The sequence below is a fragment of the Rhodococcus tibetensis genome, assembly GCF_024438035.1.
Taxonomy (GTDB): domain Bacteria; phylum Actinomycetota; class Actinomycetes; order Mycobacteriales; family Mycobacteriaceae; genus Rhodococcus_F; species Rhodococcus_F tibetensis.
This window is the reverse complement of the sequence record NZ_JANFQF010000027.1, coordinates 1-57,671: the sequence shown is the minus strand read 5'-3', so window position 1 is coordinate 57,671 and position 57,671 is coordinate 1. Positions and strand designations below refer to the sequence as shown.

At 65.9% G+C, this 57,671-nt stretch carries 53 protein-coding genes and 2 pseudogenes (1 of these 55 running past the window's edge); 27 read left to right on the top strand and 28 right to left on the bottom strand.

The genetic code is table 11. The features are described from left to right. Positions 1-506 carry the end of a 3-hydroxyacyl-CoA dehydrogenase NAD-binding domain-containing protein gene (locus NOF53_RS24525; protein ID WP_255973723.1) on the top strand. The gene continues 1,603 nt to the left of window position 1, outside the view, so only the last 506 of its 2,109 coding nucleotides appear in the window; its start codon lies off the left edge, out of view; it ends in the stop codon at positions 504-506. Positions 507-552: 46 nt separating this feature from the next. Here NOF53_RS24525 and NOF53_RS24520 read toward each other — a convergent pair whose 3' ends face one another. The 6 genes and pseudogenes from NOF53_RS24520 to NOF53_RS24495 all read right to left on the bottom strand — a co-directional run bounded on the left by NOF53_RS24520 (position 553) and on the right by NOF53_RS24495 (position 7,350). Beyond that, entirely contained in the window at positions 553-3,255 is a 2,703-nt protein-coding gene (locus NOF53_RS24520) for a fumarate reductase/succinate dehydrogenase flavoprotein subunit (protein ID WP_255973720.1), read from the bottom strand. Then, complete coding sequence (locus tag NOF53_RS24515) at positions 3,252-4,046, bottom strand: ABC transporter ATP-binding protein (protein WP_255973718.1); 795 nt, start codon at positions 4,044-4,046, stop codon at positions 3,252-3,254. Before NOF53_RS24515 ends, NOF53_RS24520 begins: the two co-directional genes overlap by 4 nt. Continuing rightward, entirely contained in the window at positions 4,043-4,903 is an 861-nt protein-coding gene (locus NOF53_RS24510) for an ABC transporter permease (RefSeq protein WP_255973716.1), read from the bottom strand. The genes NOF53_RS24515 and NOF53_RS24510 overlap by 4 nt, the downstream gene beginning before the upstream one ends. Further along, positions 4,900-6,330 carry an ABC transporter substrate-binding protein gene (locus NOF53_RS24505; RefSeq protein WP_255973714.1) on the bottom strand — a complete coding sequence of 477 codons (1,431 nt, stop codon included), beginning with the start codon at positions 6,328-6,330 and terminating at the stop codon, positions 4,900-4,902. Before NOF53_RS24505 ends, NOF53_RS24510 begins: the two co-directional genes overlap by 4 nt. A gap of 18 nt (positions 6,331-6,348) precedes the next feature. After that, entirely contained in the window at positions 6,349-6,576 is a 228-nt protein-coding gene (locus NOF53_RS24500) for a 4Fe-4S dicluster domain-containing protein (RefSeq protein WP_109330625.1), read from the bottom strand. Beyond that, positions 6,573-7,350 (bottom strand): annotated as a pseudogene (locus NOF53_RS24495) (GntR family transcriptional regulator). The gene NOF53_RS24500 and the pseudogene NOF53_RS24495 overlap by 4 nt, the downstream one beginning before the upstream one ends. A 320-nt stretch (positions 7,351-7,670) precedes the next feature. Between NOF53_RS24495 and NOF53_RS24490 the strand changes: the two are divergent. Then, a pseudogene (locus tag NOF53_RS24490) lies at positions 7,671-8,677 on the top strand (iron-siderophore ABC transporter substrate-binding protein). 93 nt (positions 8,678-8,770) lie between these two features. Continuing rightward, positions 8,771-10,168 carry a sugar porter family MFS transporter gene (locus NOF53_RS24485; RefSeq protein WP_255973711.1) on the top strand — a complete coding sequence of 466 codons (1,398 nt, stop codon included), beginning with the start codon at positions 8,771-8,773 and terminating at the stop codon, positions 10,166-10,168. Positions 10,169-10,231: 63 nt separating this feature from the next. On the opposite strand, the gene dxs is transcribed toward NOF53_RS24485, so the two are convergent. After that, positions 10,232-12,187 (bottom strand): 1-deoxy-D-xylulose-5-phosphate synthase, encoded by a 1,956-nt coding sequence (gene dxs / locus NOF53_RS24480; protein WP_255973783.1) that lies wholly within the window; start codon positions 12,185-12,187, stop codon positions 10,232-10,234. 250 nt (positions 12,188-12,437) lie between these two features. Between dxs and glsA the strand changes: the two genes are divergently transcribed. From glsA to NOF53_RS24465, 3 genes are all read left to right on the top strand, one after another. After that, positions 12,438-14,258: a glutaminase A gene (gene glsA, locus NOF53_RS24475; RefSeq protein WP_255973709.1), complete on the top strand. Its 1,821-nt coding sequence runs from the start codon at positions 12,438-12,440 to the stop codon at positions 14,256-14,258. Between the two features lie 94 nt (positions 14,259-14,352). Further along, on the top strand, positions 14,353-15,315 hold the full coding sequence (locus NOF53_RS24470; RefSeq protein ID WP_255973707.1) for an ATP-binding cassette domain-containing protein: 963 nt from the start codon (positions 14,353-14,355) through the stop codon (positions 15,313-15,315). After that, complete coding sequence (locus NOF53_RS24465; protein ID WP_255973705.1) at positions 15,312-16,151, top strand: ABC transporter permease; 840 nt, start codon at positions 15,312-15,314, stop codon at positions 16,149-16,151. Before NOF53_RS24470 ends, NOF53_RS24465 begins: the two co-directional genes overlap by 4 nt. A 49-nt stretch (positions 16,152-16,200) precedes the next feature. On the opposite strand, the gene NOF53_RS24460 is transcribed toward NOF53_RS24465, so the two are convergent. The 3 genes from NOF53_RS24460 to NOF53_RS24450 all read right to left on the bottom strand — a co-directional run bounded on the left by NOF53_RS24460 (position 16,201) and on the right by NOF53_RS24450 (position 20,029). Next, entirely contained in the window at positions 16,201-16,689 is a 489-nt protein-coding gene (locus tag NOF53_RS24460) for a MarR family winged helix-turn-helix transcriptional regulator (RefSeq protein WP_255973703.1), read from the bottom strand. Positions 16,690-16,765: 76 nt separating this feature from the next. After that, a complete protein-coding gene (locus NOF53_RS24455; RefSeq protein WP_255973780.1) occupies positions 16,766-18,022 on the bottom strand; it encodes a class I SAM-dependent RNA methyltransferase in 1,257 nt (418 codons plus the stop codon). A gap of 12 nt (positions 18,023-18,034) precedes the next feature. After that, positions 18,035-20,029, bottom strand: coding sequence for an APC family permease (locus tag NOF53_RS24450; protein ID WP_255973701.1), 1,995 nt, complete (start codon positions 20,027-20,029; stop codon positions 18,035-18,037). A 163-nt stretch (positions 20,030-20,192) separates the two neighbouring features. Here NOF53_RS24450 and NOF53_RS24445 point away from each other — a divergent pair, with 163 nt between their 5' ends. Next, a complete protein-coding gene (locus NOF53_RS24445; protein ID WP_255973699.1) occupies positions 20,193-20,858 on the top strand; it encodes a potassium channel family protein in 666 nt (221 codons plus the stop codon). A gap of 47 nt (positions 20,859-20,905) precedes the next feature. Further along, the gene (locus tag NOF53_RS24440) at positions 20,906-21,565 is read left to right on the top strand and encodes a potassium channel family protein (RefSeq protein ID WP_255973697.1); all 660 of its coding nucleotides are present in this window, start codon (positions 20,906-20,908) and stop codon (positions 21,563-21,565) included. Between the two features lie 70 nt (positions 21,566-21,635). Here the strand turns inward: NOF53_RS24440 and NOF53_RS24435 are convergent, their stop codons facing one another. Continuing rightward, positions 21,636-22,340 carry a DUF3159 domain-containing protein gene (locus NOF53_RS24435; protein WP_255973695.1) on the bottom strand — a complete coding sequence of 235 codons (705 nt, stop codon included), beginning with the start codon at positions 22,338-22,340 and terminating at the stop codon, positions 21,636-21,638. 28 nt (positions 22,341-22,368) lie between these two features. Then, positions 22,369-22,746, bottom strand: coding sequence for an OB-fold nucleic acid binding domain-containing protein (locus tag NOF53_RS24430; RefSeq protein WP_255973778.1), 378 nt, complete (start codon positions 22,744-22,746; stop codon positions 22,369-22,371). A gap of 136 nt (positions 22,747-22,882) precedes the next feature. On the opposite strand from NOF53_RS24430, the gene NOF53_RS24425 reads away from it, so the two are divergent. Continuing rightward, complete coding sequence (locus NOF53_RS24425) at positions 22,883-23,596, top strand: alpha/beta fold hydrolase (protein ID WP_255973693.1); 714 nt, start codon at positions 22,883-22,885, stop codon at positions 23,594-23,596. Between the two features lie 5 nt (positions 23,597-23,601). Here NOF53_RS24425 and NOF53_RS24420 read toward each other — a convergent pair whose 3' ends face one another. Beyond that, entirely contained in the window at positions 23,602-24,444 is an 843-nt protein-coding gene (locus tag NOF53_RS24420; RefSeq protein WP_255973691.1) for a DUF3710 domain-containing protein, read from the bottom strand. A 2-nt stretch (positions 24,445-24,446) separates the two neighbouring features. Then, complete coding sequence (gene dut, locus NOF53_RS24415) at positions 24,447-24,968, bottom strand: dUTP diphosphatase (protein WP_255973689.1); 522 nt, start codon at positions 24,966-24,968, stop codon at positions 24,447-24,449. Between the two features lie 35 nt (positions 24,969-25,003). Between dut and NOF53_RS24410 the strand changes: the two genes are divergently transcribed. Further along, positions 25,004-25,519, top strand: coding sequence for a DUF3093 domain-containing protein (locus tag NOF53_RS24410; protein ID WP_255973688.1), 516 nt, complete (start codon positions 25,004-25,006; stop codon positions 25,517-25,519). A gap of 93 nt (positions 25,520-25,612) precedes the next feature. Here the strand turns inward: NOF53_RS24410 and NOF53_RS24405 are convergent, their stop codons facing one another. Then, the gene (locus NOF53_RS24405) at positions 25,613-25,915 is read right to left on the bottom strand and encodes a DUF4193 domain-containing protein (protein ID WP_255973686.1); all 303 of its coding nucleotides are present in this window, start codon (positions 25,913-25,915) and stop codon (positions 25,613-25,615) included. 478 nt (positions 25,916-26,393) lie between these two features. On the opposite strand from NOF53_RS24405, the gene cei reads away from it, so the two are divergent. Continuing rightward, on the top strand, positions 26,394-27,074 hold the full coding sequence (cei, locus tag NOF53_RS24400; RefSeq protein ID WP_255973684.1) for an envelope integrity protein Cei: 681 nt from the start codon (positions 26,394-26,396) through the stop codon (positions 27,072-27,074). An 11-nt stretch (positions 27,075-27,085) separates the two neighbouring features. Here cei and NOF53_RS24395 read toward each other — a convergent pair whose 3' ends face one another. Next, positions 27,086-27,985: an inositol monophosphatase family protein gene (locus tag NOF53_RS24395; protein ID WP_308213865.1), complete on the bottom strand. Its 900-nt coding sequence runs from the start codon at positions 27,983-27,985 to the stop codon at positions 27,086-27,088. Positions 27,986-28,143: 158 nt separating this feature from the next. On the opposite strand from NOF53_RS24395, the gene ppgK reads away from it, so the two are divergent. Then, on the top strand, positions 28,144-28,896 hold the full coding sequence (gene ppgK, locus NOF53_RS24390) for a polyphosphate--glucose phosphotransferase (protein WP_255973682.1): 753 nt from the start codon (positions 28,144-28,146) through the stop codon (positions 28,894-28,896). A 121-nt stretch (positions 28,897-29,017) separates the two neighbouring features. Continuing rightward, positions 29,018-30,394, top strand: a complete 1,377-nt coding sequence (locus NOF53_RS24385; RefSeq protein ID WP_255973680.1) for an RNA polymerase sigma factor — start codon at positions 29,018-29,020, stop codon at positions 30,392-30,394. A gap of 108 nt (positions 30,395-30,502) precedes the next feature. Here the strand turns inward: NOF53_RS24385 and NOF53_RS24380 are convergent, their stop codons facing one another. The 3 genes from NOF53_RS24380 to NOF53_RS24370 all read right to left on the bottom strand — a co-directional run bounded on the left by NOF53_RS24380 (position 30,503) and on the right by NOF53_RS24370 (position 32,605). Further along, on the bottom strand, positions 30,503-31,675 hold the full coding sequence (locus NOF53_RS24380) for a cation:proton antiporter (RefSeq protein WP_255973678.1): 1,173 nt from the start codon (positions 31,673-31,675) through the stop codon (positions 30,503-30,505). A gap of 7 nt (positions 31,676-31,682) precedes the next feature. Then, positions 31,683-32,165: a cation:proton antiporter regulatory subunit gene (locus NOF53_RS24375; protein ID WP_255973676.1), complete on the bottom strand. Its 483-nt coding sequence runs from the start codon at positions 32,163-32,165 to the stop codon at positions 31,683-31,685. 86 nt (positions 32,166-32,251) lie between these two features. Further along, positions 32,252-32,605 (bottom strand): DUF952 domain-containing protein, encoded by a 354-nt coding sequence (locus tag NOF53_RS24370; protein WP_255973674.1) that lies wholly within the window; start codon positions 32,603-32,605, stop codon positions 32,252-32,254. A gap of 262 nt (positions 32,606-32,867) precedes the next feature. On the opposite strand from NOF53_RS24370, the gene NOF53_RS24365 reads away from it, so the two are divergent. Next, a complete protein-coding gene (locus tag NOF53_RS24365) occupies positions 32,868-33,062 on the top strand; it encodes a DUF7455 domain-containing protein (protein ID WP_255973672.1) in 195 nt (64 codons plus the stop codon). Between the two features lie 105 nt (positions 33,063-33,167). On the opposite strand, the gene NOF53_RS24360 is transcribed toward NOF53_RS24365, so the two are convergent. Further along, positions 33,168-34,943: a DEAD/DEAH box helicase gene (locus NOF53_RS24360; RefSeq protein ID WP_374212663.1), complete on the bottom strand. Its 1,776-nt coding sequence runs from the start codon at positions 34,941-34,943 to the stop codon at positions 33,168-33,170. A gap of 215 nt (positions 34,944-35,158) precedes the next feature. Between NOF53_RS24360 and NOF53_RS24355 the strand changes: the two genes are divergently transcribed. Further along, positions 35,159-36,373, top strand: coding sequence for a YihY/virulence factor BrkB family protein (locus NOF53_RS24355; protein ID WP_255973669.1), 1,215 nt, complete (start codon positions 35,159-35,161; stop codon positions 36,371-36,373). Here the strand turns inward: NOF53_RS24355 and NOF53_RS24350 are convergent. After that, positions 36,346-36,582 carry a DUF3039 domain-containing protein gene (locus tag NOF53_RS24350; RefSeq protein ID WP_185729341.1) on the bottom strand — a complete coding sequence of 79 codons (237 nt, stop codon included), beginning with the start codon at positions 36,580-36,582 and terminating at the stop codon, positions 36,346-36,348. The two genes, NOF53_RS24355 and NOF53_RS24350, sit on opposite strands and share 28 nt — an antisense overlap. A gap of 86 nt (positions 36,583-36,668) precedes the next feature. Here NOF53_RS24350 and NOF53_RS24345 point away from each other — a divergent pair, with 86 nt between their 5' ends. From NOF53_RS24345 to NOF53_RS24335, 3 genes are all read left to right on the top strand, one after another. Then, positions 36,669-37,028 carry a DUF3099 domain-containing protein gene (locus tag NOF53_RS24345; RefSeq protein WP_255973663.1) on the top strand — a complete coding sequence of 120 codons (360 nt, stop codon included), beginning with the start codon at positions 36,669-36,671 and terminating at the stop codon, positions 37,026-37,028. 30 nt (positions 37,029-37,058) lie between these two features. Then, positions 37,059-38,537, top strand: a complete 1,479-nt coding sequence (locus NOF53_RS24340) for a DUF7782 domain-containing protein (protein WP_255973660.1) — start codon at positions 37,059-37,061, stop codon at positions 38,535-38,537. Positions 38,538-38,703: 166 nt separating this feature from the next. Further along, positions 38,704-39,675, top strand: a complete 972-nt coding sequence (locus tag NOF53_RS24335) for a sigma-70 family RNA polymerase sigma factor (RefSeq protein ID WP_255973657.1) — start codon at positions 38,704-38,706, stop codon at positions 39,673-39,675. Between the two features lie 108 nt (positions 39,676-39,783). On the opposite strand, the gene NOF53_RS24330 is transcribed toward NOF53_RS24335, so the two are convergent. Continuing rightward, entirely contained in the window at positions 39,784-42,459 is a 2,676-nt protein-coding gene (locus tag NOF53_RS24330) for a bifunctional acetate--CoA ligase family protein/GNAT family N-acetyltransferase (RefSeq protein WP_255973655.1), read from the bottom strand. Beyond that, positions 42,452-43,723, bottom strand: coding sequence for an acetoin utilization protein AcuC (locus NOF53_RS24325; protein ID WP_255973653.1), 1,272 nt, complete (start codon positions 43,721-43,723; stop codon positions 42,452-42,454). The genes NOF53_RS24330 and NOF53_RS24325 overlap by 8 nt, the downstream gene beginning before the upstream one ends. A gap of 133 nt (positions 43,724-43,856) precedes the next feature. Here NOF53_RS24325 and NOF53_RS24320 point away from each other — a divergent pair, with 133 nt between their 5' ends. Further along, positions 43,857-44,546, top strand: coding sequence for an iron-dependent transcriptional repressor DtxR (locus tag NOF53_RS24320; RefSeq protein WP_255973772.1), 690 nt, complete (start codon positions 43,857-43,859; stop codon positions 44,544-44,546). 3 nt (positions 44,547-44,549) lie between these two features. Further along, positions 44,550-45,542 carry a UDP-glucose 4-epimerase GalE gene (galE, locus tag NOF53_RS24315; protein ID WP_255973651.1) on the top strand — a complete coding sequence of 331 codons (993 nt, stop codon included), beginning with the start codon at positions 44,550-44,552 and terminating at the stop codon, positions 45,540-45,542. A gap of 7 nt (positions 45,543-45,549) precedes the next feature. Here the strand turns inward: galE and NOF53_RS24310 are convergent, their stop codons facing one another. Both NOF53_RS24310 and NOF53_RS24305 read right to left on the bottom strand, forming a co-directional pair. Further along, positions 45,550-46,686, bottom strand: coding sequence for a DUF4192 domain-containing protein (locus NOF53_RS24310; protein ID WP_255973649.1), 1,137 nt, complete (start codon positions 46,684-46,686; stop codon positions 45,550-45,552). Between the two features lie 157 nt (positions 46,687-46,843). After that, positions 46,844-47,557 (bottom strand): DUF5642 family protein, encoded by a 714-nt coding sequence (locus NOF53_RS24305; RefSeq protein ID WP_255973647.1) that lies wholly within the window; start codon positions 47,555-47,557, stop codon positions 46,844-46,846. A gap of 313 nt (positions 47,558-47,870) precedes the next feature. On the opposite strand from NOF53_RS24305, the gene NOF53_RS24300 reads away from it, so the two are divergent. From NOF53_RS24300 to NOF53_RS24290, 3 genes are all read left to right on the top strand, one after another. Continuing rightward, the gene (locus NOF53_RS24300; RefSeq protein WP_255973645.1) at positions 47,871-48,839 is read left to right on the top strand and encodes a proteasome assembly chaperone family protein; all 969 of its coding nucleotides are present in this window, start codon (positions 47,871-47,873) and stop codon (positions 48,837-48,839) included. Positions 48,840-48,984: 145 nt separating this feature from the next. Beyond that, the gene (locus NOF53_RS24295; RefSeq protein ID WP_255973643.1) at positions 48,985-50,022 is read left to right on the top strand and encodes an alpha/beta fold hydrolase; all 1,038 of its coding nucleotides are present in this window, start codon (positions 48,985-48,987) and stop codon (positions 50,020-50,022) included. Positions 50,023-50,062: 40 nt separating this feature from the next. Then, positions 50,063-52,567: a DEAD/DEAH box helicase gene (locus tag NOF53_RS24290; RefSeq protein ID WP_255973641.1), complete on the top strand. Its 2,505-nt coding sequence runs from the start codon at positions 50,063-50,065 to the stop codon at positions 52,565-52,567. Between the two features lie 3 nt (positions 52,568-52,570). Here the strand turns inward: NOF53_RS24290 and NOF53_RS24285 are convergent, their stop codons facing one another. Continuing rightward, complete coding sequence (locus NOF53_RS24285; protein ID WP_255973638.1) at positions 52,571-52,975, bottom strand: DUF5997 family protein; 405 nt, start codon at positions 52,973-52,975, stop codon at positions 52,571-52,573. A gap of 58 nt (positions 52,976-53,033) precedes the next feature. On the opposite strand from NOF53_RS24285, the gene NOF53_RS24280 reads away from it, so the two are divergent. Beyond that, positions 53,034-53,780 (top strand): LysR substrate-binding domain-containing protein, encoded by a 747-nt coding sequence (locus NOF53_RS24280; RefSeq protein WP_255973636.1) that lies wholly within the window; start codon positions 53,034-53,036, stop codon positions 53,778-53,780. A gap of 57 nt (positions 53,781-53,837) precedes the next feature. Here NOF53_RS24280 and NOF53_RS24275 read toward each other — a convergent pair whose 3' ends face one another. After that, the gene (locus NOF53_RS24275) at positions 53,838-54,761 is read right to left on the bottom strand and encodes a hydrogen peroxide-inducible genes activator (RefSeq protein ID WP_255973633.1); all 924 of its coding nucleotides are present in this window, start codon (positions 54,759-54,761) and stop codon (positions 53,838-53,840) included. A gap of 187 nt (positions 54,762-54,948) precedes the next feature. Here NOF53_RS24275 and NOF53_RS24270 point away from each other — a divergent pair, with 187 nt between their 5' ends. From NOF53_RS24270 to NOF53_RS24260, 3 genes are all read left to right on the top strand, one after another. Next, the gene (locus tag NOF53_RS24270; protein ID WP_255973631.1) at positions 54,949-55,536 is read left to right on the top strand and encodes a peroxiredoxin; all 588 of its coding nucleotides are present in this window, start codon (positions 54,949-54,951) and stop codon (positions 55,534-55,536) included. A gap of 3 nt (positions 55,537-55,539) precedes the next feature. Continuing rightward, a complete protein-coding gene (gene ahpD, locus NOF53_RS24265; protein ID WP_255973628.1) occupies positions 55,540-56,079 on the top strand; it encodes an alkylhydroperoxidase, AhpD family in 540 nt (179 codons plus the stop codon). Between the two features lie 88 nt (positions 56,080-56,167). Further along, positions 56,168-56,848 (top strand): PhzF family phenazine biosynthesis protein, encoded by a 681-nt coding sequence (locus tag NOF53_RS24260; protein ID WP_255973626.1) that lies wholly within the window; start codon positions 56,168-56,170, stop codon positions 56,846-56,848. Here the strand turns inward: NOF53_RS24260 and NOF53_RS24255 are convergent. Further along, complete coding sequence (locus NOF53_RS24255) at positions 56,834-57,547, bottom strand: hypothetical protein (protein ID WP_255973624.1); 714 nt, start codon at positions 57,545-57,547, stop codon at positions 56,834-56,836. The two genes, NOF53_RS24260 and NOF53_RS24255, sit on opposite strands and share 15 nt — an antisense overlap. Between the last annotated feature and the right edge of the window lie 124 nt (positions 57,548-57,671).

The window sequence follows — 57,671 nt, the reverse complement described above, 5'->3', positions numbered from 1 at the left end:
TAGACGAGGGCACCCCGTTCGAGGTGGCCGACAACGCCATCGCCGAACTCGGCATGCCGATGACGCCGTTCACGCTGCTAGCCCTCGTCGGCCCGGCAGTTGCGCTGCACACCGGCGAGACCCTCGCCGAGGCGTACCCCGGGCGGTTCCACAACTCCCCCGGACTCGAGGCGCTGGTCGAGGCCAAGAAGTCGGCGGTGTGGAGCTACGGCGCCGACGGCAAGCAGGTCGTCGACCCCGAGGTCGCCGAGCTGTGGAAACAGGGCGACAAGGCGTCCACGTCCGAAGAAGTTCTGGAGCGCACACGTCGCGCGTTCGCCGAAGAAATCCAGATCATGCTCGACGAGGGTGTGGTCGCAGCGGCCGAGGACATCGACCTCTGCCTGATCCTGGGCGGCGGGTTCGGATTCTGGAACGGCGGCATCACGCCGTACCTGGACCGCACCGGCACGTCCGAGGCCGTCAACGGCAAGCGGTTCCTCGCACCGGGCGTCGCAAGCGTCTGATCCGGGTGGGGGGCGAGGTACGCACTGGCGTACCTCGCCCCGTGCGTCAGGCGACCGGAATGCGGTTCGCCGCGCTCAACGCCTGCCGTGCGTAGGCCCGCACGTCGGCATCCGTGTCGTCCAGGGCCACGGTCAGAGCCAGGGCCGCGGTCCGATCGCCGACCCACCGTCCGAGTGAGAGCACGGCAGCCTTCCGCACATCGAGATGCGGATCGCGCAACGCTTCCGCGAGAGCGGGCACGGCAATACTCGGCTCCGCTCCGGCCAGTCCGCGTGCCGCGCCCTGACGTACCTGCCAGGCGGATTCGCGTAGCGCAGCAACGGCCAGGGTGACATCTTCCTCGCCGCGGCACCCCAATGCAGCGAATGCCGTCAGCGCGGCCGCCCGCACCAGCGGGTCGCGGTCACCGGCCAGCGCCCTCACGGCGTCGAGTCCACCGAGACCGATGGTAGCGAGCCCGTGCGCCACGGTGATTCGCACCTCCCGGTTCTCGTCCCGCGCTCCCGACGCCACCGACTCCCACCTGTCCAGCGACACCAGTCCGCGGACCGCTTCGATGCGGACGTGATGGTCCGGGTCGGACAACGCCGCGAGAAACTGGTCCGCCGACCCCGCGCGCAGTGCACGCAGCACGTCGACCACCGCAGCCCGGACAACCGCGTCACCCGACTCCAAATGTGCCCCCAGCCCATCGGCAGACGTGAGCACCTCGACCAATTCGCGCAGCCCGCCCGCGGCGGCGCGGCGGACTTCGACGGCGCCGTCACCGAGTGCCGCGACGAGGGCTCCCGCGAAGCCGTCGGGGGTTCCCTCGGTCAGCACCGACAGCGCCGTCACCCGTACCTGCGGATCGGAATTTCGGAGGTACGGGTCCAACTCGTCGATGCTGGGTGCATCGAGGCCGAGCAGTGCGACGAGGTCGGGCGACGACGGTTCCTGACGGACCGACGCCGCGATACGCGAGCGCTCCTCGACCGGCGCGCGTCCTCCGGCGAGCGGCGGCTGCGACACCTGGATCACGGTCTGGTCCAGCGGCGGAAGGGAGTCGAGACCGGGAACCGGAACGAAGTAGGGAGCCACCGGTCTCTTGAAGAACTCCATCTCCCGGTCCGCGCTGCGACGCAGGTTCAGGTGATATCCCCATTTCTCGTCGCTCGACTCCGGTAGGTCGGCGCGCTCATGGTAGAGGCCCCAGCGACTCTCGGTCCTGGTGAGGGAACTGCGGGACGCCATCTCGGCGCAGTCGCGAATGAAGGTGACCTCCGCGCAGCGCATCAACTCGTGCGGGGTGGTGGCACCCATCTCGGCGATCTCGCGCTCCATCCGTTCGAAGGTCTCCACGGCAATGGACAGCTTGGTGGCGCTCTTCGGCGGTGCGACATAGTCGTTGACGAATCGGCGCAGCTTGTATTCGACCTGCGGTTGCGGGGGGCCATCCGGGTTACGCAACGGGCGGTAGATCAGCTCATGCGCGTCCTTCAACTGGTCTTCGGGCAGCAGCGTGGGCGCCGGAGTGCCGGGCAGCGTACCGGTCGCGTGTGCACCGGCGAGGTCGCCGTACACGAACGCGCCGATCATGTAGTTGTGCGGAACGCAGGCGAGGTCGCCGGCGGCGTACAACCCGGGCACGGTGGTGGCACCGTGCTCGTCCACCCATACGCCGGACGCGGAATGTCCACTGCAGAGCCCGATCTCGGAGATGTGCATCTCGATGTCGTGGCTGCGGTAGTCGTGACCGCGGCCCGCGTGGAACGTGCCGCGGGTGGGGCGCTCGGTGGTGTGAAGGATCGATTCCAGGGTGTCGAGCGTTTCCTCCGGAAGGTGGCTCACCTTGAGATAGATGGGTCCACGGGCCGATTCGATCTCGCTCTTGACCTCGCTCATCATCTGCCCTGACCAGTAGTCGGAATCGACAAACCGTTCGCCGTGCGCATTGACCTGGTAGCCGCCGAAGGGGTTCGCTACGTATGCGCAGGCAGGCCCGTTGTAGTCCTTGATCAAAGGATTGATCTGGAAGCATTCGATACCGCTGAGCTCGGCGCCCGCGTGGTACGCCATCGAGTAGCCGTCTCCGGCGTTCGTCGGATTCTCGTAGGTGCCGTAGAGGTATCCGGAGGCCGGAAGTCCCAATCGGCCGCAGGGACCGGTCGCAAGGATCACGGCCTTCGCGCCGACTGCGACGAACGCCCCCGTCCGGGTGTTCAACGCGGCTGCCCCGACCGCCCGGCGGTTCTCCGTCAGGACGCGAACAGGCATCAACCGGTTCTCGATGCGGATCTTCTCCCGCATCTTCCGCTGACGCAGCACGCGGTACAGCGCCTTCTTCACGTCCTTGCCCTCGGGCATCGGCAGCACATAGGAACCGGAGCGATGCACGCGCCGCACCGCGTACTCTCCGTACTCGTCCTTCTCGAACTTCACTCCGTACTTCTCGAGTCGCTGCACCATGGCGAAACCGCGAGTCGCGGTCTGATAGACCGTCCGCTGATTGACGATTCCGTCGTTGGCGCGGGTGATCTCCGCGACGTAGTCCTCGGGTTCGGCCTTGCCGGGGATGACAGCGTTGTTGACCCCGTCCATGCCCATGGCGAGGGCTCCCGAGTGCCGCACGTGTGCCTTCTCGAGAAGCAGGACGTTCGCGCCGTTTTCGGCTGCTGTCAGCGCAGCCATCGTGCCGGCTGTACCGCCGCCGATGACGAGTACATCGCAGTCGAGACGCACGGTCTCGGCAAGGTCGGGGATATTCATCGGTTCTCCGGATCGTTCGTCGGGGTGTCATCGGTCTGTTCCAGCGCCGCCAGTACCTCGCCGCGTGCGGCTCGGGTTCCGGCGTGGCCGACGAACGCCCGCTTGCGCGGGTGGGGGATGTCGACGAGTGCCCGCAGCGGCCTGCCCGCTCCGCCGAGGACCGCCACCCGGTCCCCGAGCAGGACCGCCTCGTCCACGTCGTGGGTCACGAAGACCACCGTCGTGGGATGGGTGCTCCAGGTGTCGACCAGAAGCCGCTGCATCACGCCGCGGGTCTGCGTGTCGAGAGCACCGAACGGCTCATCCATCATCACGGCGCGGGGCGCTCCGGCGAGACCACGCGCCAACTGCACACGTTGTCGCATGCCACCGGACAGGTTCTTGGGAAGAAAGTTCCCGAAACCGGTGAGACCGACTTCTTCGATCCAGCGATCGGCAGCGGCCCTGCGACCCCTCCTCGGCTCACCGCGAAGGGCCAGAGCAAGCTCGATGTTCGAGCGGACGCTGCGCCACGGCAGCAGGGCATTGTCCTGGAACACCACGGCCCGGTCCCGCGACGTGGACACCACCGACCGTCCGTCCGCGACGACCCGGCCTGCGGTGGGAGGCAGTAGCCCGGCCAGAGCCCGGAGCACCGTCGATTTACCGCAGCCGGAAGGGCCAGTGAGGACCAGGATCTCACCCGGAACGACGGTCAGCGACAGCGAACGGATGACCGGGGCTCCGGTGTACGACAACGTGACGTCTTCGAGTACCAACGACATTCCGGTCGCGAGCGTGGTGGCGGTCATGCGCGCTCCCCTCGCGGCAACCAGCGGGTGACGCGGCGGCCGAGCAGCTCAACCGCCGCCGACGTGACGAAGCCCAGGACACCGATGGTGATCATGCCGACGAATACACCGGGATAGTCGACGATCGTGTAGGCCTGCCAGGTGCGGTAGCCGACACCGAGACGGCCCGAGATCATTTCGGCGGAGATGACGCAGATCCACGCGACACCGATGCCGACCGACAAGCCACCGAACACTCCGGGAAGGATCCCCGGGAGCACCACCCGGACCAGCACGTCCCAGCGGCCACCGCCGAGGGTGCGCACGGAGTCTTCCCACAGCGTGGGCAATGCCCGGACCGCATGCCGGGTGCTCACCGTGATCGGAAAGAACGCGGCAACGAACGTGATGAACACGATCCCAGCCTCGTCGCTCGGAAACAACAGGATGGCAACGGGCACCACGGCGATCGCCGGAATCGGCCGGGCCAGTTCGGTCAACGGTCCGAGGACGTCGGCGAACAGCTCCGATCTGCCGAGTGCGATCCCGGCGGCCACACCGACCACGGTGGCGAGTGCAAATCCGCTGAGTATGCGGATCAAGGACTGACCCAGGTCGAGGTAGAAGAGATCGTTGCGCAGCTGGGCGGCGAATGCGGATACGACGTCGGTGACGGTGGGAAGGGTGTCGAATCGCAGCCACAACCGCACGTCGTTGGCCGTGAGCAGCTGCCACGCCACGATGGCGGCGACGACGGACGTGATGCGCAGAAGGCGTGATCGCCGCGAAGACGCCGGCAATGGCAATGGCACCCGGTCGGACTGCACCACGGCGCCTTCGGGTTCGATCGACACGATCGACGGCTGCACGGTGGTCATTGCCGAACCTCCTCCACGGCGCGGTCATACGTGACGACCGTCCCCGCGGGGTGGGCGCGCAAGTAGCGGCCGGCGGCGGCATCGGTGGTGAAGGGCAGGAAGGTGTCACCGTCGCGCACCCACACCGCCTTGTCCGCGAACCAGCGGGTGCCGAGTTCAGCATCGGGAACGTAGGCGCCGCGAATGCTACGGCCCTCGGCGCGTGCCTGTTTCACTGCCCGGAGCAAGCACGTCGGGTTCGCGGCCGGCTGCGTCTGCGCCGCGTCGGCCAACCAGACTTCCCCGGCCAGAGCCGAATCCGTCGCAGGCGTCCCGCACACAGGATCGGTACCGGTCACGGCGGTGGGGCTGCCGGGCGTAGTGACGGTGGCCTCGTAGTTCTGCCCCTCGGCATCGAATGCCGCACGCAGAGGCGCTTCGTCGACGAAGGCCCCGACGTCGAGGTCCGCGAAGTCACCGATCGACTTCAGGTACGGAACGTCGGCCTTCAATGCTTCGACCAGTTCGGGCCGGAGCGTGGTGTCGAACGTCGTACCGCCGGGCCCGTTGTACAGGTACACCACCTCTTGCGGCAGTCCGCTGTCTTCCGCGACGATGCGTGCAGCCTCGAGGGGCTCGGTTCGGATGAAGTGAGTGGCATCGAGTTGCGCACGGAGAAACGCATCGACGACTTCGGGGTGCTCGTCCGCGTATGCCTCCCGCACCACGACGCCGTGCAGAGTCGGTGTGTTCAGCTCGGCGCCGTCGTACAGCAGTTTCGCCTTGTCCTGGAAAACCAGAAGCCCCGGCCAGGCGACGAACTGCGACAATGCCTCGACCTGGCCGGATTCGAGGGCGGACGAGCCGACCGGCGGTTGCTGGTTGAGGACCTCGACGCCGGTGCTCGGGTCGATCCCGGCGCGGTCGAGCGCACGGACGAGGGTGCCGTGTCCGGCCGAGCCGACGCTGGCAGACACCTTCCGGCCCGCGAGTTCGGCGAGGGTGGTGGCCGGAGAGTTCGGTGGGACCACCACCATGTTGAGGGCACCCTTCGAGTTGTACCCGGTGACCGATAGAAACTCCATTTTCGATCGCGGATTCGCCTGTGTGCGCGATCCATTGATCAGCATCGGATAGTCGCCCATCGAGCCGATGTCGATCTTCTCGGCCACCATCTGCGCGGTGATCGGCGCGCCGGTGTCGTAGTCCTGCCAGTCGACGGAGTACGTCGTCCCCGTCTGCTCGGTCAGGTCCTGCAGACGCTGTTCGAGATAGCCCTGCGCTCGCAGCAGCGTTCCCGCGGTGACGGTGTTGATCGTCTTCGATTGGTAGCCGATCACCACGGTCACTGCATCGTCGCTGTCGCTGGCAGTGCTTTCCAAGGAGCAGCCTGTCGCGAGCAGTGCAACCGTAACGGTCAGCACAAGAAAGAAGTAGGGACGCAACATGTTTTCTGTGTCTTTCGCTCAGCGGAGGAGGTACGGCATGTTCACGGTGACGGCGCCGGTGGGACAGCGGGCAGCACACGGGCCGCAGTACCAGCATTCGTCGACGTGCATGAAGGCTTTGCCGTTGTCCGGGTTGATCGCCAGCGAGTCGAGAGGACAGATCTCGACGCACAACGTGCACCCTTCGATGCACAGTGACTCGTCGATGGTGACCGGTACGTCCGCACGGGCGTTGACAAGTGTCATGTGAGCTCCCAGTTCGTTATGTCGGGACGTCGGGTAAGGTTGCTGCGCATGGTGATTCGGTCACCGCGCATGCGAATGTATTCGAGGTCGACGGGGCGCTCGTCGACGAGTCGGGTGAGACGCTCGAGCAACAGGAGCGCTGCACCGTCCGGGGTCTGCAGATTGGCCGCGGAATGTGAGTCCGCGTTCACCGATTCGATCGCCACGTCCGCGGAACCGAGCGGTTGCTCGCAGATCTCCTCGATCAGTGTGAACACGTCGTTTCCCTCGAGGTCGCGGCCGAGGATCTCACGCCCGATGTCGGGCGCCAGCTACGTGAGATCGAGACTGAGAGGGAGGTCACCGAGATAACGGACGCGTTCGATGTAGACCGCGGATTCCCCTGGAGCCACGCAATCGGCGCACGACGGCCGGCGGTGGGGTGATCTCCCCGGCCACCCGGACGTCGTTTCGCACCTCGCCGTGTTCCTTCAAGGTTTCCCTCAATCCGAGGAGGGCGTCGAGTCCGTGGTCGTACTTGCGCCGAGCAACGTGTGTGCCCACTCGCGGTGCCCGGTCGATGAGCCCCTCGTGTTTGAGGAGAGCCAACCCGTCCCGCACAGCGTTACGGGAGACCCCGAACTCGTGCGCCAACTCCGATTCCGGAGGAAGTCCGCGGTCGGCAAAGGTTCCTGCGTGGATCTGCTGCCGCAGGAGGTCGGCGAATCGGCGTGCCTCGTCTGCGCGGGATCTACGCGCGGACGTCTGGGCGTGCAGAGCAGTCGGAGTCACCATCGCGTCTTCGGCATCCCCGGCGAGCGTCATGCGTTTTCCTCCGTAAATCGTGAGCTGGACGAAAAGTGACGCTAACCGCTGTTCGGCCAGCGGAAGTCGTGCCTGCGTAGCTCGCGGCGGGGTCTCCGCGAATCGGCCGGATACGGCTCGCGGACTGCGCCCCTCACCTGCGTGAACCCGGAGCCGGCACTCCATTGCGCCACCGAAGGCCCGGGAGCGGACTTTCATTCACCGTGATTCGAAGTCCGGCGCGTGCCTCGGTCCCGGTCGGCATCTAGGTTAGGCTTACCTTTCAACCGCCCATCGAAGGAGTCGTCGCCGTGTTCACACCCCCACGCTCGATCGCTATCGCACTCGCCGTGGCCGGCACCGCGCTGCTCGTCACCGCCTGCTCGACCGACGACAACGGCCCGAGCGCGGAAGGGGGCGGGGCCGGCTTTCCGGTCACCATCGAGAACACCTTCGGATCCACCACGATCGACGCCGCACCGGAGCGCATCGTCACCCTGGGCTGGAACGCCCAGGATGTCGTGTATGCGCTCGGCGAGACACCCGTCGGCATGCCCAAGTACTCTTACGGCGCCGAGTCGAACGGAGTGATGCCCTGGCTACAGGACCGCTACGACCCGAGCCGGACCACCCTCCTCGACACCGCCACTACCATTCCCGTCGAGCAAGTGGCTTCGCTGCACCCGATGTCGTCCTCGCACCTTACGAGGGATTCGACCAGGGCACCTACGAAAAACTCTCCGCGCTCGCCCCCACCGTCGCCTACCCGGACAAGGCGTGGCAGACCAGCTGGCAGGACCAGACCACCCTGATCGGTCAGGCGCTCGGTAAGACCGCCGAGGCGGAGGCTCTCGTCACCGGCCTCGACGACCGGCTCGCAAAGACCGCTGCCGAACACCCGGAGTTCGCCGGAAAGACGGTGTCGGTGGTGAACTTCGATACCGACGCTGCCACAGTGAACGTCTACATGCCCTCCGACCCCCGCGTGCAGGTGCTCACCGAGCTCGGATTCACGGTCGCACCGGGTGTGTCGAAGCTCGCCGAGTCCAACGCGGACAAGTTCTTCGCCGACATCTCGGTGGAGAACATCGCCGATATCGACGCCGATGTCGTGGTCGCGTTCGTCGCCGACGACACCACCGTCGCAGCCAACCCGGCGTACGCGAATCTCGGTGCCCTCGGGCGGGACACCGCGGTGACGTTGTCGGACACCCAGGTGATTGCGGGCCTCAGCCAGACCAGCGTGCTCGCCACTCCCTGGGCGCTCGAGAGGCTGACCCCGCGACTGAGCGCGGCCGCGAACAACGCCGGTGCGTGAAGTCCCGCCTGATCAGCCGTCGCGGGCGTAGCGTGTTTCCACACGGAATTTCGTAGCCGGCCCACAGCCACGCTCGCCGAAAGCAGGTATGCGATGACGCAGATATCCGAAGGGCACACCGCCAAGGTCATCGGGGTCACGGTCGCTGCCGCGGTCGGGGGTTTCCTCTTCGGATTCGACAGCTCGGTCATCAACGGAGCCGTCGATTCCATCCAGGGGCACTTCGAACTGAGTTCGTTCTTCACCGGCTTCGCGGTGGCCATTGCGTTGCTCGGATGCGCTGTGGGCGCGTGGTTTGCGGGCCGCCTCGCAGACCGGTGGGGCCGCAAGAAGGTGATGCTGCTGGGTTCGGTGCTGTTCGTCGTGTCCTCGCTCGGAGCGGGTCTCGCGTTCAGCGTCCCCGACCTGATGCTGTGGCGCGTCCTCGGCGGCCTCGGCATCGGTATCGCGTCGGTCATTGCGCCCACGTACATCGCGGAGATCGCACCCGCCCGCTACCGCGGCGCGTTGGCGTCGCTGCAGCAGCTGGCGATCACTCTCGGCATCTTCGCCGCGCTGCTGTCGGACGCGGTGCTGCAGAATGCCGCAGGCGGCGCATCGAACGAGTTGTGGCTGAACCTCGAGGCGTGGCGCTGGATGTTCATCGTCGGCGTGGTCCCCGCGGTCGTGTACGGCATTATCGCGCTGATGATTCCCGAGTCTCCGCGCTACCTGGTCGGCAAGCACCTCGACCAGGAAGCGGCCGACATCCTCGCGAACATCACCGGCGAAGTCGACCCGCAGGGGCGCGTATCCGAGATCCGGGTGACCCTTCGCCACGAATCGACGGCGTCGTTCGACGACATTCGCGGCCCCAAGTTCGGGCTGCAGCCCATCGTCTGGGTCGGTATCTTCATGGCCATCTTCCAGCAGTTCGTGGGTATCAACGCGATCTTCTACTACTCAACCACGCTCTGGAAGTCGGTGGGCTTCACCGAGAACGAGTCGTTCGTTACGTCGGTGATCACCGCGGTCATCAACGTCGGTATGACATTCGTCGCCATCCTGTTCGTCGACCGGATCGGCAGGCGCATCCTGCTCATGGTCGGCTCGCTCGGCATGTTCGTGAGCCTGCTGACGGCCGCAATCGCCTTCTCCCAGGCGACGGGCAGCGGTGACGACGTCGTGCTCCCCAGCCCGTGGGGGGCAGTCGCCCTGATCGGCGCCAACCTGTTCGTGATCTTCTTCGCCTCCACCTGGGGCCCGGTCATGTGGGTGATGCTGGGCGAGATGTTCCCCAACAACATGCGCGCCTACGCACTCGGCATCAGCACGGCGGCGAACTGGATCGCGAACTTCACCGTCACGCTGGCATTCCCGCCGCTCACCCGCTCGGTGGGGCTGTGGTTCCTGTACGGGCTGTTCGCGTTCTTCGCGTTACTGTCGTTCTTCTTCGTCCGGTCGAAGGTCCGGGAGACGAAGGGGATGGAACTCGAGGAGATGACGACCTGACGTTGTCTACATACAGATCCGGCCGAATCGCTCCGATTCGGCCGGATCTGTACTTCACGTGTGTCAGCTCTGCCTGCCGCTGTTCTCGATGTGTTCGGCGCTCTCGTGCGCAACCACCCCGTTGGTCGCCGACGGGGGCTGATTCCCCAGACTCGCCACCCACCCGGTGATCTGGCGCGCGACGTCCTGTGCAGTCAGCCCCAGTTCGGCATGAACCTGTGTGCGGGAGGCATGGTCGAGGAAACGTTGCGGAACGCCCAGATCCCGGCACGGCACATCGACGCCGGCGGAGCGCAGGGCCGCGGACACGGTGGAACCGATACCCCCGTGCAGGCCACTGTCCTCGACGGTGACCACCATGCTGTAGTCCTCGGCGAGCTTGACCAGCGATTCCGGTACCGGAAGGACCCATCGCGGGTCGACGACCGTCGCGGAGATACCTTGCTGCTCGAGACGCTCGGCCGCGGCCAGAGCGAGACCGGCGAACGCCCCGACCGACACCAGCAGCACATCCTTCCCTCCGGAAGAATCCCGCAGGACGTCGACGACGCCGCCGATTCGGCTCAGAGCGGGTACGTCATCACCGACCGTGCCCTTAGGGAAGCGCACCGCCGTGGGCCCGTCGTCGACGGCAAGCGCCTCATCCAGTTCCTCACGCAGGGTCGCGGCGTCGCGCGGAGCAGCGACCCTCATGCCGGGCACGATGCCCAGCAGCGACATGTCCCACATGCCGTTGTGGCTGGCACCGTCGTTGCCGGTGATACCTGCGCGGTCCAGCACCAGGGTGACGGGCAGGTTCAGCAGGGCGACGTCCATCAGCAGTTGGTCGAACGCACGGTTGAGAAAGGTCGAGTACACCGCAACCACCGGGTGCAGCCCCCCGAGCGCCAGCCCCGCCGCGGAAGTGACTGCGTGCTGCTCGGCGATCCCGACGTCGAACATCCGGTCGGGAAACGCGTCACCGAAAGCGGCCAGGCCGGTCGGACCTGCCATGGCGGCGGTGATTGCAACGATGTCCTCGCGGCGACTCGCCTGATCGATCAGCTCGGCCGAGAACACGGAGGTCCAGTCGGCGGACGCCGTCGCAGTCGACTTTCCGGTCAGGGGGTCGATCACACCCGTCGAATGCATCTGGTCGGCGACGTGATTCTCGGCGGGTGCGTACCCCATGCCCTTGCGGGTGACGGCGTGCACGATCACCGGACCCCCGAACGCCTTGGCACGGCGCAGCGCAGATTCGAGGGCAGCTTCGTCGTGACCGTCCACGGGGCCGAGGTACTTGATTCCCAGGTCCGTGAACATGACCTGGGGGGCCACCGCGTCTTTGAGACCGGCTTTCATACCGTGCAGGACGGAGTAGGCGGTGCGGCCCACCCACGGCAGTTTCTTGACTATCCTGCGACCGTTGTCGAGTACCCGCTCATAGGCGGGCTGCAGACGGAGGGTGGCAAGGTGATCGGCCAAACCCCCGATCGTCGGCGCGTACGACCTGCCGTTGTCGTTGACGACGATGATCACCGAACGACTCTTGCCTGCCGCGATGTTGTTGAGGGCTTCCCAGCACATACCGCCGGTCAAGGCGCCGTCACCCACAACGGCGACCACATGGCGGGCCTGGCCGGTCAACTCGAATGCCTTCGCCAGCCCGTCCGCGTAGGACAGCGATGCGGAGGCGTGCGAGGACTCGACCCAGTCGTGTTCGCTCTCGGCCCGGCACGGGTACCCCGAGAGCCCACCCTGCTTGCGGAGCGATTCGAAGTCACCTTTGCGACCGGTGAGGATCTTGTGGACGTACGCCTGGTGACCGGTGTCGAAGATGATCGGGTCCGCGGGCGAGACGAACGTGCGGTGCAGGGCGAGAGTCAGCTCTACGACACCGAGGTTCGGGCCGAGGTGGCCGCCGGTCGCGGACACCTTCTGGACGAGGAACTCACGGATTTCCGCGGCGAGTTGCTTCATCTCCGCCGGATTCAGCTGACGTAGATCGTCAGGCGTCTGGATACGGGCAAGAACACCCAACGAGATCGCTCCCTCCGTGATGCACGCCGCATTACGTGCCTCTGCTTCGTGGCTTCGTGTCACGTCACAGTGCAACCAGTCTACGGAGCCGCGAGACCGGGCGACACACCATGTGCACACGGGCGTCCTCCGAACACGCCCGCATCCTCGGCACCCGCCCCGACAGCGGTGACAGGGTTCACATCATTGCGGCACGTGCGCACACCTCGGAACTCCCGACAATGCCGTGAACAGGCTCTAAGGTCGTCTCATGAGCACCGTCGTCGGCGCGTTGATCGAGAAGATCTTCTCCGAGACCTGCAGTAACCGCGACGGCGAGCTGGCCGATTACATTCCGGAGCTTGCGGCCGTGGCCCCCGATTCGTTCGGGATCTGCATCGCCACGGTCGACGGCTACGTGTACGAGGTGGGTGACGCCCGGCTCCCATTCACGATCCAGTCGATTTCCAAACCGTTCACCTATGCGCTCGCGCTCGCCGACCGAGGCGCGGAGGCCGTCGGGGAGAAGATCGACGTCGAACCGTCGGGGGAACCGTTCAACGAGATCAGCCTCGACCCGACCACCGAGCGGCCACGAAATCCGATGATCAACGCGGGCGCGATCACCGCTGCCTCGTTGGTGGCCGGGCCCGATGTGGAGTCGAGATTCGAACGCATCCGCGGGACCTACTCGCGGTATGCGGGGCGTGAGCTCACGTTCAACGAGGCGGTCTACGCATCCGAATCGCACACCGGCCACCGCAACCGCGCCATCGGGCACATGCTGCGCTCGTTCGACATCATCACGGGCGACCCGGACGAGGCAGTGGACCTCTACTTCCGGCAGTGCTCGATCGACGTGACCTGCCGAGACCTGAGCCTCATGGCCGCGACGATGGCCAACAACGGCGTCAACCCCGTTACGCAGGACACGGTCCTCGCGCCCGTCCTGGTCGAGCGGGTGCTGAGCGTGATGTCCACCTGCGGTATGTACGACGGCGCCGGCAAATGGCTGTACGAGGTGGGTCTGCCTGCGAAGAGCGGCGTCGGTGGCGGGATAGTGGCTGTGCTGCCGGGCCAGATCGGTATCGCCATCTACTCGCCGAGGCTCGATGCCCACGGCAACAGCGTCCGCGGCGTCGAGGCGTGCAGGGCGCTGTCGACCGAACTCGAGTTGCATTTCCTCCACGTCACTCGTGCGGCGCGCGCCGCGATCCGCGCCCGCTACTCCGTGTCGGATGCGCCGTCGAGAATGCGCCGCACCCCGATCGAGCGAGCCACCCTCGACGACGTGGGCAAGCGCAGCCGCATCTACGAGCTGCACGGTGACCTGTTGTTCGCCGGCGCGGAGACCGCCGTCCGTGAGATCGGCGGTGTCGACGAGAACCTCGAGGTGGTGGTGATCGACGTCCGGCGGGTCGACGAAGTGAGCGGTGTGGCCTGCCGGATGATCGAGACGCTTCGCGGCACGCTCGCTCGGGGTGGGTGCGCGGTGGCGTTCGTAGACCCCGGCGGACTGCTCGGCAATTCCCGCTCGGACCTTTCGGGAGATACCGGGAGGGTGTTCGCCGATCTCGACGCCGCCGTGCAGTGGTGTGAGGATGTCCTTCTCGATCGGCACTGCGGGTCGGCCCGCCAGCCGGTCTCCATTACTGTCGCCGAGCATCCTGTCCTGTCCGCGCTCGGTCCCGAACAACTCGATCGGCTCACCCGCGACCTCGAGATCCGAACCTTCGATCATGGCGAGTGCATCGTTCATCGGGGGGATTCCGCGTCCGGGCTCTTCCTCATTCTCTCGGGCAAGGTCAGTACCACGATCACCGATCAGTCGGGTTCGACGTACCGGATCATGACCTTGTCATCCGGGATGAGCTTCGGTGAGATGCCGATGATGCTCGACTCCCGCTTCCTCAACGACGTTCGGGCCGACACCACCGTGACAGTCGCGGTACTCACCCCCGAGCGATACGCCTACATGGCGTCGAAGGAACCCGAACTGAAAGTCGCCCTGCTCGAGCGGCTGGCATCGGGCGCCTACGAACAGCTCGACGTCATGTTGCGGTCGCTGCTGAGACAAGGAAACGGCGACTGATCGGCCCACCGGAAACCCGCTTGCCTGAATCGGAAATATCGGACAGGCTCGAGGTCTCGGGATCTATGACACTCGAACGCGAAAGCAGGGTGCAATGCTCACAGCCACGAAGCTGGCCATCGAGACGACGGGACTCGTCAAGACTTTCGGTTCCACCCGCGCCGTCGATGGACTCGACCTGTGCGTGCCCCTCGGCGGCGTCTACGGCGTCCTGGGCCCCAACGGTGCCGGCAAGACCACCGCAATCCGCATGCTCACCACACTGCTGCCCCTCGACGGCGGTTCGGCCACGGTACTCGGGCACGACGTCGCCACCGAACCGGACGCCGTCCGCGGCAAGGTGTCGCTGACGGGTCAGTTCGCCTCGCTCGACGAGGATCTGACGGGGGCCGAGAACCTCCTGCTGCTCGGCCGCCTGTTCGGTTACTCCCGCGCGGCAGCCCGATCGCGATGCGAGCGACTGCTCGCGGCATTCGGCCTCGAGGAGGCCGGAAATCGTCAGGTGAAGAACTACTCGGGCGGGATGCGCCGCAAGCTCGACATTGCGGCCAGCATCATCGTCACACCCGAGATGATCTTCCTCGACGAACCCACCACCGGACTCGATCCCCGCAGCCGCAACCAGGTGTGGGACATCGTGCGCGCCCTCGTCGCCGGGGGCACGACGGTGCTGCTGACCACGCAGTATCTCGACGAGGCAGACCAGTTGGCCGACCGGGTGGCCGTGATCGATCACGGCAAGGTCATCGCGGAGGGCACCACCGGCGAACTGAAGGCGTCGGTCGGATCAGGGTCACTGCACGTGCGAGTCACCGATCCTGGCACCCGGCAGGCCGCAGCGGCGCTCCTCCGTGAGGTACTCGGTGTGCCGGTGACCGAGGAGAACGACCCCGCCGCGCTGACCGCCCGCATCGACGATCCCGGAAGGGTCGCACGGGCACTGCCCGCCCTCGACGACGCCGGAATCGCTGTCAGCACATTCGCTCTGGGACAGCCGAGCCTCGACGAAGTCTTCCTTTCCCTGACCGGCCGACCCACCGAGGAGCCTGCGTCATGACCTCTACCACCGACCGGACCGCAGACACCTCGAAAGCGGTTGCCGACGTCTTGAAAATGCCCGAACCGCGGCCAACACGTCCGACCGCGTGGTCTACCTCGCTGTCGTTCGGGTGGCGTGCACTGCTGAAGATCAAGCACGTTCCCGAACAACTCTTCGACGTCACCATGTTCCCGATCATGTTCACGTTGATGTTCACGTACCTGTTCGGTGGGGCGCTCGCCGGTTCGACCGACGCCTACATCCAGTTTCTGCTGCCCGGCGTCCTCGTCCAGACGGTCGTCATGATCACGATGTACACCGGTCTGACCCTGAACAAGGACATCGAGAAAGGGGTCTTCGACCGCTTCCGTTCGCTCCCGATCTGGCGTCCGTCACCCCTCGTGGGCGCCCTGCTCGGTGACGTGATCCGGTACACGATCGCCTCGATCATCGTCCTGATCCTCGGTCTGGTCCTCGGCTTCCGGCCGGATGGCGGCATCGTCGGGGTCGTGGCGTCGATCGGACTGCTACTGCTGTTCTCGTTCAGCCTGTCCTGGATCTGGACGATGTTCGCGATGCTCATGCGAACCGAACAGGCGGTGATGGGAGTGTCGATGTTCATCCTGTTCCCGCTGACTTTCGCCAGCAATATCTTCGTCGATCCCGCCACGATGCCCGGATGGCTCCAGGCATTCGTCGGCGTCAATCCGATCAGCAAGCTGGTGACGGCCATTCGTGGGCTGATGGCCGGGTCGGTGCAGACGGCCGAACTCGTCGTGGTCTTCGGCTGGTGCGCCGGCTTCATCGTGATCTTCGGACCGCTGACGATGCGCCTCTACAACCGGAAGTCCTAGTAGCGGGTACGCCATCGCCCTACGTAGATGTCGATGCTTGAAGGTCTTCTCAACTCTCGCGCTGAGGCGGCGCGGAGATCTGCGCTCGACCGTTCCGCTGTTGCACAGATGCGGTGAAGGTCTCGTTGAGTTGAAGCAGAGATGTCACCGCGGCCAAAGCCTGCTCCTGCGACCAGCCGTCCAGCATCGCGCGAAGCCGTTCGGCCCGCCTCTCGGTGGTTTCGCGGAGAATGTCGAATCCCGTGGGCGACACCTGGATACGAGAGGCGCGCTTGTCATGTGGGTCTGCCGTGCGGGAGACATATCCCGCTTCGACCAGTTCGGCAATCTGCCGGCTCAGCGACGACTGACTGACGCACAGATCGGCGGCCAGTTCGTTCTGCCGGCACTCACCGCGGGTCGACAGCACGAACAGCACACTCGTCAGGGCGGGCGCGATCACCGTCTCACCGCTCGTGAAGACCACCGCACGCAGGGAGCGCCCCAGGGCGAGCACCGCATCAGCGAGCGCCCGGGCCGTATCTGGCTGTACCGACATTCAATCCCCGTCCTAGGCCTGCTGTTGCAGGAAAACTATACGGAGGTCGGCGTCCTGCACGTAGATCCAGTGCCCGTCAGTGCGTGAGCAGAGCGATGCACTCCACGTGGTGGGTGAGCGGAAACGCGTCGAAAGCGCGGACGGTGTCGAGCCGGTACCCCTCGTGGAGGTAGAGGCCGAGGTCGCGGGCGAACGACGCCGGATCACACCCGACGTGCACGATGCGTTCGGCACCTGCCGCTGCGACCGCCGCGATCACGTCCCGTCCGGCGCCGGTGCGGGGCGGGTCGAGCACCACCACGCGCGGCGGTGTGGCGAGTTCGGGCAGTGCACGTTCGACGCGCTCCGGGTGGAATCGGACCTGCGGCAGATCTGCCAGTGCCGCCCTCCCGTCGGAGACAGCCTGTCTCGAAGACTCCACCGACTCCACGAGCCCGGCGCGTCCCAGCGCCGCCGCGAACACACCGACGCCGCCGTACAGATCCCATGCCGTGTCACCCGCCGATACACCGGCCCACTCCGCGACCACAGTCGAATACGTCTGCGCGGCCCCGCGGTGCGCCTGCCAGAATCCGGTGGCAGCCAACGTCCATTCTCTGTTCTGGACCCGTTCCCGCGGCCGCCCGGACCCCTCGAACACCCGCTCGGCTCGGGGCGCCCCACCCGCGGCCCGTCGCGCTGTGGCACCCCGTCGACCGGGACTGGTGCGTCCCGTCTTCGACACTTTCGGCGGCGCGATCTCGACAATGTGACGCTCGCCGGCACCGTCGAGAACGATCTGGACCTCGCTGCCCGGCGTCCACTCGTGGTCGGCGATGCCGTGATAGGCAGCAGGCTCGATCTGCGGGCACTCGAGGTCGGTGACAATCCCCGAACTCCGGTGCCGGTGATAACCCGGCCGCCCCTCTTCATCGACCGCCAACCGCACCCGGGTGCGCCAGCCGGTTCCGTCGCTGGTCCCGGGCAGTTCCTCGACGTCCACATTCCGGTCCACACGTGCGAGCCGCATCAATTGCTCCGAGATGATCTGCGACTTCATCTGTCGCTGGAAATCCAGGCGGGCGTGGGATAAATCACAGCACCCCGCGCCCCCAGGTCCCGATATCGGGCACATCGGTGCAATCCGGTCCGGCGACCCCTCCAGAATGTCGACGGCGTCGGCGCGGCAATAGGAGCCGCCGCGATCTTCGGTAACAACCGCAGAGACCCGCTCGCCCGGCAGGCCGTGCCGCACGAACACCACCCTGCCCTCGTGCCGGGCGACGACGAATCCACCGTGCCCCGGATTGCCCAGCGTCAGCTCGAGGCGCCGACCGGACCAGTTCTCACTCAACGCAGCCATCCATCATTTCTCTTCGGGTTCGTACCCGCGCCGCGTGGCGCCGGCGGTGTACTCGACACCGAGTGTCTTCGCCTTCTCCGACGAATTCAGCTGCCACGGAACGCTGGTCACCATCACACCGGGCTGGAACAACAACCGGCTCTTCAGCCGCAGCGCGCTCTGGTTGTGCAGGGTCTGCTCCCACCAGTGACCGACGACGTACTCGGGAATGAAAACGGTGACGACGTCGCGTGGGGCGTCCTTGCGGACTCGGCGCACATAGTCGAGGACAGGTTTGGTGATTTCGCGGTACGGCGATTCGATGACCTTGAGCGGCACCGCGATGTCGCTCTTCTCCCACTGCCGCACCAGCGCACGCGTATCCGGTTCGTCGACGTTGACCGTGATGGCTTCGAGAGTGTCGGGCCGGGTGGCGCGGGCGTATGCGAGTGCGCGCATGGTTGGCATGTGGAGCTTGGACACCAGGACGATCGAGTGGGTCCGACTGGGTAGCACACCGTCCCACTCCTGCTCCTCGAGTTCGGCAGTGACACTGTCGTAGTGCTTCCGGATCATCTTCATCACCGCGAAGATGGCCACCATCGCGACGAGGGCGATCCACGCCCCCGCCGCGAACTTGGTGATCAACACGATGATCAGAACTGCCGCGGTCATGGCGAGGCCGATGGAGTTGATCACCCGGGAACGTTGCATCCGGCGACGTTGCCGCGGATCGGTCTCCGACGCGAGGTGCCGGGTCCAGTGCCGGATCATCCCGGTCTGGCTCAAGACGAACGAGACGAACACCCCGACGATGTAGAGCTGGATCAGCTTCGTGACCTCGGCGCCGAAGAGGACGACAAAGGCGATTGCCGCACCGGAGAGAAAGAGGATGCCGTTGCTGAACGCGAGCCGGTCACCACGGGTGTGCAACTGCCGCGGCAGGTATCTGTCCTGCGCCAGGATGGAACCCAGGACCGGGAAACCGTTGAATGCCGTGTTGGCCGCAAGCACGAGGATGAGGGCCGTCACGACGGCGATGAAGTAGAAGCCGACGGGAAATCCCCCGAACACCGTCTCGGCCACCTGAGCGATCAGCGTCTTCTGTTCGTAGTCGCTCGGCGCGCCGATCAACTGCTCAGCGGGTTTGTGCGCGTATACGATCCCGATCTTCTGCGCCAGGATGATGATGCCCATCAGGAGCACGATCGCGATGGTCCCGAGCAGGAGAAGCGTAGTGGCCGCGTTCCTGGACTTCGGTTTGCGGAACGCGGGAACACCGTTGCTGATGGCCTCCACACCGGTGAGCGCCGCGCATCCGGAGGAGAAAGCGCGGGCTATGAGGAAGGCGAAGGCGATGCCGTACAGGTGGGAGTCCTCGGCCGCGAGTTCGAACCCCGCAGATTCGGCCTGCAGGTCTTCGTCGAGGACGTAGATGCGGAAGAGCCCCCAGCACAGCATCAGCACCATGCCGAAGATGAAGGCATACGTCGGAATCGCGAACGCGATACCGGATTCGCGGATACCGCGAAGGTTGATCGCGGTGAGCAGGACGATGGCCGCCACCGCGAAGAGAACCTTGTGCTGCGACACGAATGGCACGGCCGAGCCGATATTGGAAGCTGCCGAAGAGATGGACACCGCCACGGTGAGCACGTAGTCGACCAGCAGCGCGCTGCCGACGGTCAGGCCGGCAGTGGGACCCAGGTTGACCGTGGCGACTTCGTAGTCGCCGCCGCCCGACGGATAGGCATGTACGTTCTGCCGATAGCTGGCTACCACCACTGCCATCACCGCGGCAACGGCAAGTCCGATCCACGGCGTGTACGCGTACGCGGAGATGCCAGCCACCGACAACACCAGGAAGATTTCCTCGGGCGCGTACGCGACCGAGGACATCGCATCGGATGCGAAGACCGGTAGTGCGATTCTTTTGGGAAGCAGCGTGTGCCCGAGCTTGTCGCTCCGGAAGGGTCTGCCGAGCAGTAGCCGCTTGGTGGCGGTCGAGAGCTTTGACACCGGCAAAGCGTAAGCCGTCCACGGAAAACCTGGACCCTCACCCACCAAAGTGTCCGGATTGCGATCTGTGTCTCGGTTGCTCTTTGGCCTGGGCACTGTACGGTTCGATTCGGTACGCACGTACTCGGGACGTGACACCACAAGTCCATGAACGGAGCAACAGGTGTATGTGGTCATCATGGGATGCGGCCGAGTCGGCTCGTCTCTCGCCGGCTCGCTGACCCGCATCGGCCATGACGTCGCGGTCATCGACCGCGATCCGGCCGCATTTCTGCGACTCGACCCCGACTTTCCCGGACGCACGGTCGTCGGAATGGGGTTCGACCGCGATGTCCTGGTGAAGTCCGGAATCGAACGGGCCGAGGCCTTCGCCGCCGTGTCTTCGGGCGACAACTCCAACATCATTTCGGCACGTGTGGCGCGGGAGACGTTCGGCGTCGAGCGCGTAGTCGCCCGCATCTACGACGCGAAGCGCGCCGCCGTCTACGAGCGGCTCGGAATCCCCACCGTCGCCACGGTCCCCTGGTCGACGGATCGTTTCCTGCACACCCTGACTCGTGACAGCCAGACCGCCAAGTGGCGTGATCCTTCGGGAACCGTTGCCGTCACGGAACTGTCGCTCCACGAGGACTGGGTCGGCAGGCCGATCACCGAACTCGAGGCCGCCACCACGTCACGGGTCGCCTTCATCATCCGATTCGGAACCGGCATCCTGCCCGACCGCAAGACGATCTTCCAGGCCGACGATCAGGTGTACATCGCTGCCGTGTCCGGAACCGTCGCCGAAGCTGTCGCTCTCGCGGGCAATCCCCCACCCTCGGAGAACTGAATGACAGTGAGAAAGTTCACGATCGAACGCCCGAACGGAAGAAGCCGATGAGAGTCGCAATCGCAGGCGCGGGTGCCGTAGGGCGCTCCATTGCCCGGGAACTGGTGCGCAGCGAACACGATGTCATGCTGATCGAGCGCAAGCTCGACCATGTCGAGCAGGAATCCGTGCCCGAGGCCACCTGGGTGCATGCCGACGCCTGTGAATTGAGTAGCCTCGAGGCGGCGACCCTGGAAACGTACGAGGTGGTCATCGCCGCCACCGGCGACGACAAGGCGAATCTCGTCCTCAGTCTCCTTGCCAAAACCGAGTTCGGAGTCCGCCGCGTCGTGGCACGCGTCAACGATCCCCGCAACGAATGGCTGTTCGACGAGTCGTGGGGCGTCGACGTCGCTGTGTCCACGCCGCGCATGCTGGCGTCGCTCGTCGAGGAGGCGGTGTCGGTCGGCGACCTCGTGCGCCTCATGACCCTCCGCCAGGGACAGGCCAACCTCGTGGAGGTCACTTTGCCCGACAACACGCCTCTGGCGGGCAAAGCCGTTCGCAAGCTCCGGTTGCCTCGCGATGCCGCGCTGGTCACCATCCTTCGCGGCGGCCGAGTGATCGTGCCGCAGGGGGACGATCCACTCGAGGGCGGCGACGAGCTACTCTTCGTCGCCGGTGTCGACGTCGAAGACGAGCTCCGGGCCGCTGTCGGCCTCTCCTAGCCTCAACTCTGGACCTAATTGACGGCCGGAACATCGGGCGCGGCAACACTTTACATCCACACCTGCCGCCCTAAGGGGACCGTGGATCCTCGCGCGGCCCACCCGCCTCCGTATCGTCGCTCGGCTCCGCAGCCTCCGTATCGTCGCTCGGCTCCGCAGCCTCCGTGGGCCCCGGCTCGACGATCCGATCAGCGCGCCGTACCGCCCAAATCGTTACCAGCAGTGCCAGTCCGGCGAGCGGCCACCCCATCGCGATGCGCGCCACGGCGAGCCAGCCGGTGTGATCCGAATCATACAACTGCGACTGCACGAGGTACCGGGCACCGAAAACCAACGCCCAGGCTGCTGTCGCCACGTCGTAGGCCCGCACTGCGCCTCGGTGTCGTCTCCACACATTCCCGTGACCGTTCAAGAAGCCCCAGATGATGCCGACGATCGGCCAGCGCACAAGAATCGAGCCCAGGAACACCGCCGCGTACGCGAGGCTGGTGTAGATCCCGAACAGAAAGTAGCCCTTCGCGTCACCGGTGCGATAGGCGATGAAAGCAGAAATGCCGACACCGAAGAAACCGGAGATGGCCGGTTGCACGGGACTGCGCCGAATGATCCGCCAGACGAGTATCGCCACCGCAACCCCGAGGGCGGCCCAGATGGCCGGGCCCAGACCCCACACCCCGTTGACCGGAACAAAGACGAGGATGGGCAGTGTGGAATAGATCAGCCCGCTGAACCCACCGAGCTGCTCGAGGACGGACTGCTGCTTCGTTTCGGTCACTCGACGAGAGTGCCACACCAAACGAGAGCTACGATTCGCCCCGCAACTCGTAGTAAGGGTTGAAGATCACCTTCTGGCCGCCGCGGTCGCCCACTCGACCACGCACCAACAGGGTTTTACCAGGTTCGATACCCGGAATCCTGCGTCGCCCGATCCAGACCAGCTTGACCTGTTCGGTGCCGTCGAAGAACTCCGCTTCGATGCTGGCATTGCCGGACTTGGGACACGCCTCGACGCTGCGGAGCCGTCCCAGCATGGTTACTTCCTCACCGCGGCTGCAGTCGCAGGCGCGCTGCGCGCCGGACGCCTGAGACGTCTCAGCCATTTCCTCGGCGTCAAGCTGCTCGAGGTCTTCGGTGAGCCTGCGAGTGAGCCGACGAAAATATCCTGCCGTGGCGGGTGCCATTGCGCGCTCCTGGAGCATGTGCGGCACGAGATCTTCGCGCCGCTCGTAGGGCTGTGTAGTCGCCACTGTAGACCCAATACTTCGCGGCAACCACACCACCGGAGTCGCACCGTGATGGACCAGGCAAGATCACCTCATGCCCTCGACCTACCGGCCACGCACGGCCGTGGTTCTCCCGGGAACGGGATCCGATGCGGACTTCGTCGCACGCGCCTTCACCGAGCCACTTGCCCTCCGTGGTGTGCGCACGCTGGCCGTTGACCCGGACCCTCGCAGGGTCGTCGGAAGCTACGTGGATGCACTCGACGCTGCCGCCTCGACCGATGAACCGATTCTCGTCGGTGGAGTCTCCATCGGGGCCGCTGTTGCGCTGCAGTGGGCCGCCGCTCACCACGATCAGGTGGCCGGTGTGCTGGCGGCACTACCGGCCTGGACCGGTTGCGCCGATGATGCACCCGCGGCCGCAAGCGCGCGGTTCACCGCGGCCCGCCTGCGAGCGGACGGCCTCGAACGGGTGACCGCCGACATGGTCGCCTCGAGCCCGCCTTGGCTCGGACGTGAACTGGCGAAGTCGTGGCGGTCGCAATGGCCGCATCTTCCGGCAGCCCTGGACGAGGCGTCGCGATACCACGGCCCCGGCGAAAACGACCTCCGACGGATAGACGTGCCGGTCGGCATCGCTGCGGCCACCGACGACGCCGTTCACCCCATCGAGGTGGCCCGGACGTGGGCCACTCGGCTACCGCACGCCGCCTTGGTAACCGTGTCGCTCGACGAGGTCGGCGCGGACCCGGCGGTACTCGGATACGCAAGTCTGCGCGCACTGGACTCGGTGCTGCGCCTGTCCTGAGTTCGTCAGCGGCCCAGCTGCTGCATCGCCGACCCGGATTCGCCGCGCCGCTGTTGCGGCGGACTCGGGGCGGCAGGCGGTTCCGGCTGCCTGTTCTGGGGTTGCGCGGGAGCCGTCGGTGGTTGCGTCCCGGCTTGCTGCTGGGCCAACTGCTGCTGGTGCGCCGCTGCGAGTTGCTCGGCGAGGACCTGCGGCAGGACGACCGGCAACGGGGTGCGTACCGGGTGCGGTTCGGTTCCCCGCTTGACCACGGTGTCCCGCAGGATGGCCCGCGCCGTGGCAACCAGGTCCGAGTCGGCGGTGTTTGCGCCACTGGGACCGGCGACGACGCAACGCACCATCCACCGGTAACCGTCGACGCCGATGAAGCGCAGGTCGGCGTTCGGCGTCACAGCGACAACCTCTCGCCCCCACGGTCCGTTCTCGATGCTGACGGCCGCGTTGTCGCCCCTCAGTGATTCGGCGAGATCGCCGGCCACTTCCCGCCACTGGCCGGGCGACTTGGGTGCGGCGTACGCCGCGACCGTGACCCGTCCGTGCTGGGTGACGAGATGAACGGCCTGCGGCGAACCATCGGGCGCCATCTCGACCTGCAACTGGGCGCCCTGCGGCATCGGGACGAGAACCGAACCGAGATCGAGCCGGGTCCCCACCTCCCCCACTGTGAGGTCGGAGTCCGCCTCGAGGTCGTCGGCATCGTAGGGGCCACCGTCCAGGTCACCGACCGCGTCGTAGTCGTCGCCGGTGCCCATCTCGTCGTAGTCGTCAGCGGGGCTTCCCGCATCGGCGTCGGCGAAGAAAGCGGGATGATCGTCCTCGGCCTGGTTCTTCTTGCGGCGTCCGAACATGATCAGGCTCCTTCTCTGGCTTTGCCGACGAGGCTGGCATGGCCCCCACTCGACCCGTGTCCGTCCGTGCCACGTGTGGTGCCGTCGAGCAACTCCACCTCGACGAAGGACACCAACTCCACACGCTGCACCAGCAGTTGTGCGATGCGGTCGCCGCGGCGGATCTCGATCGGCGTCTCGCGATCGTGGTTGATCAGGCAGACCTTGATTTCACCGCGGTACCCCGCGTCGATGGTGCCGGGTGTGTTGACCACCGACAGTCCCGACTTCGCAGCCAGCCCTGACCGAGGATGAATCAGGCCGACAGTACCCACGGGCAGTGCGATCGCGATGCCCGTTCCGACGAGGGCGCGCTGACCGGGCTCGAGGGTGACATCGGTAGTACTGCACAGGTCAACACCGGCGTCGCCGTCGTGCACGCGGCGTGGTACCGGTATGGCTGGGTCCAGCCGTTGAAGGGCAACGGGCGGAAGGGCTGCAGTTCCTCCGAGAGGAAGGCCGGGAGATAGGTCGCTCACGTGCACCGAGCCTACTCGCAGACAGCGACTATCCTGGTGGCGTGTCAGAAACGTCCCGGCCCAAAGTCGCGCCCACCGACCGCACCTCGCCGACGCTGTACTCGGAACGCCTGTGGGTGCCCGTCTGGTGGTGGATCGCGGGACTCTTCGTGGCGGGATTGCTCGCTGCGGAAGTGCACATGGGAGCGCCCGGTATCCGCTCCTGGCTGCCCTACCTTCTACTGCTTCCCCTCCCGCTCTGGGGAGTGGTGTGGCTCAGCAGAACCAGAGTGGAACTCGTCGACGAGGCCGACGGCGTCCACCTCCGCGTCGGACAGGCTCATCTGCCGGTGAACGTGATTGCGCGTGTTGCCCAAGTCCCGGCGTCCGCCAAGAGTGCAGCGCTCGGACGGCAGCTCGACCCGGCGGCGTTCGTCCAGCACCGCGTGTGGGTGAAGACGATGGCCTTGATCGTCCTCGACGACCCCGAGGACCCGACGCCCTACTGGTTGATCAGCACCCGGCGGCCCGCCGAATTGCTGGCCGCCATCGATCGCGTGCGCCCACAGGCGCACTGAACGGTCCGTTCCCCAGGCACACTGAACGGTCCGTTCCCCAGGCACACTGAACGGACGGTGGTGATCCCACCGTCCGTCAAATGCACTCGTCCGTCAGGCTGCGCAGTCCCTGCACACCAGCACTCCACCGGCGTCGGTGGCGAGGCGGCTGCGGTGATGCACGAGGAAGCAGCTCGAACAGGTGAACTCGTCGGCCTGCTTGGGGACGACCCGCACCGAGAGCTCCTCGCCCGACAGGTCGGCGCCCGGGAGTTCGAACGATTCCGCGGTGTCGGTTTCGTCTACGTCGACGACAGCCGACTGAGCCTCATTGCGTCGCGCCTTGAGCTCCTCCAGCGAATCCTCCGAAACCTCGTCGGACTCCGTTCGCCGCGGTGCGTCGTAGTCAGTTGCCATGTCGTCTTCCCCTCATCTTCTTTCATGTATCCCGGCCCCGCGGGTCCGTCGACTTCGAGTTGGTCGATCGTCCACACGAAAACCGCCTCGGCGCAGATCACACCCTGCGGCTGCACAACGCTGCAGCAGGTGGGTAAGTGCCCGGAACCAGCTCCCGGGAACATGACGTGCGCCTCACTTCGTCTCTTCTGTCGCCCTCGTCGCGCGTGCTTTTAACGACTGGGGCCGCCAGACAGTAGCCGAAGGGAGTACAAAAGTCGTAACCGAATCCACCGATCGCGCAAATTGTCTGCTAATCGTCACCAACACCACAGCAAGCTGTGACATTCCACAACAGGGACGGGTACGGGTATATGACACGGGTGGGATCTAAGGTAGGTGCCGAACCTGCGCCACGACGTGTGGCCGGGCCCTGAACCGATGCGCTGTACGGGCGGAACGTACCCAGCGCTGTTCGTAGGAGAGGTCGAGGCACACTGTGGTTTCACTGATCACCGAAGGCAGCTCGCGCGACGAGAACGGTCGGCCGTTCCGGCGACGACGGGCGCTGCCCGTTCTCGTGGTGTTCACGGTTCTCGCCCTACTCGGCGCCGTGGTGTGGGCCGGCATTCTCGGCGAGGACGAGGATCTCGCCACCACCGTGGATTGCAATGCGCCCGCACCTGCGGCACAGCCGGCGGATCCGCCGCAGCAGACGCTGGGCGAGAAGGTGGACGCTTCGACGCTCCGGGACGTCGACCCGGCCGCGCTGTCCGCGACCAAGGTGCGCGTGTTCAACGCGAACGGCGAGCACGGTCAGGCGGCCCAGGTGGCCGCGCAGCTGAGCGACTACGGATTCGCGAGCGCGCCCGACGTCCAGGTAGGCAACGACCCGATCTATCTCGACCAGAACATGCAGTGCCAAGGGCAGCTGCGGTTCGGTCCTCACGGTCTCGCCGCCGCGAGTGCCGTCTGGCTGGTGGCACCCTGCGCGGAACTGATCCAGGATGCACGCCCTGACGACACCGTCGATCTCGCACTCGGCACCTACTTCCGGAAGATTTCGCCGAACACAGACGCCGAAGAGGTGTTGCGCTCCCTGAAGGATCCGCCCCCCGGCACCCAGCCCGCCCCGCTCGACATCGACCTGCTGAAGGCCGCTCGTACCGCCCGCTGCTGATCCAGACTTCGTTACTCCGGGATCGGCCGGTCGACCCCGACCTCCGCGAACAGTTCGTCGAGGGCGTCGGCGATGCCGGGGGCGGCAGCGACGACGATCTCCCCGTCCGTACCGGGGGTGTGCGGCGAAGGGACACGCACCCGTGCTCCCGCCTCCGCGGCGATCAGCGATCCGGCAGCCCAGTCCCAGGGGCTCAACCCGTGCTCGAAGTGAGCGTCCACCCGGCCTGAAGCGACCATGCACAGGTCGAGGGCCGCCGAACCGATGCGCCGGATGTCCCGCACCCGCGGCAGGACGTCGCGGATGAGCGCACCCTGAACCGCACGCCTGCCTGCGCCGTATCCGAACCCGGTGGCGAGCAGAGTCATCGACAGCTCGCTGACGGGGTTGCAGCGCAGTTCACTCACGCGGCCCTCCCCATCCGTCATGGTGGCACCGCTGCCCAACGCGGCGGAATACGTCGTATGCGCCGCCACGTCGACCACCGCCCCGGCGACCGACACTCCGTCGATCTGGGCCGCGACCGACACGGCGTAGGCCGGGACGCCGTACAAGAAGTTCACCGTGCCGTCGATCGGATCCACCACCCACCGCACGCCGTCGAGGGAATCCGCTTCTCCCCCACCCTCTTCCCCCAGAATCGCGTCAACGGGACGCCACTGCGCGAGGCGTTCCCGGATCACGTTTTCTGCCTCGGTGTCCACCACCGTCACGGGATCGGTGGGACTGCTCTTCGACGCCACGGAGTCGCCGGAGCCCACGCGGCTCCCGACGAGGCCGAACACCTCCGGTCGTCGGGCGCGGACATGAGCTGCGGCCTCCTGCGCGACCGCCACCGCAACCTCGAGCAGGTGTTGCGGATCGGCGTCGGCGTGGCCTCGGGCAGTGTCTCGACTCTGGGGTGCATGCACTCACCCATCGGATCACACTTCGACTGCCTCCCACCACCGCTGGAGGCCCGGTGGGGCTCCGTGTCATCCACCTCCGAACCGAGCCGCACCCGTTAGTGTGACGATCAGCAGGAGCGTAGGAAGAGCACGCCGCAGTCGACACGGAGGAGTAAAACGCCATGACCAAGACCGGGTTCGGTGTCGACGTCGGAGGCAGCGGCGTCAAGGGTGGTCTGGTGGACCTCGAAACCGGCAAGTTGATCGGGGATCGGATCAAGATCCTCACTCCGCAACCGTCCACGCCGGAGGCCGTCGCCGACACGGTCGCCGAGATCGTTCGCCAGGCGTCGTGGGACGGACCGGTCGGAATCACCCTGCCGAGCGTGGTCACCGGCGGAGTCGCACGCTCCGCGGCGAACATCGACAAAAAGTGGATCGGCACGGACGCCCGGGCATTGTTCGGGAAAGCGCTCGGTGGACGGACGGTCACCGTCCTCAACGACGCCGACGCCGCCGGGATCGCCGAGGACGCCCTCGGCGCCGGTAGGGACGCCAAGGGTGTCATCATCCTGCTCACCTTCGGCACGGGCATCGGATCGGCGATCCTGCACGACGGCGTCCTCCTTCCCAACACCGAGTTCGGGCACATGGAAGTGGACGGCAAGGAGGCCGAGCATCGCGCGGCGTCCTCGGTGAAGGAAGACAAAGATCTTTCGTACAAGGAATGGGCCGTCGAGGTGTCTCGAGTGCTGACGCGCTTCGAAGACCTCCTGTGGCCCGACTTGTTCATCGCCGGCGGCGGTATCAGCCGCAAACACGAGAAGTGGATCCCGCATCTCACCAACCGGACCACCGTCGTACCTGCTGCCCTCCTCAACACGGCGGGCATCGTCGGCGCTGCTCTGGCGGTCGAAACGGGCATCGCTCCGTAACTGTTTCGGATAGGTCGTTACAATGGAAGAGCCCGGCTGCGCGCCGGCAAAACCAGTAGACCTCTCCGCCGGATGACCACTCTGGCGTGACGCCGCACGACACCGTCACGAAAGGGCGTACGTGGCAGCCACCGATACACGTCAGACTGCTGATTCGACTTCAGAGTCAGGACCGGAAGCACCAGTCGCAGAGGCAGCCGACGGAACTGCTCCCGCAGCCGAGGAAGCTCCCGCGAAGAAGGCTCCGGCCAAGAAGGCTCCCGCCAAGAAAGCGGCGGCAAAGAAGGCTCCTGCCAAGAAAGCAGCAGCAAAGAAGGCGGGCGGCAAGAAGGCCACGTCCGGCAAGACCGGCGACGGTGAGGACGGTCCCGACGAGGATGTCGCGGACATCGAGGACATCGACATCACCGAAGGAGACCTCGCCGAGGTCGAATCCGATGTCGTCGAGGTAGTCGCAGTCGGCGAGGAAGACGAAACCGAGGAGCCGTCCGACAAGGACAAGGCATCCGGCGACTTCGTCTGGGACGAGGAAGAGTCGGAGGCGCTCCGCCAGGCTCGTAAGGACGCCGAACTGACGGCCTCGGCCGACTCGGTCCGCGCCTACCTGAAGCAGATCGGCAAGGTCGCCCTCCTGAACGCCGAGGAGGAGGTGGAGCTCGCCAAGCGGATCGAGGCGGGCTTGTACGCCACGCAGATCATGCAGGAGCTCGCCGACTCAGGCGAGAAGCTCCCCGCCGCCCAGCGCCGCGACATGAGCTGGATCTGCCGCGACGGCAACCGCGCCAAGAACCATCTACTCGAGGCGAACCTTCGCCTCGTGGTGTCCTTGGCCAAGCGCTACACCGGTCGCGGTATGGCCTTCCTCGACCTCATCCAGGAGGGCAACCTAGGCCTCATCCGTGCAGTCGAGAAGTTCGACTACACCAAGGGTTACAAGTTCTCGACCTACGCCACGTGGTGGATCCGCCAGGCCATCACCCGCGCCATGGCGGACCAGGCACGCACCATCCGTATCCCGGTACACATGGTGGAGGTCATCAACAAGCTCGGCCGCATCCAACGGGAGCTGCTCCAGGATCTGGGTCGCGAACCCACCCCCGAAGAGCTCGCGAAAGAAATGGACATCACGCCGGAGAAGGTGCTGGAGATCCAGCAGTACGCCCGTGAGCCCATCTCCCTCGACCAGACCATCGGCGACGAGGGCGACAGCCAGCTCGGTGACTTCATCGAGGACTCCGAAGCTGTCGTGGCCGTCGACGCGGTGTCGTTCACGCTATTGCAGGATCAGCTGCAATCGGTACTCGAGACGCTGTCCGAACGCGAGGCAGGTGTCGTCCGGCTCCGCTTCGGGTTGACCGACGGACAGCCTCGCACCCTCGACGAGATCGGGCAGGTGTACGGCGTGACGCGCGAACGCATCCGTCAGATCGAGTCGAAGACGATGTCGAAGCTACGGCACCCGTCCCGGTCCCAGGTCCTGCGCGACTACCTGGACTAGGCGCACACATTGCACGGCGATGCCCCCGAACTTCCGAGTTTCGGGGGCATCGCCGTATTGATGTCCGCGTAGTTGCTGTCGCGCCGCAGCGACTCGTATCAGGCGTCGTCAGGTGCTTGCTCGTACGCGCAGCCAGGTCTCGGCGACTGGTTCGACCACCCGGGCCGCGATGGGTCCGATAACAGCCATCAAGAGAACGTAGGCCGTAGCGAGGGCGACCAGTTTGCCCTCCACCGCGCCGGCGGACACAGCGAGTCCGGCGATGACAATCGAGAACTCACCCCGCGCAATCAGTGCCACCCCGGCTCGGGCGCGGCCGAGGCGGCCGACGCCCTGCCGTTTGGCCGCCCACGCACCGGTGATCATCTTCGTCAGGGCTGTGATGACCGCCAGCAGGGCGGCCCAGCCGAGGACCGGGGGAATCGCCATCGGATCCGTACTGAGCCCGAACACCACGAAGAACATGGCGGCAAAAAGGTCGCGGAGCGGCTCGAGGACACGACTCGCGTTGTGCGCGGTGGAACCGGAAATCGCAATTCCGAGAAGGAAGGCTCCCACCGCGGCAGAAACCTGCATAGCCGAACTGATTCCGGCGATCAACAGGGCGGCGCCGAGCAACTTCAACAACAACGTCTCGCTGTCCGGGCTGTCCAGTACAGCAGAGACGTAACGTCCGTACCGCAGCGCGATCACGAGGACGACCGAAATCACGACCAGCGAGATACCGACCGCTTCGAGGCCACCGGCGAAACTGACACCGGCGAGCAGAGCGGTGAGGATCGGCAGGTAGACCGCCATCGCGAGGTCCTCGAACACGAGGATGGACAGCACGACAGGAGTTTCCCGGTTGCCGAGGCGGCCGAGATCGGTCAGTACCTTCGCGATGATGCCCGAAGACGAGATATAGGTGACGCCGCCCAGCACCACGGCCCCGGTGGTCCCCCAACCGAGAAAAAGGGCGACCGCGGCACCGGGCGCCGCGTTGAGGACCAGATCGACGACACCCGCCATCCACGATCGGCGCAAACCGGTGACGAGCTCGGAGGCCGTGTACTCCAGTCCGAGGAGCAACAGCAGCAGCACGACACCGATCTCGCTGGCGATATGGCTGAACTCACTGATGTCCCCGAGTGGGACGAATCCCCCACTGCCGAAACACAATCCGCCCAAGAGGTAGAACGGGATCGGCGACATACCGAATCGTGCAGCCAGACGGCCGAGAAGGCCGAGCGCGAAGAACACCGCGCCCAGTTCGATGAGCGCGAGCGTGGTGGTGTTCACGGGGCTGTCAGCCGTTGGCCAGGAGCTTGGCCGCTGCGTCCAGTCCCTCTGTAGTTCCGACGGTAACGAGAAGATCGCCCGATGTGAGCATGAAGTCCGGCTTCGGTGACGGGTACACCTGACCCGCCCGCATCACCGCGACGATCGAGACGCCGGTCCGGGTGCGCATCGCAGTGTCCCCGAGCGGACGACCGTCGAATCGGGATCCTTCTTTGATGTAGAGCTGCTTCGTGCGGATCCCCGGGAGGTCGCGATGCTCCTCCTCCAACTGGGCCACCAGCTGCGGCGCCCCCAGCAAATTGCTGAGAACCGCCGCTTCCTCGGTACTCAGCGGTAGGGACGCGGCGCATGCGTCGGGGTCGTCCTGCTTCGAGACGATGAGGTCTGTCCGACCGTCACGATGGCTGACGACACCGATACGACGACCGGAAGCGAGAACGAAGTCCTTACGTACTCCGATACCCGGTAGAGGCGTCACTTCTACGTTCATATCTCCACGTTAGTCCCGCGGGGGATTTGGCCGCGGTGGGCGCGCGAGAGTCGCGTTCCCGTTACGGGCGCAACTCGCATTCTCGATCACGCCAGAGCGGAAAACCGGCCGTCGGCACCTGGCCGGTAGTGCTCCACCGCCATCACCGCGGCCGAGGGCAACGGCCCGTAGAGGTGGGGGAAGCGCATCGAGGAGGGGTCGGTCGGGACTCCGGGCTCCCACTTCACCGGCGAGCCGAGGGCCGTCGGATCGAGCCACAGCACCACCAGATCCGTGCGCCCCGCGAAGAGCCTGTTGGCGGGCAGATGCACCTGAGCCGGGGTCGAGAGGTGGACGAATCCGTCGGCGCCGAACGTCTCGGGTACCCGCCGCCCGCTACGGGTCGCCACCTGCCAGTCGTCGCGGCTACAGATATGCACGAGCGGCTGTTCGGAATTCACTCGGCGAGAATAGCGTTCCAACAAGTCCGGCGAATCAGCTGTCAGCGAACTCATACCGCGGAGTCTGTTCACATCTGCCCTCTTCACGGGCTGTTGTGCTGATTTTTGAGCTGTTTCGTGTGTGATGCAACACTGTGAAACGCCTACGGGAACAACGCGTAAACCGCAAACGTCTGACAGAGTAGATTCACCGCGCCACCCCGACGCGGCGGACCAGGCCCCAGGCAACTCGGCATCAGCCGAAAGCCAGTACGGAGGAGTCATGCCCGGAACACTGACCAGCCCCCCGTTGACCGCAGCCGATCGCTGCGACCGGTGCGGTGCGGGAGCTCGCGTTCGCGCGGTACTCCCCACCGGAGGAGAGTTGCTCTTCTGCGGTCACCACGCCAACGAGCACGCAGACCGTCTTCGCGAGATGAACGCCACGATCGTGTCCGAAGCCGAACCTGCAATCTGATACGTCAGCCCGGGTGACCCGTCCCAGGCTCACCTCTTCAGAACAGAGACCGGCGAGTGCTCCACTCGCCGGTCTCTTCTGTGTCAGCTCCGCATATTCACCGACCTACCACTGCCGGAGGGTCGCGATCCGGTCGGTGAGCTGCTCTACGGTGGCGATGGCCGTCGGCGGTCCACCACACACACGACGAAGTTCGCCGTGAATGGTGCCGTGCGGCTTACCGGTCCTGTGGTGGTGCATCGCGACGAGACTGTTCAACTCGCGACGGAGCTGCGCGAGCTGTCCGGCTGCTGCGGCTCGCTCGGCAACCTGCGGAACCGGCGGCGCAACGGCAGCCGGGGCTTCCGGCTTGTTGATCTGCTCCTGCTGGCGTTGACGAAGAAGCGCACGCATCTGCTCGGCGTCGAGGAGTCCCGGCAACCCCAGGTAATCCGCCTCCTCGTCCGAACCCGAGAAGGTAGCCGTCCCGAAGGACGATCCGTCGTAGATCACCTGATCGAGTTCCGCATCGGCGCCGATCGAGGTGAACGCTTTCTCGTCTTCCCCGAGCTCGTCCTTCTGCTTGTTGGCGTCGGCGAGGAGGTCGTCGTCGAACCCTTCCTTCTCACGATGTGGCTTCCCCAGCACGTGGTCTCGCTGCGCCTCGAGCTGGCTGGCCAGGTCGAGCAGCACGGGCACCGACGGAAGGAAGACGCTGGCGGTCTCGCCCTTGCGCCGCGACCGCACGAACCGTCCGATCGCCTGCGCGAAGTAGAGAGGGGTGGACGCACTGGTGGCGTAGACGCCGACAGCCAGACGCGGAACGTCGACACCCTCGGACACCATGCGGACGGCGACCATCCACTTCTGGGTGCTTGCGCCGAACTCCGCGATCCGCCTCGAGGCCGTCGGGTCGTCCGAGAGAACGACGACCGGTTCTTCGCCGGTCACGGCGGTCAAGGTCTGCGCGTACGCGCGAGCGACCGTCTGATCGGTGGCGATGACGAGTCCGCCCGCGTCGGGCATGCCACCTGCACGTAGCTGTCCGAGCCGGGTGTCGGCGGCGTGCAGCACAGCCGGAATCCAGTCACCTGCAGGGTCGAGCGCCGTCCGCCAGGCACGCGCGGTCTGTTCGGCGCTGAGCGGCTCGCCGAGTCGTGCCGAGAATTCCTCGCCCGCGTTGTTCCGCCACCGGGCCTCACCGGAATATGCGAGGAACACGACAGGTCGGACGACGCCGTCTGCCAGGGCGTCGGAATATCCGTACGAGTGGTCGGCCTTCGACCGGAGGAGGCCCTCGCGGTCGGGTTCGTACGTCACGAAGGGGATAGCGCTGTCGTCGCTTCGGAACGGCGTTCCGGTCAGCGCGAGGCGGCGCGTGGCGTCGCCGAAAGCTTCACGAATCGCATCTCCCCAGCTCTTCGCGTCGCCGCCGTGGTGGATCTCGTCGAGAATCACCAGAGTCCGTCGGCTTTCGGTGCGGACCCGGTGCTTGAACGGGTGGGAAGCCACCTGTGCGTAGGTGACGACCACCCCCTGATAGTCGCTCGAGGTCTGCCCGGTCGAGTTCGAGAAGTAGGAGTCCAGCGCGATCCCGTTGCGGGTGGCCGACTCGGCCCACTGGTGCTTGAGGTGTTCGGTGGGCGCGACCACCGTCACTTGGTCGACCGTGCGATCACGGAGCAGTTCCGACGCCACCCGCAGGGCAAAGGTCGTCTTACCGGCGCCCGGCGTTGCGACCGCGAGGAAATCGCGCGGACCGGTGGACAGGTATTTGGTCAGGGCGCGGCGCTGCCACGCGCGCAGTGACCCTGCTGCCGGTCGAGCTGGTTCGGTCTGAGCGAGATACGCCTCGGTGCCCACTATCTGCGCCGCCCCGGGACCTACGGTCTCAGCACTCACTGGCGGCCCTCCGCTGACATGGCACTGTTTGCTGCACTCCTCGTGTCCGTCCGACGTGTTGAGGGTCAGCCCCCGAAGGTGCTGTCCGTCAAGGAGCCTAGCGCCCGCATCCGACTCGATCCGCATTCGCGACGTCCTGCAGCGGCAGATTCTTTGCAACACGAGGAACACAGCGGTGGGCAACCGGGCGTGTCGTCAGGGATGCTGGAGGAATCATGAGCGAAACACCCGCGAAGACGTCGGAGAGCGGTGCCGCCCGACACCGAGCGCGGTGGCATCCGCTACGCCGGACGCTGAGTGTGATCCGACACACGGTGAGCGCGGCGTGGGACGACTCCATTTTCGCGAAGGCCGCGACCGCGGCGTTCTGGCAGACGCTCTCGTTGCCCCCGCTTCTGCTGGGGCTTCTCGGGATGCTCGGTTACGTAGGTGGATGGTTCGGTCCGGACACCGTCGACATCATCCAGTCCAAGATCATCACCTTCAGCGGCACTGTATTCAGCGACAGCGTGGTCGAGGAGATCATCCGCCCGACGGTCGGCGACGTGCTCCGTCAGGGTCGTCCCGAGATCGTGTCCATGAGCTTCCTGCTCTCGCTGTGGGCTGGGTCGTCCGCGATTTCGACGTTCGTGGACTCGATCGTGGAGGCGCATGGGCAGCAGGAGGCACGCCACCCCGTCTGGCAGCGGGTGTTCGCGTTGCTGCTGTACGTGGCATTTCTCGTCCTCGCGGTGTTCACCCTGCCACTGGTGGCGCTGGGGCCGACTCTGGTCGGCCAGGTTCTCCCCGAGGCATGGCGCACCATCGGAACGGAGATCGTGGACACGTTCTACTACCCGGGTGTCGGCCTGCTGATGATCATCGGGCTGACCACCCTGTACAAGGTGGCGCTTCCGAAGTCGTTGCCTTGGCACCGCCTGCTCGGTGGCGCACTCGTCGCGGGAGTGTTCTTCCTCGGGGCCAGCACGGGCCTGCGGCGGTACCTGAGCTGGGCGACCGGGACCGGATACACGTACGGGGCGCTCGCAGCCCCGATCGCCTTCCTGCTGTTCACTTTCTTCCTCGGTTTCGCCGTGGTGCTCGGCGCCGAGTTCAACGCGACCATTCAGGAGTTCTGGCCCGCACGCGCGACCCGCATCGATCAGATGCGGGACTGGATCGCCGCGCAGGCCGACAGTTCGCCGTCGGCGGGCCCGGTGACCAACCTCACCCGCCGCATCGCCACGGGGCCGATCAACATCATCGGAGACCGCAGCCGTCCGGGCGGCAGGCATCAGGCCGCCGACCCACAGGCGTTCGACGAGGACGCCGCGCCGACTCCGCCGAGAGACGACAGCCCCAAAGGCCGGGTCCTGCGGGAAGAAACCCCCGAGCCCCCTGGTGTGCGACCCGGGCCGACGCCTCAGTCGCCCTTGCGCAACCCCTCGTAGATCTTCTTGCAGTCGGGGCAGACGGGTGATCCCGGCTTGGCGGACTTGGTGACGGGAAACACCTCGCCGCACAAAGCGACGACGTGTGTGCCCATCACCGCGCTCTCGGCGATCTTGTTCTTCTTCACATAGTGGAAGACCTTGGGGGTGTCGTCATCGGTCGACTCGTCAGTAGTGACGTCGGGCCGTTCCTTTGTTTGAGTGCTCACCCCTCAATAATGCCGCAACTGCCCGACGATCCCACCCCTCCGACCCGCTGTGTGCATTTGTTCCCCGACAGTGGAACAGTGGAGGCATGGCCCGAAGTGCAGGGTTCGGCGCATCAGGCGAAGCCGGCTCACCGAACAACCCGGTTCTCATCACCGAAGCGGCGCGATCCATCGAGGATCAGCACCGCGCGCGTGTCCGTAAGTACCTGATCATCATGTCGTTCCGCTTCCCTGCGCTCATCTTCTCGGCGGTGGCATACGGCATCTGGGGCAACGCCTGGATCTCCATGGCGATCATCGGACTGTCCATTCCCTTGCCCTGGATCGCGGTCCTCATCGCGAACGACCGGCCACCGCGGACCAAGGACGAACCGAGTCGATACGACCATCGGGACGCGTCGTCCACCGCTCTGCCGGCGCCGCCGCACCGAACGATCGAAGGCTGACACCGCCACACGAACTGCCACAATGCACGGGTGAACCGGAACACGCTGCTATCGATCTGCCCTCCCCTGCGCGAAGCTCTTCGTCGCAATCGGTATGACACCGACACCTTGCTCGCTACGCTCGGACCCGACATCCATGCCGCCCTCAGTCGTAACGAGCCGGTGCCGGTCCGCCGAGCCAGCGCCGGCTGCGGTGATCTCGGAACGCTGATCCGGCTATTTCTACTGGGCGACGACTGCCCCACCGTGGAGGTCGCGGCGGCGCTCGATCCTCTCGACGTCGAGGCAGCGGTCGACGCGGGTCTCCTGGGGCGCGACGCGGGGATGGTCCGCGCGGCACTCGACCTGCGGCCCATCGACACCGGTGCCGGAAACCGGTGGGTGCTTTCCGATCTCGACGGGTCGATGCGCCCCCGCGACGCTGCAATCGACCACGTCATCGGGGTAGGCCACGCATCCCTGTCCTTGCTGCAGGCCACTCCGACTGCGCCCGTCCGAACTCTGCTCGACATCGGAACGGGGTGCGGCATCCAAGCCCTGCACGGAACGTCCTATTCGCAGTCGGTCACCGCGACCGATCTCAACGGCAGGGCGGTCGATCTGACGGCAGTCACCATGGCCCTCAATGAAGAGGACGTCGAACTGCTGACCGGATCGTGGTTCGATCCGGTCGAGGGCCGCACTTTCGACCAGGTCGTCGCAAATCCCCCCTTCGTCGTCAGCCGAGCGACGGTGGGCCACACCTATCGGGACTCCGGCCTCGACCTAGACGGCGCGAGCAAACTGATGATCTCCCGGACCCCCGACTACCTGGCTCCGGGGGGCACCGCAGCGCTCCTGGCGTCCTGGGTCCACGTCGCGGGCGAGGACTGGCGCACCCGGGTGGCGTCGTGGTTGCCGGCCCACGGCATCGACGCGTGGGTCGTCCAGCGTGACGTGGCCGACCCCGCCCTCTACGTGGGCACCTGGATGCGCGACGGCGGACTGGACACCAAGGACCCGTCCGCTGCCGTGACGGCCGAGGAATGGCTCGACCATCTCGACAGCGCCGACGTCGAAGGGGTCGGCTTCGGATTCGTCTACCTGCGCCGGACGGACGCACCGAGCGATCTCCTGGCCGAGGATCTGACGCATGGTTTCGACGATCCGCTGGGAGCCGAGGCTCTCGCCTACTTCGACCGGGTGGCGTGGCTGCGGCAGAACGACGTACTCACGGCTCGCTTCCAGGTGCAGGAAAGCACAGCGCTCGAGCGGGTATTTCTGCCCGGCGAGGAGGGGTGGACGCAGGTAGTGGCGCGCCTGCATCGCGGAAACGGGCCTGCCTGGCAGCACGAGATCGACGACCTGGTTGCCTCACTCGTCGCAGGGATGCGCAGCGACGGCCTTGTGCTGGAAGAACTGATCGAACTCCTGGCCGCCGCGCACGACACGGATGCCGCCGATCTCGCGGAGTCGGCGATACCGCTCGTGCACTCCCTCGTACGGCACGGTCTGGTCCTGCCGGCGTAGCCATTCGGTTCCGTCGCCGTTCCCCTTATACGTGTTCTCAGCAACTTCTCAGGACCCGACGCGGGAACGCGCAGGTCAGAGCCCTCCTGTCGAAAAGTCTCCGGGAACTTTCCGTGCCGGCCGGAGCGTTGTTCCCTATGAGACACCACCGATGAGGAGGCAAGTCATGACAAGCCCCAGCACCACTACTCGCATTCGCCCCAGCGCCGCCGATCTGGACGCCCAGAGCCCCGCTGCCGACCTGGTCCGCGTCTACCTGAACGGGATCGGTCGCACTGCTCTGCTGACGGCCGCAGACGAGGTAGAGCTGTCCAAGCGAATCGAGGCTGGGCTGTACGCCGCGCACATTCTCGAGACCGGCAAGCGACTGTCCCCCGCGAAGAAGCGCGACCTTGCAGCGATCGTCCGCGAAGGACAGTCGGCCAGGGCGCATCTGCTCGAGGCGAACCTGCGTCTCGTCGTCTCGCTCGCCAAGCGTTACACGGGCCGCGGCATGCCCTTGCTCGACCTCATCCAGGAAGGCAATCTGGGCCTGATCCGGGCGATGGAGAAGTTCGACTACTCCAAGGGCTTCAAGTTCTCGACGTACGCGACGTGGTGGATCCGTCAGGCCATCACCAGGGGCATGGCCGATCAGAGCCGCACGATTCGGCTGCCAGTGCACCTCGTCGAGCAGGTGAACAAACTCGCCCGCATCAAGCGTGAACTGCACCAGCAACTCGGCCGTGAGGCAACCGACGACGAACTGGCAGAGGAGTCGGGCATCCCCGCACACAAGATCGCGGATCTCCTCGACCACAGCCGCGACCCGGTCAGCCTCGACATGCCGGTCGGCAACGACGAAGAGGCCCCGCTCGGCGACTTCATCGAAGACTCGGAGGCTACATCGGCGGAGAACGCCGTCATCGCCGGTCTTCTGCACAGCGACGTTCGCAGCGTCCTCGCCACCCTCGACGAGCGCGAGCAGCAAGTGATCCGTTTGCGGTACGGACTCGACGACGGTCAGCCGCGGACCCTCGATCAGATCGGGAAGCTCTTCGGGCTCTCCCGCGAGCGGGTCCGCCAGATAGAGCGTGAAGTAATGGGCAAGCTCCGTCAGGGCGATCGCGCGGAGCGGCTGCGGTCCTACGCCAGCTGATCCATTGTCGACCCGGTGCCGGTGTCGGTCGCCCAGACCGGCACCGGCATCGTCACGTCCGCGGTCGCTCCGCGGTCCGTGATCGTGACGAATGGACGGCGGAAAGGTTCAGCGCAGCCTGCGGGGTCCCAGATCGGCGAAGCTCGGTTCCGGCCCGATTCGCACCCGCGAGTCGGTGATCTGAGCGCCCTCGGCGGAGGCCAGAACGGGTTCGCAGGCCAGTTCCCGCACCTCGGGAAGATCGTCGGCAAGCGCAGAGATCCGCTGCACGAGGTCGACGAGCGCCGACTTGTTCACCGGCACCGCACTCCGGTACCCCGACAGCAGCGGTGCAGCCTTCGGTGCATCGATCAGTTCGGTGGCCGCGTCCTCGGTCAGCGGCAGCACCCGGTAGGCGCGGTCCCCGAGGAGGTCGGAGATCACGCCGGCGAGCCCGAACGAGATGAGCGAGCCGAACGACGGGTCATCCTGAACGCCGACCACGCAGCCAATTCCTTTCGTTGCCATTCGCTGCACGTGAAGTAGTGGTTCACCAGAAGCGGCGGCCAGGTCGCGATAGGCCAGCCGCACCGACTCGGGGCCGACGAGGTCGAGCCGCACACCCCCCAGGTCGGGGCGATGGCGCCACTGCTCACCGGTCGCTTTCACCGCCACCGGGTAGCCGAGCTCGTCGGCCGCGACGACCGCTTCTTCCTCGGTGGTGGCCGACCGGAATTCCACCACTTCGACTCCGTAACACGCGAGGAGTTGCGCTGCCTCGTAATCCGACAACCACCGCCCCGACGAGGTGGACAACCAGGTGTCCACCATCGATTTGGCCTTCTCTGGATCGATTCCGGCGGGTCGCACGACCTTCGATGAGGGTTTGCTCTTCCATGCGGCGTAACGCCAGGCGCGCGCGAGCGCCAGCGCGGCCCTTTCCGGCCCCGGATAGGACGGAACCGAACCCCGGGTCGGATGCCCGTCCTCGTCCCGCACCGCCAGGACGTCCGGGACGCCCTCCGCGGCGAGGAACGTCGTCAGTACCGGCTTGTCGGCGTCGCGAACGGCTTGCTTCAGCGCCTGGGCGAAAGGTTCGACGGGAATAGCTACGGGCGGAACGAAGACCGCGATGACCGAGTCGACATCGGCCGAGGACAGCGCCGTGTGCACCGCGCTGGCGAACTCGTCCGGTCCCGCCTGCGGGCCGAGGTCCACCGGGTCGCCGACGTGCAAACCCTCGCTGCGCGCCGCATCTGCTGCCAGCACCCCCAACGCGGTGGAGTTTCCGACCACAGCGAGCCGAGGCCCCGCCGGCAGCGGCTGATAGCCGAACAGAAGGGCGCAGTCGAACAACTGGGAGATCGATCCCACCTGCACGACACCGGCCTGCTCGAACAGTGCCCGCACGATCGAATCGTCCATCTCGACGCCCGTCGCCGCCAGTGCCGGGGGAACGGCGTGCCTGCCACTCTTCACCGCGACGATCGGCTTGTTGCGGGCGACGCGACGAGCGATTCGCGAAAATTTGCGCGGGTTACCGAAACTCTCGAGATAGAGCAGGACCACCTCGGTGGCCGGGTCGGAGTCCCAGTACTGCAAAAGATCGTTCCCCGAGACGTCTGCCCGGTTACCGGCCGAGACGAAGGCCGACAGACCGATTCGGCTGCGCGCGGCCTCGTCCAGGATGGCGATTCCGAGCGCACCGGACTGGCAGAAGAATCCGACGTTGCCCGGGCTGGGCAGCACGGGTGCGAGAGTGGCGTTGAGGGACACCGCGGTGTCGTTGTTCGCCACCCCGAGTGCGTTGGGCCCGATAAGCCGCATCCCGTGCGCCCGGGCCGCGTGGACGAGGCGCCTCTCGGACTGCTTTCCGTCGAGGCCGGTCTCGCTGAATCCGGACGAGACCACGACGAGCGCCTTGACGCCCTTGTCCAGGCAGTCGTCCAGAACCGCGCTGATCGACTCGGCGGGGACGGCGACCACCCCGAGATCCACCTCGTCGGGAATGTCGCGGACGGTCGGGTACGCCCGCACGCCCTGGACTGAACGATGCTCGGCATTGACCGGGTACACGGGTCCGGTGAACCCGGCCCGCAGGAGGTTGGTGAGCACCGCGTGCCCGACCTTGGCGCTGTCGGTGGAGGCACCGATCACCGCAACCGACCGCGGACTGAGCACATTCCGCATGCTGCGCGCCTCGGCCGCCCGTTCACGGGAATTGCGAACCGACACCATGGCTTCGGTGGGGTCTATCGCGAATTCGAGTTTCAGCACCCCGCCCTCGAAGCTGCGACTGACCTGGTAACCCGCTTCACGAAACACGGTGACCATGTTGCGGTTCTCCGCGAGAACCTCGGCGACGAACATGGTGAGCCCGTTTTCCGCTGCCGCCCCGGCGAGATGCTCGAGGAGGATCGGCCCGAGGCCCCGCCCCTGGTGCGCGTCGGCGACGACGAACGCCACTTCCGCCGACTTGCCGTCCCCTTCACCGAGAAGCCGTTCGTAGCGCCCGACGGCGATGATCTCGTCGCCGAGCACCACCACGAATGCCACCCGGTTCTTGTGGTCGACCGTGGTGAAATGCACGACGTCCCGTTGCGACATGGTGGGGTACGGCCCGAAATAGCGCAGATACCGCGTACGTTCGGACAGCTTCGCGTGGAACGCGATCAGCTTCTCGGCGTCCTCCGGCACGATCGGCCGAAGCGCCACGGCGCCGCCGTCCGCTGCCAGCACATCGACCACCCAGTGGTGCGGGTAGTCGTGCGCGGCATCCGGTGCGCTGTCCGTCGATTCAGTCACGAGGATCCTCCGGGTCGAGGCCGAGTAGCGGGAAGCAGGCCCGGCGGGTGGCGATGACTGCGGAGTCGATGCGGGTCAGTGCGCGGTCGACCGACGGGTTTCCCGTTTCCGGTGTGCCACCCGGTCCGTCCCAGGGCAGGTAATCGACCTCACCGCTGTCACCCATCGTCTCGGGTAGGTCGACACTCGGTGCGAGAGCAGAGGCCTGCTCCCGCCACACCTCGGGCACCGGGGTGCCGGTGTCGATCTCGCGGTCCAGGGCCGCGGCGATGAGGTGTGTCCACGACCGCGGAACCACCCGCACGAGACCGTAGCCGCCGCCGCCGACTGCCAGCCAACGACCCTCCGCGTACCGATCCGCGAGGTCACGCATCGCGAGAAACGCCGCGCGCTGACCGTCGACCGTCAGCGCCAGATCGGCGAGCGGATCCTCCCGATGACTGTCGACGCCACATTGGCTGATCACGATCTGAGGGCGGAACGCGGCGATTGCACCGGGAACGATGGCATGAAAACCCCTGAGCCACAGCGCATCCACCGTCCCCGGCAGAACCGGGAGGTTGATCGAGGTGCCCTCCCCCGCACCCTCGCCCACTTCACTGGACCACCCGGTGTTGGGCCACAACGTCGCGGGATGCTGGTGCAACGAGACGGTCAGGACTCGCGGATCGCCCGCGAAGGCGTGCTGGACACCGTCCCCGTGGTGAGCGTCCACATCGATGTAGGCGATGCGGTCGAACCCGTTGTCCAGCAACCAGGAAATGGCGATGGCCACATCGTTGTACACACAGAAACCGGAAGCCCAGCCGGGCATCGCGTGGTGCATTCCCCCGCCGATACTCACCGCTCTGCGTGTGCGCCCCGACGCGATCTCCTGTGCCGCAGCGAGAGAGCCACCGGCGAGGATGGCACTCGCCTCGTGCATCTGGGGAAACACCGGGTTGTCCTCGGTGCCGAGCCCGTAGGGGGCGTCCGCGCCCAGCACACCCGATGCGTTCGAGTGCCCGGCCTGTTTGACCGCCTCGACGTATCCGGGGGTGTGGATGCGTAACAGATCTGCGTCGGATGCTGCGTCAGGGCGAACGAGCTCTGCGCCCTCGAGCGTGCCCAGCGCCCGCGCGAGCGACATGGTGAGCTCGAGCCGAGTGGGATTCATCGGGTGGTCCGCACTCCACCGGTAGCTGAGATAGTCCGGACTCCACACGACTACACGGTTCGATGCCACTGCAGCCGAATCCTCCCCGGAACTGAACGACGCGGTCATGAACTCACGCTACTGGTCCTCCGTGGGCGGTGCGAGCAGACCCCACAGGGACCTGCCCCGGCGCGCTGTGGGAGGGAGCGCGCCGCAGAGAGTCGATGACCGGTAGAATCGGCGAAGACGAAGGGGTGTGAGTGTGAAGGATCTGGTCGACACCACGGAGATGTACCTCCGGACGATCTACGACTTGGAAGAAGAGGGCGTCGTCCCGCTTCGAGCACGGATTGCCGAACGACTGGAGCAGAGTGGCCCGACGGTGAGCCAGACCGTCGCCCGGATGGAACGTGACGGCCTCCTCCTGGTCGCCGGTGATCGCCATCTCGAATTGACGGAGAAGGGCCGCGAACTCGCGGTGTCGGTGATGCGCAAGCACCGCCTGGCAGAGCGCCTCCTGGTCGACATCATCGGCCTGAAGTGGGAAGAAGTACACGCCGAGGCGTGCCGCTGGGAGCACGTGATGAGCGAAGAGGTCGAGCGGCGTCTGGTGGAGGTGCTCAACAACCCCACCACCTCGCCGTACGGAAATCCGATTCCCGGGCTCTCGCAGCTCGGTCTCGACCGGCCGGTGGACGCGCCGGAGACCCTCATCCGCCTCACGGACGTGCCCCCCGGCAAGCCGACAGCGGTGGTCGTGCGGCGCCTTGCCGAGCACGTGCAGTCCGATCCGGATGTCATCGGTCAGCTGCGTGAGGCGGGCGTGGTTCCGGACGCCCGCGTGACAGTCGAGACCAAACCGGGGTCGGTCACGATCACCGTGCCCGGTCACAGCGGATTCGACCTTTCCGAAGAGATGGCGCACGCCGTTCAGGTGAAGGTTCAGGGATAATCGATGAAACTTCTCGTCACCGGCGGCGCCGGTTATGTCGGCAGTGTGTGCAGCACCGTGCTCCTCGAACGAGGACACGAGGTCGTCATCATCGACGACCTTTCCACGGGCAATGCCGACGCGGTGCCGCTCGGTGCCGAGTTCATCGAAGGTGACGTCGCCGACCTCGCCGTGGATGTTCTCGGGACCAGCGGGACTCCCCGGTTCGACGGTGTCCTGCACTTCGCGGCGCAATCGCTCGTCGGCGAGTCCGTGGAGTACCCGGAGAAGTATTGGCGGGGCAACGTCGTCACGACTCTCGAACTCCTCGAGGCGATGCGGCATTCGGGAACGAGGCGGCTCGTCTTCTCTTCCACTGCCGCCACTTACGGTGAGCCCGAGCACTCGCCGATCACGGAAGCGGATCCGACCCGGCCCACCAATCCGTACGGGGCCACCAAGCTCGCGATCGACCATGCCATCACGTCCTACGCTGCGGCACATTCGTTCGCGGCGACAAGTCTGCGGTATTTCAACGTAGCGGGAGCGTACAAGTCGGTCGGTGAAAACCGGGTAGTGGAAACGCATTTGATTCCCCTCGTTCTTCAGGTCGCGCTCGGCCAACGCGAGAAGATCTCAATCTTCGGAACCGACTGGCCCACCTCCGACGGCACGGCGGTCCGGGACTACATTCACGTTCTCGATCTGGCCGAGGCACATCTACTCGCCCTCGAGTCGTCCGTAGAAGGCCGTCACCGGATCTACAACCTCGGCAGCGGCGCCGGGTTCAGTGTCCGCGAGGTCATTTCGGCCTGCGCCCGGGTCACCGGACTGCCTATTCCGGTGGAAGACGCGCCCCGCCGGGCTGGAGACCCCGCGATTCTCGTCGCGTCCAGTGACCGCGCGATCGCCGAACTCGGATGGAGGCCGGAACACACCGATCTCGACGAGATCGTCGCCGACGCCTGGGCATATCTGCAACAGCTCGGCGACAGGTCCCACGCAGCGCAGCGGTGACACGGTCTCAGGTGTCGATCGGCGGCGGCAGGATAACTCCGATCTTGCGCGCAGAGTCGTAGCCGAGGCCGGCCAGTTCACGGACCGCGCCCGGACGAAGTCCCGACTGCAAGGCCTTGTCCAGGAGCGCGGCCAGCGCGTGATCGGGATCGGATTCCAAGGCCGCGCAGAAGGCAACGCCGGCGAGCGGGCCGTCGCCGCGTACATACGCGCTGTATCCGAGAAGAGCTGCGGCGGTGGCGCGTTCGGGGTCGGGGAGATGACGCGCCAGCAGAATCCAGAGTTGTTCGGCATCGCCCGCATATTCGCCGACCGCGAGTGCGAGGAGACTGTCGCGAACCACGAGATTGTCCAGCGCGACGGCGAGGTCGGCACATTCGTGCGCGGCCACTGCCTCTCCCGAAGGCAGACGCGCGATGTGGTCCAGCACCAGTTCCAGTTCACGGCGATCGCCTCGGATGTCGGATCGTCCCGCAAACTGGATTCTCGGAGCGGATTCCCGAATGTCGTCGATGAGTTCGGCGATGCGGATTCGCTCGCCGACCGGACCTGCCTCTACTGTCGCTTCCAGATCTTCGCGGGACGCCCGGATTGCTCGGCCACTGACGACCTGCGCCACGGCGACGTGGGAGGCCACCGGATCCGATTGCACACCGTATCGTCCACCACTCAGCAGTCCGAACCATCGGCAGCCCTCGCCGATGTCGGCGGTCACGAAGACGTCGAGCAGTTCGGTGGACGTCCGGTCCAGGAGGTCCTCGAACTCCGCGACGATAGTTGCCAATTCGGACCGTGACGTGGCCGAGGGGTCCGCGAATCGGTCGTCGATGAGGACGACCAGCACGCCTGTGGCTTGTTCACGCTCGCACACCACCGCGAACTGGTCCACGGCCGCGTACATCGGTGCGGTGGGTGTATCACCGCCTCCGAGTACGAGGTCGTGCCTCATGACGGCGCCGACCGTCGAATTCTCCGTCAGGCAGAGGGCGACGATGGACCGTTCCGGACGGAAGCCGAGGAACGCGGGAATCGCGGCAAGGAGGTCACCGGGATCGGACAGGCGAACCCCGAGCTGCTCCGGTGGCGAGTGGTGTCGACCGGCGCGCTCGGAGCCGGACCTGTGCGGGAATGCGGATGTCGTCATGCCCCAGACTCTGAATGCGTACCCGAGCCCACGATTTCTCCGACCAGCGGCGATGGGTTGGGCTGTGGATGACCGACAGGTTGTGGACAACCCGGCGGTCGAGACGGACGGATCCACCGTCGACCGCATGTGGTGTCGGAGCGGTGTGCTAGCGCGCTCAGCCTGCCTGAACCTTCTGTACCGCTTTCGTGAACAGGTCGTCGAGCGCCACAGTGTCCGCTGAGGCATCGCCGAAGGACATGAAAGTTGCCGACACGCGGACGTCGCCCACCTGGGCGATCACGGTGGCCATCGACTGGGTGACCTTGTCGCCGTCGCTGCCGGATCGAACTGTGCGGCGCAGTGCCAGCGTGTCGTCTGCTCGAATCGGGGGGGCGGGCATGAGGTCGGTGGTGACGGTCGATTCCGCACCGCTGGAGGCCACGGTGATCTCACCGCAGTCTGCCGTCTGCTGCGCGAGTTCGTCGAGCGGCGCGTCGGTCTTGGCCAGTTCCACCGTGATGGTCGACCGGCTCACATTGTCGGTGCCCACGGCCATCACCGTTCCGGTCGGCCCGTAGTCCTGCGGCGGCGGAGCGCACTCGGACGGTTCGACGACGGCGTCCTGGGGAACACCCGTGAGATCTGGTGCGGCCATCGACACCGCCTGCGGCGGAAGCACGATCGCTTGATATCTGGACGGGAAATCGGACGGGTCCAGCAACAGTGCAGACAATCCCTTGCCGGATGGCACTCCGGCCGTGACGCCGCTGGCGGGCTGAGCCACCCCCGGTACAGCAGACGAGCAGGACGAGAGCACCCCGGCTGCCGCGGCAAGGAGGGCGACAGGGACGAGGACCGCTGCCGGGAAACTTGTGCGCCGCGAACTCACCGTCGACCTCCGTACCGATGCCTGTGGCTCTTGCGCAGCCGAGCCCTCCCGACACTCTGCCAGAAGGCCACAACGACATCGGGGAGGCAGAGCGTCAACTTGTCCCGGCAATCCAATCCTCGACATGAGGCGACTCCCATCCGGGCACGAGGTCTCGCCCGCGGCGAACACGGAGAGGGCGCCAACGGGAATTATCCGACGGTTGCGGGGCGTTCTCCCCCAAGCACCACCTCCGCGAAAAAATGTCCGACGTATCGATGCCGGAGACGATAGGGGACACTGGAGGTCACGCACGAAGGAGAAGAGGTCTGTCATGGACGAACAGTCGAAGATGTACGAGCTGGAGTTTCCCGCACCGCAGCTGTCCTCCCCGGACGGGCAGGGGCCGGTGTTGATCCACGGACTCGAGGGCTTCTCCGATGCAGGCCACGCCGTCAAACTCGCCACGACCCACCTCCGCGAGAGCCTCGAGAGCGAACTGGTTGCCTCCTTCGCGGTAGACGAACTGGTCGACTACCGCTCACGTCGGCCGACCATGAACTTCAAGTCCGACCATTTTTCGGACTACGACCAGCCGGAACTGAACCTGTATGCCCTGAAGGACACGGCAGGAACCCCGTTCCTCCTACTGGCAGGAATGGAGCCCGACCTGCGGTGGGAGCGTTTCACCAGCGCGGTTCGCCTGCTGGCGGAACAGCTCGGTGTTCGGCGGACCGTGGGCATCAACGCGATCCCGATGGCCATTCCGCATACGCGGCCGCTCGGAGTGACTGCTCATTCGACCAACAAGGAACTGATCAAGGACCACCAGCGCTGGGCGGGTGAGCTTCAGGTACCCGGCAGCGCGTCGTCGTTGATCGAGTTGCGGATGGCGCAGCACGGCCACGAGTCGGTCGGGTTCTCCGTCCACGTTCCGCATTACCTTGCCCAGACCGACTACCCGGGGGCGGCCGAAACCCTTCTCGAGAATGTTAGTGAGGTCACAGATCTCCAGTTGCCGCTCCACGCGCTCGGCGAGGCCGCCGCACGCGTGAAGGAACAGGTGGACGAGCACATCGCAGGTAACGATGAGGTCCAAACCGTCGTTCACGCACTCGAGCGTCAGTACGATGCCTATGTGACGGCCCAGGAACAGCAGTCGAGCCTCCTGGCCAGCGAGGAAGACATTCCGAGCGGCGACGAACTGGGAGCCGAGTTCGAGCGTTTTCTCGCCGAGCAGGCGCAGCAGGACGGTTATGGGGAACGCCTCGACGGCGAGGATGGATCAGAGGGACAGGGCTGACGAAGGGGTGCCTGTGCCGCCGCCACGTTGCGGCTGTGCAGCGGCCCTGATCAGTTGTTCACCGGACGCCCGTGCAATAGCGTCGAATCGAAGCGGATGATTGAGAGGTCAACATTCGGGAAGTTCACCTAGTTCAGGAGGCGACATGAGCGACATTCGCATTCGTAAGCTCAGGCCTGTTCCCGACGCCGAAACCCGCATGATGTTTCGCACCATCCACGGATACCGTCGCGCGTTCCGCATGGCCGGTGAGGGCCCCGCCCTCCTGCTGATCCATGGAATCGGGGACAACTCGTCCACCTGGACCGAGATCATCCCGCATCTGGCCCGCAACTACACGGTCATCGCACCGGACCTCCTCGGCCACGGACGCTCCGACAAGCCCCGCGCCGACTACTCCGTGGCGGCCTACGCCAACGGCATGCGCGATTTGCTGTCCACCCTGGGCATCGACAACGTCACCGTGATCGGCCACTCGCTCGGCGGTGGCGTCGCGATGCAGTTCTCGTACCAGTTCCCGCAGATGGTCGACCGCCTCGTTCTCGTCTCCGCCGGCGGCGTCACCAAGGACGTCCACCCCCTGCTCCGGCTCGCGTCGGTCCCCGTCCTGAACGAAGCCCTCAAACTACTGCGCATTCCCGGGGCCATGCCTGCGGTCCGGCTACTCGGCAACGCAGTCGGCCAGCTCAACGGAACCCGGCTGCGCCCCGGCGCCATCCTGCACGACACCCCGGACCTCGTCCGCGTGCTCGCCGAACTCTACGATCCCACCGCATACGAGGCATACCTGCGCACACTGCGCGCGGTCGTCGACTGGCGCGGTCAGGTGGTCACCATGCTCGACCGGTGTTACCTCACCGAGAACCTCCCGGTGCAACTCATCTGGGGTGATCAGGACGCAGTCATCCCGGTCAGCCACGCCCACCTCGCTCATGCGGCCATGCCGGGCTCGCACCTCGAGATCTTCCGTGGCGCCGGTCACTTCCCGTTCCGGGACGACCCGATGCGGTTCCTGCGCACCATTGAGAAATTCCTCTCCAGCACCCGCCCGCTGGCGTTCGACGAGGCCAGATGGCGGCAGATGCTGATCTCCGGCGTCGGCGAAGGAACCATCACCGGCAGTGCGTCCACCCGGATGGCCGTTCTCGACGCCATGGGTTCCGACGAACGCAGCGCGACATAGGCGCGAGAGCGACGCACTGCCGTCCGGCTAGCCTGTAGCAGTGCTTCTTCCCGACCTTCTCCCCGGAGACGCGGATCCCGATTCCGTTTTCGACGCCTTCACCTCATGGACCGAAGATCGAGGTCTGCGGCTCTATCCCGCCCAGGAAGAGTCCATCATGGAGCTCGTCTCCGGGGCCAACGTGATCCTGGCGACCCCCACAGGGTCCGGCAAGTCCATGGTTGCGGTCGGCGCGCACTTCTTCGCCATGGCCACCGGGAAGCGCACCTTCTACACCGCCCCCATCAAGGCTCTGGTGAGCGAGAAGTTCTTCGCCCTCTGCGAGGTGTTCGGAGCGGAGAACGTCGGGATGATGACCGGTGACGCCGCCGTCAACTCGCGGGCACCCATCATTTGCGCGACGGCGGAAATTGTCGCGAACCTCGCGTTGCGTGAAGGACCCGACTCCGACATCGGACAAGTCGTGATGGACGAGTTCCATTTCTATTCCGAGCCGGACCGCGGCTGGGCGTGGCAGGTACCGCTCATCGAACTGCCCCACGCCCAGTTCCTGCTGATGTCGGCCACCTTGGGTGAGGTCGACTTCTTCTCCACCGACCTCACGCGGCGCACGGGCAGGCCCACCACCGTCGTGGCCGGTACCGAGCGACCCGTTCCCCTGATGTTCTCGTATGCGACCACCCCGGTGAGCGAGACCATCGAAGAGCTGGTAACCACCAATCAGGCTCCGGTGTACGTCGTGCACTTCACCCAGGCCGCGGCGCTCGAACGTGCCCAGGCGCTGACCAGTGTGAACTTCTGCTCCCGTGCCGAGAAGGACGCCATTGCCGAGGCGCTCGGGGGTTTCCGATTCACCACCGGTTTCGGCAAGACCCTCTCCCGCCTGGTTCGTCACGGTATCGGCGTGCACCACGCGGGGATGCTGCCCAAGTACCGCAGGCTGATCGAGAAGCTGGCCCAGGACGGACTGCTCAAGGTAATTTGCGGCACCGACACGCTGGGCGTGGGCATCAACGTTCCCATCCGCACCGTGCTCCTCACCGGTCTGACCAAGTTCGACGGCAGCCGCACACGTCACCTGCGTGCACGCGAGTTCCATCAGATCGCGGGACGTGCCGGCCGTGCCGGGTACGACACCCTCGGCACCGTCGTGGTCCAGGCCCCCGAACACGAAGTCGAAAACCTGCGGGCACTGGCCAAAGCGGGAGAAGACCCGAAGAAGCGGAGGAAGGTGCAGCGTAAGAAGGCGCCGGACGGATTCGTCTCGTGGAGCGAGGCCACGTTCGACCGCCTCGTCGCAGCCTCACCGGAGCCGTTGATCTCACGGTTCTCGGTGTCGAATTCGATGCTGCTCAACGTGATCGCGCGACCCGGCAATTGCTTTCAGTCGATGCGGCATCTGCTCGAGGACAACCACGAGTCGCGACCCGCGCAGCGGAAGCACATCCTGAAGGCGCTGTCGCTGTACCGCGGGCTGATCGACGCAGGCATCGTGCAGCGGCTCGACGAGCCGGATGCCGATGGCCGGATGGCCCGCCTCACCATGGAACTCCAACGAGACTTCGCCCTCAACCAGCCACTGTCGACGTTCGCGCTCGCGGCGCTGGAGCTGCTCGACGCGGAGTCGGAATCTTATGCGCTCGACGTGGTCTCGGTGATCGAGTCGACCCTCGACGACCCGCGGCAGGTGCTGATGGCACAGCAGCATGCCGCTCGCGGCGAGGCTGTGGCGCAGATGAAGGCGGACGGGATCGAGTACGAGGAGCGTATGGAGCTCCTCGAGGAGGTCACGTGGCCCAAGCCCTTGTCCGAGGTACTGTTCCCGGCGTTCGAGATGTATCGAGGTGGGCACCCGTGGATTTCCGAGTTCGCGCTCTCCCCCAAATCGGTGGTGCGCGACATGGTCGAGCGAGCAATGACTTTCGCCGAACTCGTCAGCCACTACGGGCTGGCTCGGTCCGAGGGACTGGTGCTGCGCTACCTCGCCGACGCGTATCGTGCCCTGCGGCAGACCGTCCCGACGGAAGCCCGGACGGAGGAACTCGACGATCTCATCGAATGGCTGGGCGAGCTCATCCGCCAGGTCGATTCCAGCCTTCTCGACGAGTGGGAATCCCTTACCGATCCGGGCGCCGAGGGTGACGTCCAGCAGGTCGCGTTCGGCGCCGACGTTCCGCGCCCCATTTCCGCCAACGAACGTGCATTCCGGGTGATGGTGCGTAATGCCATGTTCCGGCGCATCGAGTTGGCGTCGCGACGGCGGTGGTCCGAACTCGAGGCGCTCGGCGACGGCATCGACGCCTACGAGTGGGAAGAACAGCTTCTTCCCTACTTCGACGAGTACTCCTCCGTGGGCACCGGGCCCTCCGCACGCGGACCCCAGCTCTTCCAGGTGGAAATGGCACCCGAGTTCTGGCGCGTTCGCCAGGTACTCGAGGACCCGCAGGGCGATCACGGCTGGGCGTTGACCGCCGTCGTCGACCTCCCCGAGTCCGATGCCGCTTCAGAAGTCGTGTTCGACGAACTCAGCATCGTCGAGGGATAACTGCTACGAACGCCGCTTCCGAGGCTGATCGCGTCGCGCCGCCTTCTTCTCCTTGATGCGCACAGCCTCCTGACGGACCTCGGCCTGGGTGGCGCGCTCCTGTTGCAGCCACTCCGGCCGATCCGCCATGAGGCTGTCGATCTCGTCGGTGGTGAGGGCCTCGGTGACCCCGCCACGAGCCAGGCCTGCGATGGAGACACCCAGCTTCGCCGCGACCACCGACCGCGGGTGCGGGCCGTTGCGCCGCAGTTCGAGCAGCCACTCGGGCGGATCGGACTGCAACGCAGTCAACTCGTCGCGCGACACGACACCCTCCTGGAACTCGGCAGGTGTGGCTTCGAGGTACACACCCAGCTTCTTCGCCGCGGTAGCCGGCTTCATCGTCTGGGTGCTCTTGTGCGACGTCATGGTGCCAAGAGTAACGAGGATGTGCGGCGCTTCCGACCACGGCCGGTAGCCTGACGGAGTGACAGACGCGGTAGTGCCCCCTTCCTTCCGGCTCGCGTACGTCCCGGGGGTGACGCCCACCAAGTGGATCCGGATCTGGAACGAGCGGATCCCCGACGTGCCCCTCACCCTGATCGCGCTGTCCGCAGCCGACGCCCCCGCGGCATTGCGGCGCGGCGAGGCGGACGCCGGTCTCGTCCGTTTGCCGATCGATAGGACCGGCCTCAGCGCCATTCCCCTCTACGCCGAGACACCGGTCGTCGTCATTCCTCAGGATCACGTGGTGGCAGCGGTGGACGAGGTGTCCGCGGACGACCTTGCGGACGATGTCGCGCTGCATCCCCTCGACGACACCCTCGAATGGGACGAACTACCCGGATTACGTGCGACTGAGCGTCCGGCGACGACGGCGGACGCAATCGAACTGGTGGCGGCCGGGGTGGGAGTCGTCATCGTCCCGCAGTCGCTGGCCCGGCTGCATCACCGCAAGGACCTGACGTTCCGGCCCGTGACCGACGGCCCCGAATCGCGGATCGCCCTGTCGTGGCCCGAGGACCGGACAACGGAACTCGTAGAGGAATTCATCGGAATCGTGCGCGGGCGCACCGTCAACAGTTCACGAGGGCGTGCGCAGGCCGAGCCGGTGAAGAAAAAGCGTCCGGCGGCTGGTGCCACGCGGCAGCAGCGGACATCCGGGGCCGAAAACACACGTGCGGGCTCGGGGAAGCGCGGCGGCGCCCGCGGCAAACCCCGCCGCCGGTCGTGAATCCGCAGAGCGTCGCTGCACCGCGCCTCACTGCCACACGGTGAGAGCGCCCGCGCCTCACTGCCACACGGTGAGCGCGGCCGACTTCCCGAACAAGGCGGCCAGCTGCCCGTAGTCTTCGGCGCGCGCGCTCGACGAACGGAACACGAGTCCGATCGTCCGGCCGGGAGCCGGGTCTGCGAATCGGGCGGTGGCCAAGGGACCGCGCCCGGTCTCCACCCGTACCGCAGACTCGGGCACGAGTGTCACGCCGAGCCCCCCGGCCACGCACTGGACCACCGTGGACAGTGACGTCGCGCGGGTGTCGCCCGCCATCGGCTGGACGTCGGCCGAGCGGCACAGATCGAGAGTCTGGTCCCGCAGACAGTGGCCTTCGTCGAGGAGGAGGAGCGGTAACGCGCCCAGCACCGACGGCGAGATGCCCGTTTGCCCAGCCAGCTCATGCCCTTCCGGCACGAGCATCACGAAGTCCTCTGTGTACAGCGGTATTTCGGTGAGGCCTGCGGCGCCGCTGGGAAGGGCCATCACCGCGACGTCGAGTGAGCCGGTGCGCAGCGACTCCAGAAGGCGCGCAGTCTGATCCTCGATCACCTGCGGTTCCAGGGCCGGCATGTCCTTTCGGAGCGCCGGCAGCACTGCAGGCAACACGTACGGGGCCACAGTGGGAATCAATCCGATGCGCAGCGGTCCGGTGAGCCGCTCCCCTACTCCCGCCGCCGTCGCGACGAAACCATCGGTGGCTTCGAGGATGACCTTCGCTTGGCCGAGTAGTCGCTCACCGGCGGTGGTCACGAGAACCCGGCGGGTACTCCGCTCGATCAGCTGCACGCCGAGACCGCTTTCGAGGGCCGCGAGAGACTGGGACAGTGTGGGTTGACTCACACTCAAACGCGAAGCTGCAGTGCCGAAATGGCGGTGTTCTGCCACGGCGACGAACGCACGCAGCTGCGACAGTGTCGGTTGATAACTCTGATCAGCCATGCCTATCAGTGTAAAGGCATCTATCGGCTTTACCTTTCAGCCGCTTTCATGCAGAATGGAATCACACCAGAAAACGCGGGGCGCACGACGATAGTGCGACCCGCTTCCGGTACCGCATCCTCAACCGCGCCTTCGGGTGTGGTTGCTCTGCGTTCGACGTGTTCACAAGACAAGTAGGAGGACGAACATGGCTCTGCTCACCATCGGCGATCAGTTCCCCGCGTACAACCTGAAAGCCGTCATCGGCGGCGACCTGTCCAAGGTCGACGCCCAGCAGCCCGACGACTACTTCACCACCATCACCAGCGACGACCACGCCGGTAAGTGGCGCGTCGTCTTCTTCTGGCCGAAGGACTTCACCTTCGTGTGCCCCACCGAGATTGCCGCTTTCGGCAAGCTGAACGACGAGTTCGCCGACCGCGACGCCCAGGTGCTCGGCGCCTCCGTCGACAACGAGTTCGTTCACTTCCAGTGGCGTGCACAGCACGAGGACCTGAAGACCCTGCCCTTCCCGATCCTCTCCGACCTCAAGCGTGAACTGGTCGAGGCCACCGGCGTTCTCAACGCCGACGGTGTCGCCGATCGGGCCACCTTCATCGTGGACCCCAACAACGAGGTCCAGTTCGTCTCCGTCACCGCCGGTTCCGTTGGCCGCAACGTCGACGAGGTCCTGCGTGTCCTCGACGCACTGCAGTCCGACGAGCTGTGCGCCTGCAACTGGAAGAAGGGCGATCCGACGATCGACGCCGGCGAACTGTTGACTGCGAGCGTCTGAGCCATGACTGTCGAGAATCTGAAGAACTCGCTCCCCGAGTACGCCAAGGACCTCAAGCTCAATCTGAGTTCCATAGCGCGCAGCACCGTCCTGAACGAGCAGCAGTTGTGGGGCACCCTCCTCGCCACCGCAGCTGCCACCAAGTCGGCGACCACCCTGAAGGAGATCGCCGAAGAGGCTGCCGACTCGCTGTCGGCGGACGCCTACAACGCAGCTCTGGGTGCCGCGTCCATCATGGGCATGAACAACGTCTTCTACCGCACCAAGGGATACCTCGGCGGTAAGTACGACGACCTGCGCGCGGGTCTGCGGATGAACATCATCGGCAACCCGGGTGTCGACAAGGCCGATTTCGAGCTGTGGTCGCTCGCCGTCTCCGCGATCAACGGCTGCAACCACTGTCTCGAAGCCCACGAGAACACCCTCCGGCAAGAAGGTGTGGACCGTGAGGTGATCTTCGAAGCGATCCGCGCCGGTTCCATCGTCGCTGGTGTCGCCCAGGCCGTCGAGGCCAACGAAACCCTCGCCACCGCGAGCGTCTGACACGTCGCCGAGGTAGTGACGAAGGGCCCCGCACGCGCACTGCGCGTGCGGGGCTCTTCGTCGCCCCTCGGAGCGATAGAGTGCGCTAATGCCCATTCACGTAGACGTCGTCCGGGTGTTCACGGACGAGAACGGACGCCACGGCAATCCGCTCGGCATCGTCGACGCGTCGACTGTGCCGCCCGAGGACCGGCAGAAGGTCGCCGCCACACTCGGGTACAGCGAGACGATCTTCGTCGATCTACCCGCCCCGGGCGACCACCACGCCCGCGCCAGAATCTTCACACCCGGCACCGAGCTTCCCTTCGCAGGGCACCCGACCGTCGGGCTGTCCTGGTGGCTGCGCGAACGGGGTGCCGCCGTCACCACCGTGGACGTACCGGCCGGACCTGTGGCCACGCGCCATTCGGGAGCGATCACCTGGGTTCGGGCCAAGCCGGAGTGGGCACCCGAATTCTCGCTGTACCCGATGAACAGCGTGCGAGACGTCGAGGCGGCCGAACCGAAAAGGTTCGGAAAGGGTCATCACTATCTGTGGGCCTGGACGGACAAGGTGGAACACTCGATTCGTTCCCGAATGTTCGCACCTGATATGGGAATCGTGGAGGACGAAGCGACCGGAGCGGCCGCCGTCCGCATCACCGCCCACCTACGGCATGCCCTGCTGATCACGCAGGGCCGCGGCTCCCAACTGCGCACCACGTACGACCCGGCCGGCTGGGTCGAGGTCGGTGGCCGCGTGCGTGCCGAAAAGTCACGAACCCTCTGACGGACGACGGCCGCGCCCCGCGGCGAGGTCGGTGTCGCTGAGGACCACCTCGATCTCGCGGCCCAGCGTGACACCGGGGACCAGCGGCAATCGGTCGCCACTCCAGAACTTCCCGGGGTCGTACCAACTCGTGCGGCGATCCCCGGCAATGAGCCCCATCTCTTCGTAGGTCGTGGCGACCACCTCGGCGCAGTATGCGCTTTCGAGACTCCCCGAGTTGCTCCGCCTACGCGGGCCGACGGGGAGCCGTCCCCCGAACCAGCGGGACGCGAGCTTCGCGGTCGACGGGAACGGAGTTCCGTCGAGTCGCGCAATGGTCCGTAGCAGCGCGTCTTCCTGTTCCTTCTTCGCGGGTTCGGCGAGCTGTCGCAACCACCCCCGCTGGCCGTATCGCGCACCCCACACCTGGACAGCGGCCCGCAGATCGTGCAACTGCACGCCACGCTGGAAACGCCCGGTCCACATGTCCTGCAACGAATGTCCGAGTTCGGCGTGCCACATCAGAGGAGGCAGGTCGTCGAGTACCACCGACATGCCCACGTGGTTGACGGGGCTGTTGGTCAACGTCTGAATGGCCCGGTCCGCCGGCGACCCTCCGCGGAAGATCCAGATGTCACCGGTCCGGGTGACGTCCACCGCGGTGTCGAGGTCGATGCGGGAACCGGTCGATCGAGCGTCGGTATGCGAGGGCGCGTCCATGGGCCCTAGTGTCGTACGCCATAAATTCGTGCTCTAGCTTGATATTCTGAGGCATGCCTCGAACCGGACGCCCGAAGGCTGAGTTGATGTTGACCGATAGCGAACGCGAACAACTCGTTCGATG

Bases quoted from the DNA above. Each gene is read 5' to 3' on its own strand.
- NOF53_RS24520 (WP_255973720.1), bottom strand. From the start codon at position 3,255: ATGAATATCCCCGACCTTGCCGAGACCGTGCGTCTCGACTGCGATGTA.
- NOF53_RS24515 (WP_255973718.1), bottom strand. From the start codon at position 4,046: ATGACCGCCACCACGCTCGCGACCGGAATGTCGTTGGTACTCGAAGAC.
- NOF53_RS24510 (WP_255973716.1), bottom strand. From the start codon at position 4,903: ATGACCACCGTGCAGCCGTCGATCGTGTCGATCGAACCCGAAGGCGCC.
- NOF53_RS24505 (WP_255973714.1), bottom strand. From the start codon at position 6,330: ATGTTGCGTCCCTACTTCTTTCTTGTGCTGACCGTTACGGTTGCACTG.
- NOF53_RS24500 (WP_109330625.1), bottom strand. From the start codon at position 6,576: ATGACACTTGTCAACGCCCGTGCGGACGTACCGGTCACCATCGACGAG.
- NOF53_RS24485 (WP_255973711.1), top strand. From the start codon at position 8,771: ATGACGCAGATATCCGAAGGGCACACCGCCAAGGTCATCGGGGTCACG.
- glsA (WP_255973709.1), top strand. From the start codon at position 12,438: ATGAGCACCGTCGTCGGCGCGTTGATCGAGAAGATCTTCTCCGAGACC.
- NOF53_RS24470 (WP_255973707.1), top strand. From the start codon at position 14,353: ATGCTCACAGCCACGAAGCTGGCCATCGAGACGACGGGACTCGTCAAG.
- NOF53_RS24465 (WP_255973705.1), top strand. From the start codon at position 15,312: ATGACCTCTACCACCGACCGGACCGCAGACACCTCGAAAGCGGTTGCC.
- NOF53_RS24460 (WP_255973703.1), bottom strand. From the start codon at position 16,689: ATGTCGGTACAGCCAGATACGGCCCGGGCGCTCGCTGATGCGGTGCTC.
- NOF53_RS24440 (WP_255973697.1), top strand. From the start codon at position 20,906: ATGAGAGTCGCAATCGCAGGCGCGGGTGCCGTAGGGCGCTCCATTGCC.
- NOF53_RS24430 (WP_255973778.1), bottom strand. From the start codon at position 22,746: ATGGCACCCGCCACGGCAGGATATTTTCGTCGGCTCACTCGCAGGCTC.
- NOF53_RS24425 (WP_255973693.1), top strand. From the start codon at position 22,883: ATGCCCTCGACCTACCGGCCACGCACGGCCGTGGTTCTCCCGGGAACG.
- NOF53_RS24420 (WP_255973691.1), bottom strand. From the start codon at position 24,444: ATGTTCGGACGCCGCAAGAAGAACCAGGCCGAGGACGATCATCCCGCT.
- NOF53_RS24405 (WP_255973686.1), bottom strand. From the start codon at position 25,915: ATGGCAACTGACTACGACGCACCGCGGCGAACGGAGTCCGACGAGGTT.
- ppgK (WP_255973682.1), top strand. From the start codon at position 28,144: ATGACCAAGACCGGGTTCGGTGTCGACGTCGGAGGCAGCGGCGTCAAG.
- NOF53_RS24375 (WP_255973676.1), bottom strand. From the start codon at position 32,165: ATGAACGTAGAAGTGACGCCTCTACCGGGTATCGGAGTACGTAAGGAC.
- NOF53_RS24365 (WP_255973672.1), top strand. From the start codon at position 32,868: ATGCCCGGAACACTGACCAGCCCCCCGTTGACCGCAGCCGATCGCTGC.
- NOF53_RS24355 (WP_255973669.1), top strand. From the start codon at position 35,159: ATGAGCGAAACACCCGCGAAGACGTCGGAGAGCGGTGCCGCCCGACAC.
- NOF53_RS24345 (WP_255973663.1), top strand. From the start codon at position 36,669: ATGGCCCGAAGTGCAGGGTTCGGCGCATCAGGCGAAGCCGGCTCACCG.
- NOF53_RS24335 (WP_255973657.1), top strand. From the start codon at position 38,704: ATGACAAGCCCCAGCACCACTACTCGCATTCGCCCCAGCGCCGCCGAT.
- NOF53_RS24325 (WP_255973653.1), bottom strand. From the start codon at position 43,723: ATGACCGCGTCGTTCAGTTCCGGGGAGGATTCGGCTGCAGTGGCATCG.
- galE (WP_255973651.1), top strand. From the start codon at position 44,550: ATGAAACTTCTCGTCACCGGCGGCGCCGGTTATGTCGGCAGTGTGTGC.
- NOF53_RS24310 (WP_255973649.1), bottom strand. From the start codon at position 46,686: ATGACGACATCCGCATTCCCGCACAGGTCCGGCTCCGAGCGCGCCGGT.
- NOF53_RS24300 (WP_255973645.1), top strand. From the start codon at position 47,871: ATGGACGAACAGTCGAAGATGTACGAGCTGGAGTTTCCCGCACCGCAG.
- NOF53_RS24295 (WP_255973643.1), top strand. From the start codon at position 48,985: ATGAGCGACATTCGCATTCGTAAGCTCAGGCCTGTTCCCGACGCCGAA.
- NOF53_RS24285 (WP_255973638.1), bottom strand. From the start codon at position 52,975: ATGACGTCGCACAAGAGCACCCAGACGATGAAGCCGGCTACCGCGGCG.
- NOF53_RS24275 (WP_255973633.1), bottom strand. From the start codon at position 54,761: ATGGCTGATCAGAGTTATCAACCGACACTGTCGCAGCTGCGTGCGTTC.
- NOF53_RS24270 (WP_255973631.1), top strand. From the start codon at position 54,949: ATGGCTCTGCTCACCATCGGCGATCAGTTCCCCGCGTACAACCTGAAA.
- ahpD (WP_255973628.1), top strand. From the start codon at position 55,540: ATGACTGTCGAGAATCTGAAGAACTCGCTCCCCGAGTACGCCAAGGAC.
- NOF53_RS24260 (WP_255973626.1), top strand. From the start codon at position 56,168: ATGCCCATTCACGTAGACGTCGTCCGGGTGTTCACGGACGAGAACGGA.
- NOF53_RS24255 (WP_255973624.1), bottom strand. From the start codon at position 57,547: ATGGACGCGCCCTCGCATACCGACGCTCGATCGACCGGTTCCCGCATC.